Annotated in this window: 61 protein-coding genes (2 of these 61 running past the window's edge); 11 read left to right on the top strand and 50 right to left on the bottom strand. The window is 59.4% G+C overall.

Features of this window, described 5'->3' with window-relative positions:
- The 31 genes from JN12_RS08985 to JN12_RS09130 form a co-directional block, all read right to left on the bottom strand.
- A protein-coding gene (locus tag JN12_RS08985) for a class I SAM-dependent methyltransferase (RefSeq protein ID WP_145021444.1) crosses the window boundary here: on the bottom strand, positions 1-267 show its start. Its footprint begins 573 nt before the window's first position; only the first 267 of its 840 coding nucleotides appear in the window; its start codon is at positions 265-267; its stop codon lies off the left edge, out of view.
- 30 nt (positions 268-297) lie between these two features.
- Positions 298-477 (bottom strand): hypothetical protein, encoded by a 180-nt coding sequence (locus JN12_RS08990; protein ID WP_145021446.1) that lies wholly within the window; start codon positions 475-477, stop codon positions 298-300.
- A gap of 142 nt (positions 478-619) precedes the next feature.
- On the bottom strand, positions 620-1798 hold the full coding sequence (locus JN12_RS08995) for a glycosyltransferase (RefSeq protein ID WP_145021449.1): 1179 nt from the start codon (positions 1796-1798) through the stop codon (positions 620-622).
- Between the two features lie 7 nt (positions 1799-1805).
- Positions 1806-2834, bottom strand: coding sequence for a glycosyltransferase family 2 protein (locus JN12_RS09000; protein WP_145021452.1), 1029 nt, complete (start codon positions 2832-2834; stop codon positions 1806-1808).
- Positions 2835-2854: 20 nt separating this feature from the next.
- Positions 2855-3802: a glycosyltransferase gene (locus JN12_RS09005; protein ID WP_145021455.1), complete on the bottom strand. Its 948-nt coding sequence runs from the start codon at positions 3800-3802 to the stop codon at positions 2855-2857.
- 20 nt (positions 3803-3822) lie between these two features.
- A complete protein-coding gene (locus tag JN12_RS09010; RefSeq protein WP_145021458.1) occupies positions 3823-4641 on the bottom strand; it encodes a class I SAM-dependent methyltransferase in 819 nt (272 codons plus the stop codon).
- Positions 4642-4654: 13 nt separating this feature from the next.
- Complete coding sequence (locus JN12_RS09015) at positions 4655-5932, bottom strand: ABC transporter ATP-binding protein (protein WP_145021461.1); 1278 nt, start codon at positions 5930-5932, stop codon at positions 4655-4657.
- Positions 5933-5938: 6 nt separating this feature from the next.
- Positions 5939-6772: an ABC transporter permease gene (locus JN12_RS09020; protein WP_145021464.1), complete on the bottom strand. Its 834-nt coding sequence runs from the start codon at positions 6770-6772 to the stop codon at positions 5939-5941.
- Positions 6765-7514 (bottom strand): glycosyltransferase family 2 protein, encoded by a 750-nt coding sequence (locus tag JN12_RS09025; RefSeq protein WP_145021467.1) that lies wholly within the window; start codon positions 7512-7514, stop codon positions 6765-6767. The genes JN12_RS09020 and JN12_RS09025 overlap by 8 nt, the downstream gene beginning before the upstream one ends.
- Positions 7511-8509, bottom strand: coding sequence for a glycosyltransferase family 2 protein (locus tag JN12_RS09030; RefSeq protein ID WP_145021471.1), 999 nt, complete (start codon positions 8507-8509; stop codon positions 7511-7513). The genes JN12_RS09025 and JN12_RS09030 overlap by 4 nt, the downstream gene beginning before the upstream one ends.
- Positions 8506-9348, bottom strand: coding sequence for a decaprenyl-phosphate phosphoribosyltransferase (locus JN12_RS09035; protein ID WP_145021474.1), 843 nt, complete (start codon positions 9346-9348; stop codon positions 8506-8508). The genes JN12_RS09030 and JN12_RS09035 overlap by 4 nt, the downstream gene beginning before the upstream one ends.
- Complete coding sequence (locus JN12_RS09040) at positions 9345-11069, bottom strand: glycosyltransferase family 39 protein (protein ID WP_145021477.1); 1725 nt, start codon at positions 11067-11069, stop codon at positions 9345-9347. The genes JN12_RS09035 and JN12_RS09040 overlap by 4 nt, the downstream gene beginning before the upstream one ends.
- Positions 11047-11913, bottom strand: coding sequence for an ABC transporter ATP-binding protein (locus tag JN12_RS09045; RefSeq protein ID WP_145021480.1), 867 nt, complete (start codon positions 11911-11913; stop codon positions 11047-11049). Before JN12_RS09045 ends, JN12_RS09040 begins: the two co-directional genes overlap by 23 nt.
- Positions 11914-11933: 20 nt before the next feature.
- The gene (locus tag JN12_RS09050; protein ID WP_246125808.1) at positions 11934-12803 is read right to left on the bottom strand and encodes a hypothetical protein; all 870 of its coding nucleotides are present in this window, start codon (positions 12801-12803) and stop codon (positions 11934-11936) included.
- On the bottom strand, positions 12800-13591 hold the full coding sequence (locus JN12_RS09055) for an ABC transporter permease (RefSeq protein WP_145021483.1): 792 nt from the start codon (positions 13589-13591) through the stop codon (positions 12800-12802). The genes JN12_RS09050 and JN12_RS09055 overlap by 4 nt, the downstream gene beginning before the upstream one ends.
- Positions 13592-13773: 182 nt before the next feature.
- The gene (locus JN12_RS09060) at positions 13774-14139 is read right to left on the bottom strand and encodes a hypothetical protein (RefSeq protein ID WP_145021486.1); all 366 of its coding nucleotides are present in this window, start codon (positions 14137-14139) and stop codon (positions 13774-13776) included.
- Positions 14140-14172: 33 nt separating this feature from the next.
- The gene (locus JN12_RS21010; protein WP_145021489.1) at positions 14173-14400 is read right to left on the bottom strand and encodes a type IV pilin protein; all 228 of its coding nucleotides are present in this window, start codon (positions 14398-14400) and stop codon (positions 14173-14175) included.
- A 287-nt stretch (positions 14401-14687) separates the two neighbouring features.
- Positions 14688-15053: a hypothetical protein gene (locus JN12_RS09070; RefSeq protein ID WP_145021492.1), complete on the bottom strand. Its 366-nt coding sequence runs from the start codon at positions 15051-15053 to the stop codon at positions 14688-14690.
- Between the two features lie 33 nt (positions 15054-15086).
- Positions 15087-15314 carry a type IV pilin protein gene (locus tag JN12_RS09075; protein ID WP_145021495.1) on the bottom strand — a complete coding sequence of 76 codons (228 nt, stop codon included), beginning with the start codon at positions 15312-15314 and terminating at the stop codon, positions 15087-15089.
- A 254-nt stretch (positions 15315-15568) separates the two neighbouring features.
- Positions 15569-16189: an SPOR domain-containing protein gene (locus JN12_RS09080; RefSeq protein WP_170241877.1), complete on the bottom strand. Its 621-nt coding sequence runs from the start codon at positions 16187-16189 to the stop codon at positions 15569-15571.
- Between the two features lie 198 nt (positions 16190-16387).
- Positions 16388-18067 (bottom strand): arginine--tRNA ligase, encoded by a 1680-nt coding sequence (gene argS / locus JN12_RS09085; RefSeq protein WP_145021501.1) that lies wholly within the window; start codon positions 18065-18067, stop codon positions 16388-16390.
- Between the two features lie 10 nt (positions 18068-18077).
- Positions 18078-18239: a hypothetical protein gene (locus tag JN12_RS20460; RefSeq protein ID WP_170241878.1), complete on the bottom strand. Its 162-nt coding sequence runs from the start codon at positions 18237-18239 to the stop codon at positions 18078-18080.
- A gap of 27 nt (positions 18240-18266) precedes the next feature.
- Positions 18267-18566, bottom strand: coding sequence for an FtsB family cell division protein (locus JN12_RS09090; protein WP_145021504.1), 300 nt, complete (start codon positions 18564-18566; stop codon positions 18267-18269).
- A gap of 17 nt (positions 18567-18583) precedes the next feature.
- A complete protein-coding gene (locus tag JN12_RS09095; protein WP_145021507.1) occupies positions 18584-19519 on the bottom strand; it encodes a UDP-glucuronic acid decarboxylase family protein in 936 nt (311 codons plus the stop codon).
- A gap of 4 nt (positions 19520-19523) precedes the next feature.
- Positions 19524-20879, bottom strand: a complete 1356-nt coding sequence (locus JN12_RS09100) for a UDP-glucose dehydrogenase family protein (protein ID WP_145021510.1) — start codon at positions 20877-20879, stop codon at positions 19524-19526.
- 53 nt (positions 20880-20932) lie between these two features.
- Positions 20933-21757 carry a 16S rRNA (adenine(1518)-N(6)/adenine(1519)-N(6))-dimethyltransferase RsmA gene (gene rsmA, locus JN12_RS09105; protein WP_145021656.1) on the bottom strand — a complete coding sequence of 275 codons (825 nt, stop codon included), beginning with the start codon at positions 21755-21757 and terminating at the stop codon, positions 20933-20935.
- Positions 21757-22779 carry a tRNA (adenosine(37)-N6)-threonylcarbamoyltransferase complex transferase subunit TsaD gene (gene tsaD / locus JN12_RS09110; RefSeq protein WP_145021513.1) on the bottom strand — a complete coding sequence of 341 codons (1023 nt, stop codon included), beginning with the start codon at positions 22777-22779 and terminating at the stop codon, positions 21757-21759. The genes rsmA and tsaD overlap by 1 nt, the downstream gene beginning before the upstream one ends.
- A gap of 291 nt (positions 22780-23070) precedes the next feature.
- Entirely contained in the window at positions 23071-24387 is a 1317-nt protein-coding gene (locus JN12_RS09115) for a PhoH family protein (RefSeq protein WP_145021516.1), read from the bottom strand.
- Between the two features lie 90 nt (positions 24388-24477).
- A complete protein-coding gene (locus tag JN12_RS09120) occupies positions 24478-24753 on the bottom strand; it encodes a hypothetical protein (RefSeq protein ID WP_145021519.1) in 276 nt (91 codons plus the stop codon).
- 60 nt (positions 24754-24813) lie between these two features.
- Positions 24814-25965 carry an aminotransferase class V-fold PLP-dependent enzyme gene (locus JN12_RS09125; protein WP_145021522.1) on the bottom strand — a complete coding sequence of 384 codons (1152 nt, stop codon included), beginning with the start codon at positions 25963-25965 and terminating at the stop codon, positions 24814-24816.
- Between the two features lie 40 nt (positions 25966-26005).
- Complete coding sequence (locus tag JN12_RS09130) at positions 26006-27226, bottom strand: right-handed parallel beta-helix repeat-containing protein (protein WP_145021525.1); 1221 nt, start codon at positions 27224-27226, stop codon at positions 26006-26008.
- Positions 27227-27449: 223 nt separating this feature from the next.
- Between JN12_RS09130 and JN12_RS09135 the strand changes: the two genes are divergently transcribed.
- From JN12_RS09135 to JN12_RS09160, 6 genes are all read left to right on the top strand, one after another.
- On the top strand, positions 27450-29681 hold the full coding sequence (locus JN12_RS09135; protein ID WP_145021528.1) for a vitamin B12-dependent ribonucleotide reductase: 2232 nt from the start codon (positions 27450-27452) through the stop codon (positions 29679-29681).
- Between the two features lie 274 nt (positions 29682-29955).
- Positions 29956-30939 (top strand): GNAT family N-acetyltransferase, encoded by a 984-nt coding sequence (locus tag JN12_RS09140; protein WP_170241879.1) that lies wholly within the window; start codon positions 29956-29958, stop codon positions 30937-30939.
- A gap of 336 nt (positions 30940-31275) precedes the next feature.
- On the top strand, positions 31276-31755 hold the full coding sequence (locus JN12_RS09145) for a PaaI family thioesterase (protein WP_145021534.1): 480 nt from the start codon (positions 31276-31278) through the stop codon (positions 31753-31755).
- Between the two features lie 56 nt (positions 31756-31811).
- Entirely contained in the window at positions 31812-33629 is a 1818-nt protein-coding gene (gene recQ, locus JN12_RS09150; RefSeq protein WP_145021536.1) for a DNA helicase RecQ, read from the top strand.
- A gap of 50 nt (positions 33630-33679) precedes the next feature.
- Positions 33680-34480, top strand: a complete 801-nt coding sequence (locus JN12_RS09155) for an NRDE family protein (RefSeq protein ID WP_145021539.1) — start codon at positions 33680-33682, stop codon at positions 34478-34480.
- On the top strand, positions 34477-35061 hold the full coding sequence (locus JN12_RS09160; protein ID WP_145021542.1) for a DNA-3-methyladenine glycosylase I: 585 nt from the start codon (positions 34477-34479) through the stop codon (positions 35059-35061). The genes JN12_RS09155 and JN12_RS09160 overlap by 4 nt, the downstream gene beginning before the upstream one ends.
- Positions 35062-35114: 53 nt before the next feature.
- Here JN12_RS09160 and JN12_RS09165 read toward each other — a convergent pair whose 3' ends face one another.
- On the bottom strand, positions 35115-35525 hold the full coding sequence (locus JN12_RS09165) for a quinol oxidase (RefSeq protein ID WP_145021545.1): 411 nt from the start codon (positions 35523-35525) through the stop codon (positions 35115-35117).
- 31 nt (positions 35526-35556) lie between these two features.
- Positions 35557-36135: a superoxide dismutase gene (locus JN12_RS09170; protein WP_145021548.1), complete on the bottom strand. Its 579-nt coding sequence runs from the start codon at positions 36133-36135 to the stop codon at positions 35557-35559.
- Positions 36136-36328: 193 nt separating this feature from the next.
- Here JN12_RS09170 and JN12_RS09175 point away from each other — a divergent pair, with 193 nt between their 5' ends.
- Positions 36329-36790, top strand: a complete 462-nt coding sequence (locus JN12_RS09175) for an NUDIX hydrolase (protein ID WP_145021551.1) — start codon at positions 36329-36331, stop codon at positions 36788-36790.
- Between the two features lie 17 nt (positions 36791-36807).
- Here JN12_RS09175 and JN12_RS09180 read toward each other — a convergent pair whose 3' ends face one another.
- Entirely contained in the window at positions 36808-37314 is a 507-nt protein-coding gene (locus tag JN12_RS09180) for a MarR family winged helix-turn-helix transcriptional regulator (protein ID WP_211360521.1), read from the bottom strand.
- 158 nt (positions 37315-37472) lie between these two features.
- Between JN12_RS09180 and pal the strand changes: the two genes are divergently transcribed.
- The 3 genes from pal (at position 37473) to JN12_RS09190 (ending at position 40374) form a co-directional block, all read left to right on the top strand.
- The gene (gene pal, locus JN12_RS09185) at positions 37473-38057 is read left to right on the top strand and encodes a peptidoglycan-associated lipoprotein Pal (protein WP_145021555.1); all 585 of its coding nucleotides are present in this window, start codon (positions 37473-37475) and stop codon (positions 38055-38057) included.
- Between the two features lie 211 nt (positions 38058-38268).
- Positions 38269-38421 carry a hypothetical protein gene (locus tag JN12_RS20465; protein ID WP_170241880.1) on the top strand — a complete coding sequence of 51 codons (153 nt, stop codon included), beginning with the start codon at positions 38269-38271 and terminating at the stop codon, positions 38419-38421.
- Between the two features lie 174 nt (positions 38422-38595).
- Complete coding sequence (locus JN12_RS09190; RefSeq protein WP_145021557.1) at positions 38596-40374, top strand: M3 family oligoendopeptidase; 1779 nt, start codon at positions 38596-38598, stop codon at positions 40372-40374.
- Positions 40375-40445: 71 nt separating this feature from the next.
- Here the strand turns inward: JN12_RS09190 and JN12_RS09195 are convergent, their stop codons facing one another.
- The 6 genes from JN12_RS09195 to sppA form a co-directional block, all read right to left on the bottom strand.
- Positions 40446-41123, bottom strand: coding sequence for a carbonic anhydrase (locus JN12_RS09195; RefSeq protein WP_145021559.1), 678 nt, complete (start codon positions 41121-41123; stop codon positions 40446-40448).
- Positions 41124-41227: 104 nt separating this feature from the next.
- Complete coding sequence (locus JN12_RS09200) at positions 41228-42067, bottom strand: M48 family metallopeptidase (protein ID WP_246125809.1); 840 nt, start codon at positions 42065-42067, stop codon at positions 41228-41230.
- On the bottom strand, positions 42049-42531 hold the full coding sequence (locus JN12_RS09205; RefSeq protein ID WP_145021564.1) for a hypothetical protein: 483 nt from the start codon (positions 42529-42531) through the stop codon (positions 42049-42051). The genes JN12_RS09200 and JN12_RS09205 overlap by 19 nt, the downstream gene beginning before the upstream one ends.
- A 155-nt stretch (positions 42532-42686) precedes the next feature.
- The gene (gene opp4C / locus JN12_RS09210; protein ID WP_145021566.1) at positions 42687-43541 is read right to left on the bottom strand and encodes an oligopeptide ABC transporter permease; all 855 of its coding nucleotides are present in this window, start codon (positions 43539-43541) and stop codon (positions 42687-42689) included.
- A gap of 1 nt (position 43542) precedes the next feature.
- The gene (locus JN12_RS09215; RefSeq protein WP_145021568.1) at positions 43543-44526 is read right to left on the bottom strand and encodes an ABC transporter permease; all 984 of its coding nucleotides are present in this window, start codon (positions 44524-44526) and stop codon (positions 43543-43545) included.
- Positions 44527-44529: 3 nt separating this feature from the next.
- Positions 44530-45363, bottom strand: coding sequence for a signal peptide peptidase SppA (gene sppA, locus JN12_RS09220; RefSeq protein WP_456237312.1), 834 nt, complete (start codon positions 45361-45363; stop codon positions 44530-44532).
- A gap of 55 nt (positions 45364-45418) precedes the next feature.
- On the opposite strand from sppA, the gene JN12_RS09225 reads away from it, so the two are divergent.
- Positions 45419-45976, top strand: a complete 558-nt coding sequence (locus JN12_RS09225; protein WP_170241881.1) for a metallophosphoesterase — start codon at positions 45419-45421, stop codon at positions 45974-45976.
- 65 nt (positions 45977-46041) lie between these two features.
- Here JN12_RS09225 and JN12_RS09230 read toward each other — a convergent pair whose 3' ends face one another.
- The 10 genes from JN12_RS09230 to prsR all read right to left on the bottom strand — a co-directional run.
- The gene (locus tag JN12_RS09230; RefSeq protein ID WP_145021572.1) at positions 46042-46434 is read right to left on the bottom strand and encodes a hypothetical protein; all 393 of its coding nucleotides are present in this window, start codon (positions 46432-46434) and stop codon (positions 46042-46044) included.
- Positions 46435-46470: 36 nt separating this feature from the next.
- Complete coding sequence (locus JN12_RS09235) at positions 46471-46878, bottom strand: response regulator (protein WP_145021573.1); 408 nt, start codon at positions 46876-46878, stop codon at positions 46471-46473.
- Positions 46879-46914: 36 nt separating this feature from the next.
- Positions 46915-47853 (bottom strand): ABC transporter substrate-binding protein, encoded by a 939-nt coding sequence (locus JN12_RS09240; protein WP_246125810.1) that lies wholly within the window; start codon positions 47851-47853, stop codon positions 46915-46917.
- A 20-nt stretch (positions 47854-47873) separates the two neighbouring features.
- Entirely contained in the window at positions 47874-49925 is a 2052-nt protein-coding gene (locus JN12_RS09245) for a hypothetical protein (protein ID WP_145021574.1), read from the bottom strand.
- Positions 49926-50049: 124 nt separating this feature from the next.
- Positions 50050-51009 (bottom strand): DmsE family decaheme c-type cytochrome, encoded by a 960-nt coding sequence (locus tag JN12_RS09250; RefSeq protein ID WP_145021662.1) that lies wholly within the window; start codon positions 51007-51009, stop codon positions 50050-50052.
- Positions 51010-51120: 111 nt separating this feature from the next.
- Complete coding sequence (locus JN12_RS09255) at positions 51121-51999, bottom strand: ABC transporter ATP-binding protein (RefSeq protein ID WP_407925380.1); 879 nt, start codon at positions 51997-51999, stop codon at positions 51121-51123.
- Positions 52000-52056: 57 nt separating this feature from the next.
- A complete protein-coding gene (locus tag JN12_RS09260; protein ID WP_145021575.1) occupies positions 52057-52503 on the bottom strand; it encodes a hypothetical protein in 447 nt (148 codons plus the stop codon).
- 191 nt (positions 52504-52694) lie between these two features.
- Positions 52695-53669 carry a tetratricopeptide repeat protein gene (locus JN12_RS09265; RefSeq protein WP_145021576.1) on the bottom strand — a complete coding sequence of 325 codons (975 nt, stop codon included), beginning with the start codon at positions 53667-53669 and terminating at the stop codon, positions 52695-52697.
- 78 nt (positions 53670-53747) lie between these two features.
- Positions 53748-54890 (bottom strand): acetoin utilization protein AcuC, encoded by a 1143-nt coding sequence (locus tag JN12_RS09270; RefSeq protein ID WP_145021578.1) that lies wholly within the window; start codon positions 54888-54890, stop codon positions 53748-53750.
- A gap of 10 nt (positions 54891-54900) precedes the next feature.
- Positions 54901-55953: the 3' portion of a PEP-CTERM-box response regulator transcription factor gene (gene prsR, locus JN12_RS09275; protein ID WP_145021580.1), read on the bottom strand. 327 nt of this gene lie beyond the right edge of the window; 1053 of the gene's 1380 nt are visible here — the last part of the coding sequence; its start codon lies beyond the right edge, outside the window — the gene reads right to left on this strand; the stop codon is at positions 54901-54903.

Below are 55953 nucleotides of genomic sequence, written 5' to 3' on the forward strand. Positions count from 1 at the left end.
TTCCCTCAGGCAACCTTCTGACACATCCGCTGCAACCACAGTTGCGCCCAGCGACAGAAGCTGCCGGGTCAGGTTTCCGGTCCCGGCGCCAAAATCAAGGACACGCGGTGCAACCGCGCCGGTGACCAGCGAGGCAAGGCAGCTACGCAGGCTGTCCGCAATCCTGCCCTGCTCGGTCGGATTGAAGATTTCGCCATGCCGCTCCTCGTAGAGCGGAGCAGTAGCATTGTAGATTTTCCTATTAAGCTTGACCGCATCATGCATCATATGCGCCACAGCCAACGGCCTCAGCCGGCATCAGACAAACTCCTTGTGGGCAACCGACTTCAGCATGCCCCGCAACAGGGTATTGTAGTTCATGTAGTAGCACTTTACACATCTTGAACCATCCAGAGGGGTGGTACTCCGGGCAAGAATCGTTTCAAGGTCAACGGCCCTGCCCAGACAAAGCTCTTCCGGCAGGTCTCTGGATGGCACTTGCAGAGCATACTGTACGCCACACAACAGGCATAGAGAGTAAAACTTTCAGTGGTATCGAATCAGCTGCCGTAAAAGAAGTTTTTATATCCACCGCTCGTTTCACTGTATCCTCCTGTCTGGTATTTGTTATGATCCCGGGTCATCTGGAAGCTAAACTCTGATACATGGCGATAATCCTCTGCTTCAACATAGTGCCGTCGAGGCGTTCTCTGGCCAGGCGGGCATTATGCTCTGCAGCGCCGTTCACCAGCCCATCGTCAGCGAGAGCCAGTCGGATGGCCTTTTCCACCTGCTCCGGATCCTCCGGCGGAACCAGCAGGCCGTTTATCCCATTATCGATCCATTCGTCTGCGCAGGCGGTCCAGGACTGTACCGGAAATGCCCCCATCACCATGGCTTCGAGCAGAGAGGTACTGATGGCGTCACCAATACTGAGGCCGAGGGATATGCGGGCACGGCCGTGCCACGCCATCATTTCGCAATGGGGAGTGTCATGCGGAATGAGTATCACCGGTACTCCCGTCGATTCCTGAAACAACTCGGCCGCCAACTCCACATCCGGAGAGGCGGAATACACGGCAATCGTGTATCCGCCCAGAAGTTCGGCACAACGCTCCAAGGCGCGCAATGCCACCAGTGCACGGCCTGCCCAGGTCTGATACCCCTTCACCATAATTACCCGGCGTTGGTCAACGGCCCCGTCCTGACGCAGTGCCGAAACCGCAGCAAGGTCGAAACCACCGGTATTGGGAAATACCGGCAGCGCTTGCCCGGTAAAACCGAAAGCCCTTGCCAGACAAATATCGCGTTCACACTCGCACGAATAATAATCGGCATACCGCAATACTTCGCGGACCTTGTCCCTGTGTCCGGACAATCTGCCGAAAAGGTATATGTCACTTCCCCAGTTCGTAGCAATCCATTTAGGAAACGGACCGTTGAGCAACCGTCGCGACTCCAGAGTCAGATAGCCTGCATGCTGAAATTCGAGCGACTGGATGAGGTCCGGTTTGAGACGGGTAATAAGATGTGCCAAACGAGCCACCCTGAAACGTGGCCAGTACCGCGCCAGAACCCGCCTCCCGACATCGGCAGCCAGAGTATGGGGAATTGGCAGTCCCCGCATCCTGACGGAACTGTCAGCCACTGTCGTGGGCGCGTATGTCGTGTGATACACGGTCAGATTCCGCATCGCCGGGTGGACGTAACCGGTATCCCTGCTGGGGAATAGGTGAATATCCCAACCCTGATCGCAGATCTGGCCGAGCCAGCGTGCGGTGTGGATGCTCTCCGACATTGCGACGCAAAGTATCTTCATAACCCCTTCAGGCTTCTCTTCCTCTTGGTCCGCCGCAGAGAGCGGTGATGCCTCTCCAGATCGTAACGGCAGCCAATCGCGACAGAATCAATGGCGCATGCCGAAAGGACCCGGCCAGCAGCTGCAGCGCATAACGGCTGCTCATCACGTGGTTTACCAGCAAGTAGTCGACGGTATCCACGGGAGCAAGTCTGACAGCCTCTTTGAAAAACCCCCGGGAAAGTGGTCGCATCTTTTCAAGCGCATGAACTGCCAGAGCATAGTGCAGATAAAGCCGTGCACTCCCTTTGCGCCACTGCGGCGACTCTCCGCCATCCTGCTCTTTTATCTTGCCGGTATAGTAGGCAATCGCTGCGAACACCTTTGCCGGGTGTTCCATCCGGTTGCCGGAATGCGTCCGGATTGTCGTCAAGGGCACGTCAAGGGCAAAAATCCCGGCTACCTTTGCAATACGGCGCCACAGGTCGGTATCCTCGAACCGATCGAGTCTTTCGTCAAACCCCCCCACCGATTGCAGGATCGACGAGCGCACCATGACCGTCGGCAGGAGGATGGTCAACGGCAGGTAATATGCAATCCTGTCGTAGATGAAGCCGGACTCCGTTGCCCGGTAATAGGGGGTCCCGCTGTTGGTGGCGTAAGGGGAGAAGAGCTCCCTCCCCTGTTCGTCAATCACTCTTGCCGCGGTATAGACCATCCCGTAATCGGGGTGAGCTTCCAGAATCTCAACCTGCCTCTCCAGTTTATCCGCAGTAAAGAGATCATCCGAATCGAGAAACGCAACATACCTGCCCCTGGTGGCGGCCAGGGCGCGGTTGCGGGCAGCGGAACGCCCCTGATGCTCCTGATGCATATAGATGAATCTGTCGGCCGGGAACCGGGCAGCAACCTCCCTCGTGCTGTCGGTTGAGCCGTCATCGACAATCAGGACTTCATAATCGGCAAACGTCTGGCCGACGATGCTCTGCAACGCCTCCTGCAGCAAGGCGGCACGGTTGTATGTCGGTATGATCACGCTTACCAGCGGACTTTTCATAGGGTGATCTCCCGGACCGCTCAGCGAGCCACACAGGAGCGGAACCCGTCCCTGAACCCCAGCAGCATCAGCCGGTAAAGCAGCTTCAACCTGCCGGGGAGTTCCACGCTGCCAAGTGCCCGGTACGACAAGCTGCGGGCCAGACGCGATGCGCCCCGGCAGTGCCTCGTGTAAAAGTTCTCGGCAACTGCGGCGTACCCCGCAGAGAGCGGCATTCCTGCGGCGGCGACAACTTCCGCAGGAGTCAATTCCCTGATGAATTTGCCCAGGATTTCGTTCACCTCTCTCATATGAAGGCTGTTCATCGTCACTGTCCCCTGGCTATCGTGGTGTCGCGACTGAATGAGCTTGAGCGGCTGATGAACGAACGAGAACCTGCCTGCCAGCCGGAACCAGAAATCATAATCCTGCGTCGTCCGGAGCGATTCGTCGAAAACACCGCACAGCTCGAAACAGCGCCGGGGAATGAGCGTGGTGCAGCCGTGAATCGGATGGCTTATTGTGAGAAAGTAACGCATATCCTGCGGCGCAGGAGGATTGGCCAGCTCAATGGCGCCGGTCAGCTGCGAACGGGCATTGATGATGTCGTAATTGCTGTAGAGGATGACATCGTCGGTTGGATGCCCGGCAAGAAAGTCCATCTGGGAGGATATCTTGTATGGGTAATAGAGATCATCGTGACTCAGCCAGGAAAAGAATGCGCCGCGCATCTCCCGTATCCCGGTGTTCAGGGCCGAAGCAACCCCGCCATTCTCTTTCCGGAAATAGCGGATCGCGTCGCCGTAAGAGAGGGCGATCTCCTCTGTCCTCCCTCCGTCCGTGGAACCGTCATTGACAACGATGACCTCGATGTTCCGGTAACTCTGCGCAAGTGAGCTGTCGATCGCCTGAGCGAGATAATCCGCGCCGTTATAAACCGGAATCACGATGGAAACCATCCCCTGATGTGCGAGTCCGTCCTGCTTCATCACAAGCTACCCATATCAGACTATCCCCTGGAAAACAGCCGGTAAAGTTTTCTGAACAGCCAGCTCCGCTTTATCTTCAGCCCCAGACGCAACACGACCAGCAGCCGCTCCGTGACTGCCGGGCTGAAATCGTTGGCGAGCATCGCAACGACCTGATGCGTGTTGAGCAGTTCGCCAAGGTTGCCCGATGCGGCAGCAATGTCGTGGATCGCCTGAACTGCCTTCCTCCCCGGCGGTGTCTGCTGTTGCCTTGCTTGCGGCTTGGTCATTATAGCCCAGAATGCGCCAAACGGCTCATCCAGGGGCTTGCCCATGTTGTCGGCGAGATGGAACGGGTCCGCCAGGAAGATATCCCAGGCATCACCGAAATCTTCGGGATACCAGCCTGACTTGTGCTCCTGCCATGCCCCGCCATCGAGCCCCCAGGCATCCTTGCCGTCACCATGCGACTGTGGCATGAAACCGAGCGGCGTAAATACGGCTATCTGCCTCCGCGCCAGGCGGACCGTTGCCTGCAGCAGCTCTCTTGCCTCCTCCTTGTCGAGATGTTCGATGACATCAACGAGAAATACCGTGTCGACAGATCCGGTGGGAAAGAGCTGCACCGCCTCCCGCCAGCCGGCATTGACAACCAGATAACTCCGGTCGAAAGAAGCGGCAACCGCTGCCTGCAGGTTACCGACATACTGCGGGCAGGGTTCGCAGCAGATATGCGTCATCGGCCGCACCAGTTGCTGGGGTCTGATCCCGCAGCCGATATCAAGCAGCAGGTCAACCTGCTCCAGCCGCCCGGCAACGGTTGCCAACAGCATGTCCGCCTCGACTCGCACAACACTCATGAAAAAACCGACCTCACACCCTTGCGGTGGACCATTCCAGGTCCGGCCTTAGATAGCCACCGTACTCGCCAAAATAATCGCGCCGGACGGCAACACCATCAAGCACTTCCAGCCTCAGCGCCTCCCTGACCGTCACCAGGTCGGTGAACGATTTGCCGAACAGGTTGACCGTTACCGTGTACCGGCGATTGTTGAGCAGTCGACCGGGAATGATGCAGACGGAGCGATACGTGCCAACCGGCATCGGTGCGCCATACCAGTTCGGCTCGCTGTTGTTGATGGAACTGAAAACGCACGAATTGTCCGTGTCGTGGACGATAAGGGTCAGACCGATCGAGGCGCCTTCGTTTTTCACTGCGAACACGATTTCAATCTGCAATTCCGTATCCGTGGTAATGGTTTCGAGCGGAACCCCGTTCCGGTCACAGGCGGCAATCCGCCTGAGCAGCGCCGACGAGTTTTGCGGGGCTGCCGGCTCCTCAGACCACTCCCGCCGATGAACCTGCTCGCAGGAACCACCCAGGTAGCCATCTATCGCTGTCGTGACATCGTCATCCAGAACAAGCGCCCCCTGGTGAAGCAGCAGCGCCCGGCTGCACAAAGACCGGACAGCAGTCATGTTGTGGCTGACGAACAGCACGGTACGCCCCTCCTGCCCGATCTCATCCATCTTGCCGAAACATTTCTTCTGGAACTGGGCGTCGCCGACGGCAAGCACCTCGTCGACAATGAGAATCTCAGGTTCCAAATGAGCGGCCACGGCAAATGCCAGCCGCACGTACATCCCGGAGGAGTACCGTTTCACCGGCGTATCCAGGAACCTGTCGATTTCGGCAAAGTCGACTATCGCGTCGAACTTGCGCCTGATCTCCGCACGGCTCATGCCGAGGATCGCTCCGTTAAGATAGATGTTCTCCCGTCCGGTAAGCTCCGGGTGAAATCCTGTCCCCACCTCAAGAAGACTCGATACCCGTCCCCTGATGGCAATCCGCCCTCCGGACGGCTCGGTTATGCGGCTGAGGAGCTTCAGCAGGGTCGATTTGCCAGCGCCGTTCCTGCCGATTATGCCGATCCGTTCGCCCTGCGCCACCTGAAAACTCACTCCGTGCAATGCCTGAAAGAGTTCGGTTGTCCGTTCCGATGAACGATGCGCCAGCGGATTGAGCAGGCTGCGGGCAATCCGGCCCGCGCCGGCACTGATCAATTCCCGTAGCGAGCCGCCCTGCTCGCCCTGCCGGTGGCCGATGACGTACTGCTTGGAGAGGTTTTCAACACTGATTACCGGGTCCATGATCTCTCAGATGATATCTGCGAATCGTTTTTCAGTTGTGCGGAAATAACGGATGCCCGCAAGCAGCAGCACACTCACCAGGAGCACGGAATAGAGCAGAGCTGGCCAGTAAAGCGGCGCGCTGCCACGGAGCAGAGCCCAGCGGAAACCGTCAATGACCCCGACCAGGGGGTTCAACGAAAAGAGGAACCTGAGATGTTCCGGCACGACCTCACTGCGAAAACCGACCGGCGAGGCGAACAGAGAAAACTGGATGATAAATGGAATAACGTTCGCCACGTCGCGAAAGCGGACATTGAGCGCAGCCACCCACAACCCCGCCGCCAGAGCGGAAGCAGCAGCAAGCAGCATGAACAGCGGCAGCGCCGCCAGCCGCCAGTCGGGGAGGAAATCGTACCAGGACATGAGTCCTAGCAGCACAATCGAGGCAAGGAGCAGATCGACCAGGCTGACCAGGATGGCGCTGGCCGGAATGATCATCCGCGGGAAATATACCTTGGAAATCAGGTTGGCATTTCCTGTCAGGCTCATTCCCACCTCCGTGAAGGCGGTAGCGATGAATTGCCACGGCAGCAGCGCCGCAAAGACCATCACCGGATACGGCACATTGCCGGCAGGGAGCTTTGCCAGCCTGCTGAAAAGCAGGGTGAACACAACCATGGTCAGAAGCGGCTTCAGAATGCTCCAGACAATCCCGAGTACGGTCTGCTTGTAGCGAACCAGGATATCCCGCCAGCAGAGGAAAAAGAGAAGTTCTCGATAGCGCCAGAGATCGCGCCAGTAATGCCGGATGCTCTGTCCTGCCTCGATGATGGCAACCGGGGGCTGATTTTCATTCATCTGCGTGCCGCTCACATGACCTCATCAATTCGTAGGGCCGCAGCCGTTTCAGGGGGGGAAGGCAGCGTAGGGCGAGATACGCCAGGATCGACAGTATAGCATGGGCTGCACCGAAGTTTTTCCGGGTAATCCGCACCGTCTCGGCAAGGGAAAACTCTTCGGTCACCCCGTCAGGCATGGCATAACTCCTGAGTTCCGGATGATACCTGAATCTGACGCCTCGACGATAGAGACGCTGGTTAAAGTCAAAATCGGCATACTTTCCGTATCGGCAGTCAAACGGAGGGGCCGGATGCAGCCCCTTGGGAATGAGCAGCCCTTGATGATGCAGGCTGTTGTAATACTTCAGCCGCCAATCGCTGTGAGGTACGAAACAGTGATCCCTGCCGACCTCAACCGTACCATACAGCACGGTGTCGGGCCGGTACTGCTCCGCCTCTTCCGGAAGCGACAACAGCAGATCCCCTGCCCCCAGGTAGAGGATGTGGCTCCCATCCACGGCCGCCGCCCACCCCTTGTTCATGGCATCGTAAATTCCCCTGTCCGGCTCGCTGATCCAGTACCTGATCCCGTCGGAATGGCGCTTGATGATATCAACCGTTCCGTCGGTCGAGCCCCCGTCAATCACCAGATACTCCGTCGTGACAGGCCTGGGGCGGGTTACGCTCAGAATAGTCTGTTCAAGAAACTCGGCACCGTTCCTGACAACCGTTATCACTGTCAGCAGAGGAGCCACCATCATGACCTGTCACGGCACGCAGGCAGAAAATCCGGGTCCAGGTCCGAGTATCCACGCATCAGCCTGAGAATCATCATTGCCCGATCCCATCTGCCCAGCACCATTCTGACAATCAGGCTGCAGATCACACCGAGATAAACGGTCGGCAGGGCTTCCGGAAAGTAGCGGAGGGTGAAGTAGAGACGGTTCCTGATGTTGAAATAGTCGCAGAGCTGGCTCTTTCTCGCCGGATTGCTACTGGTGCCTATGCTTGCACCGACCTTGTGATATACAATGCTCTGCGGCGCATAAACCAGTTTAAACTTCCCCCTTGCGCGCATCGCCCAGTCGGCCTCCTCAAAATAGAGGAAATACTCTTCGCTCATCAGACCAATCTCTTCGAGAAATGCGCGCGAAACCAGCGTGGACGCACCCTCCACATAGTTCATCCACCACTCTGCCCTCGCCTGATCGATCTGTTCCCCCTGCCGTGTGAACCGGCCATAGTGCCAGGGAAGTCCGATCCAGCGACAGTAATATCCTCCTCCCAGGGCCTGAACCTGACCGGGGTTGTGATAGTAACGGATCGTCGACCCGCAGAGACCCGCTTCAGGTTGTCGTTCCATACGCTCAACCAGGCGGGTCAGGCTATCGTCCTTCACAATGGTGTCGTTGTTCAGCAGCCAGGCATAGGCAAAATCCCCCCGTGCCAGGGCGTAGCGGAGTCCGACGTTGTTGCCGCCGGCAAAACCGAGATTCGCCCCGTTCAGGATCAATACCAGAGGAGAGGGTGCCCCTTTCCGGCCCCCTGATTCGGCATCCTCACGCCGATATTCGTCACAAGGTATGTTCCTCTGCTCGCCCCACCTTTTGAGCTGAGCAACCGAATCGTCATGAGAGCCATTGTCACAGACAACCACTGTAAACGGCGAATACGTGAGGAAAAACAGGCTGTCGAGACACTCAACCGTATCCCGCCATCCATTCCAGTTGACAACGATGATATAGACCCTGTTCACCAGTAAATGCTCCAGGCAACCATCAATGTCCAGGAGAGACCGACCATGAAGAGCTGCCGGTCGCTGACAAGCGATTCGGTCGGATCACCGCTCTTCCCGGACTGAACCCGGAAAATGTAACGGAGGAGGCCAAAGACGCAGATAGGAACGGTGTAAAGGAGACCGGTTCGGGTCAACGTATACATGATATAGGTAACCAGGACCGCCGCGCCGGTCAGATACATTGTTCCGTCCAGAAAACCGCTTGGGTACATTGCCAGACTCTTTCTGTGCTCACCGGCGTCACTCCCGAGGAGACGGTATTCACAGAGGCGTTTGCCGGCACTCAGAAAAACGGCCAAAAGGAATACACTCAAGAACAGCCACGGGGTGATGACAACCTGAAACACCTCGCCCCCTGCCTGAAGGCGCAGGATGAACCCTGCGGCAATGCAGAAGAGATCAACCACCGGCACGGATTTAAGAGCCGTGGAATAGGCGGTGGAAAGCACCGTATACCCTGCGAGTAGCCAGAAAAAACGCGGTGAGACTCCGTTGGCCGTCAATAAACCAGCTGTCAGTAGGAGCAGGGCTGTCATGGCTGCCGCACGGATGCTCACGGCACCGGCAGGAATGGGCCGCTCACGCTTTTTCGGGTGGTTTGCGTCGCGGTCCCGATCGAGGATATCGTTCAGCAGGTAACCGGCGCTTGAAACCATGCAGAAGGCACCGAATGGAAGAACCCCTTTGCCGGCCAGCCCTGGCTGAAGAAGATGCCCACCGAGAAAGGGGGGGAAAAAGAGCATCAGGTTCTTCAGCCACTGCACGGGCCGGAGTATGGCAAGATAACTCCTTATCATGGCTCCCCTTCCAGGTGCGTCAGGTATTTCTCCGCCGCTGGCCGGTAATGGGCATCCTGTGGCGCAGATGCATACGCCCGCCGGAAGAGGTCAGCCGCCTCCCGCCCCTTCCCTGCGGCAAGTGCCATCTGCCCCCCCCTGTAAAGCCAGAACGGATCACCGTTCTTCTCGAAAAGAACAGCCAGAGTCTCTTTGACATCCAGGGCAAGCCTGGCCTTGTCCGAAGGGGACAAGCCCGACATTCTCATGCTGTCCGCCTTGTGCAGCAGGTCCAGGAACTCGACGGGAGCAGCCCTCTTCTCCCTGAAAAGCTGAAAAAAGAGATCCCTGGCTCCCGAATAATCCTGCCTGGCCACCATGGCTCCCATCACATTCGCCTTGATAAGCATACGGATCGAAGGGCGCCTGTTAAGCCGATCTGCCAGATAGAACTCCCTGGCAGCCACATCGACCCTGCCGGACCGCATCAGGGCCGCACCCAGTTCATTGTGGACCGCCCCGAAGCCGGGGGATTTTATCACGGTATCCTGAATGAGCGCCAGATTGTTCTGCCAGAGAATGGTCCGTTGGAGGGTGACTACCGCGGCCACACAAAGCAGTATGACCAGCAGAGGGTTAACGAACGTCAAATATCTCCTGGGCAGAGCAGCATATCCCCCTCCCATGCCAAGTGCCAGAAAGGCCACCGGAATATACATGTACCGTTCCGCATAGGGTGTCCAGGCCACCTGCCTGACCGCAACCAGCACTGCGGGCAAGGCTGTGAGAAACACAGATCCGAACATGAGCTGCACGATCCCGCCGCAACGATACGAGCCCAGGATAACCAGCACGGCAGTCCCGCCCAGCAGACCGTACAAAGGGCTCACATCGGTTATGGCAAAGTTCAGTGGCATGGGGATAAAGAGTTTTTTCAGATAAAAGCCAACGGCAATCAGGGCGTTCCACGCAGAGTGCGGCATATCGGTACCACCTTCTGCCCAAAAACGACTCAATCCCGTGCCACCATGCCGCAGCAGCATAATGGCAGATGCAGACATACCCAATGCACCGATTGCGCAGACCGCGACCAACCGCTTGTTTCCGGAACTTCCCGCTGGAAAGGATGGGCTGCGGAGTGCCAGAAGCAGCGCCAAAGGCAGGAAGGTCACCGCAACCTCCTTGGTCAGGACCCCCAGCAGGAAGAGAAAGAGGGTCCAGGCGCCTGCCTGCCAACTCGGCCTGTCGAGCCAGATGATCCAGGTGAGGGTAGCTGAGAGGAAAAAGATGGCGGCCAGGGGGTCGGTCCGGCCGGATATCCAGCTTACCCCCTCCACAGGTAATGGATGCAGCGCAAAGAGGAGGGCGGCAAACAGGGGGGCAGACGGATTCGCTTCCGGAATCTGCCGGAAAATGCGCCGGGCAAGGAAGAACACGAGGATGGAATTGGCAGCATGGAAAAGAATGTTTTCCAGATGCATGGCCATCGGCTCCATCCCCCAGAGAAGACTGTCGAGATAGTAGCTGAATTCGGCAACAGGCCGGTAATAGTAGCTACGCCCCGGGACAAGGATCTCATGAAGTGGCGGCAGTCTGGAAAAGTGAGCGATGATATGGGGATCGTCAATGGAGATGGTGCCGCCAAACAGTGCGGGATAATAGACGATCAGCACGGTAACGGTGAGGATTACGCAAAAGAAGAGAGGAGAGGCCTGAGCGTTATCGATTCGCCACGATCTCAAGGAAAAACGCCTCCATGTCCTTACCCTTCGGTTCGATACGCTCGATAGCCAGATGTGTTGCGACAGACCTTTCAATGAAGCCCTGCAGATCTTCTTTCTCAACAAACCGATCTTCGCTGCGCCCACCGGGATGCGTCACCTGAACCATGTACCCCTCCACTCCACGCTGGAGGATGTTGGCAACCTGGTCCACCACCTGCAATTTCCCCTTGCTTATCACGCCAACCCGGTCGCAGACAGCCTCCACATCGGCGGTGATATGGGTGCTGAAGAAGATCGTCTTACCACGTAGTTTCAGGTCCCGGATCACCTCCTTGACCAGTGCGCGGCCGATGGGATCAAGCCCGCTCATCGGTTCGTCAAGGATGTAGACCTGGGGATCGTGAAGGAGTGCCTGGGCAAGCCCGAGCCGCTGCACCATTCCCTTGCTGTACCCTCTGATCGGCCGCTTGCGGGCTTCCCAAAGCTCCAGCAGTCGCAGTATCTCGTCAGACTTCCGGGCAATCAGACCAGCCTGCATGTCGAAGCTCTTCCCCACGAACCTGAGATACTCCTCAGCAGTGAGGTAGTCGTAAAAAGAGGGGTTTTCCGGGAGGTACCCCACTTCGCGCCGCGCCGCACACGTGGCAACCCCCTCTCCCATGATCCGCGCAGAACCCGCGGTTGCTCGGATCAACCCCATCAGTATCTTGATGGTAGTACTCTTGCCAGCACCGTTCGGCCCGAGAAACCCGAAGATCTCCCCCTGGCCCACCTGCAGGGAGAGGGACTGCAGAGCCTCAACCCGCGCCCCTTTTTTACCTCGAAACACCTTGTCCAGATTTGTTATATCTATTGCGTGCATTTCTGCTCCGAAACCACGATTCATTTACCGGCACCGGCAAACGAAAAACCGCTGGTACTGGCCACGTTGCCATCAGCCGCCAGATAGAACCTGCCGCCATAAGGGTCTTGGGGGACCTGTTTCAGGTATCCTCCCGCCAGGAGGTCTTCCACGGAACCGGGGAGCCTTCCATGTTTCTCGCGGTAGGCATCGCGCGCCAGTTCGATTTTTCTGGCCGCGATAAAAGCGGCCTTACGGGTGTTCAGTACCTTTTTTATCGATTCCTGACGTGCCCCCTTTGCCATTGCATCGAGATAAGCGATTGCCATGTCGGTCCGTCCCGACTCCCTCATGTACCTGCCGGCCAGATTCATGAACAACGCCTGGCCGGAAAGTTCGGCAGCCCGCCGGTAATGCCTGGCAGCATTGTCATGGTCTTTCAGAAAATATGCGTAATTGAACCCGGCATAAAACGGGAGATACCAGTCCCAATCGCGGTATTTCATCCCGTATTCCAAAAATTCGTTCGCAAGTGCGGCCTTCCCCAGATCCCAGGTGAGAATCGCCTGGGCAAAGTAATAGCCGTCCATGTTGTAAGGATCCAGCTTCAGCGCGGCATGTATGGTACGCGACATGGCGGGATAATCGGCCGGGATATGCAACTGGTTCTCCGCCTTTTCGGCCAGACCGCCATAGTAAAAGAGGACCTTCAGCAGGAGGTTGGCCCCCATGAACTGCTTATGGTCGCCAGCCATGACCTTCATCGTATTGACCGTGGGGATATAGCCGAGTTTTTCGACAAAAGGCCTGCTTTTCATATAGCCTGCCAGTGCAAAAACCGACAGCAGATAGCCAACCATGAGAACCGGAATTGCGAAGGAAAATGTTCGAACAACCTTGTTCGCCATCATTTCATTTCTCGCCGGCAATAGACAATAGTGGCCAATGCCATGAGCAGCATGGTGTAGATACAAAAATATGCGGACGGCAATACGACTGCCTTCACTGGCAAGGCTATACCGTATATCGCGTTGATATTGAGATCAAAGGCACTGAAATTGGGAAGCAGGTAATAAAGAATGACCGCCCCCTTTTTGATGAACAAAGGCAAAGAGCTGGAAGCCGGGGAATTGATATAGTCATAGACCTGTTGTGTGGCATTGCCGGCAAAATAAATAGAAATGGTGCCAAAAATCGGCAAGAAAAAAGATGTGCTGACTGTTGAGAAGAGAAACGCATATGAAACCAGTATTATGTATTTCAGGGCATCAAAGATGATGCAGGTTACGAGATTACTCCAGACAATCGGTCTTTCCGATGGATATATAGTTGACGAAAGCCATACCACCAGACAGGCAACAGCACCCAGCACAAAAGTCGTCAAGAGCAGAAAAAGAGCTACGGCAAGAAACTTTCCGATGATATAGGTTGATCGTTCAAATGGCAGGCTCAACACACTGTAGGTGTAACGTCGTTCAATGTCCTTCCAGATTGTTGTTGCACCGAGAGAGATTGAAAGAAGCAACAAAATGAAAGAGAGCAGAGAAAGCGAGAGGGTAATGGAAAGCTCTGTAACCTGTCGCATGGACAGGGAACTTATTGAAGGAATAATGAGAAATACTGAAGCAACGACGAGAATCCCGTGAAAGACCCTGTCGCGAAAGATTGCCCGTAGACTGATTGCGACAATATTAAACATAATGTCTGATCGTTACTCCTTACAATGAGACTGGATACATACAGGATCTGTCATGGCTACGTCACTGCGCTATGGTAACAGGACTGCTGCGAAAAGCAACGATACACTGCAACTCCGGATGGCTTGCACAAAAAAAGCGGGATGCTTGAACATCCCGCCAGTTAAAAAAGGTCAACTTTGGCTTACATGGCTGTCCAGCCAGTTGCAAAAGCGTTGGCGTCACTGGTTGAGGGAGCGGCAATGGCCGTGGCATCCTGAGAGTAAATCGCCGTCGAGTTTTGGGCGGTTCCGTACATCTTTGTGCCACCTGAGTGCTTGGTGGTATGTGCATAGGTGGTGTTGCTAAAGGCCGCACCAAACTGCACTCCCTTGGAGAGTCGGCCAAGCATAGGGGCGGTGGTACCAGCGGCGGTGGTTGCGTCGACGCCTCCGTAGATGGACTGGCCAGTACCGTTGGTATTGGTACTGCCTGAAGTAAAAGCTGCGGCAAAAGCGGAACCTGAAGTAACGATCAGCATCAGTGCGACAAGAGAGATTATGCGTTTCATTGGGATCCTCCTTAAGTCAGTTGCGTTGTTCTATTAACGGATATCAAGGGCCGCGGGATAGACACCACTGTTGTCAGCGCCAAAGGCTTCCCAGCCGGTCTTGATGTTCTTGCAATCAGCGTTTGCGGCGCTGTTGCGGGCCTTGGCCTGGTAGGCCGAGAACTGCGGGATGGCGATGGCTGCCAGGATGCCGATGATCGCCACGACGATCAGCAGCTCGATGAGGGTGAAACCTTTTTTGCTTCTGAGGTTAACTAACATGTGTTTCTCCTTTCGTGCGTTTTTTACAACGTCTGGTTGGTGAAGTGGTTTGTTCGATTTTTCACCTTGCAAGCAGCGGGCCAACTATCTTCATTTGTTTAACAGCTCTATTTTACATGTATTTCAATGTCGGTGCGCAAAAAGAAAACTTTAAAACTATTTACCTACGACAAAAAAAGGCCCCTTGTAACAAAAATTGTCAATAATGGTGATCGGCTCCCGACAACAGGCATGAAAAAGCGGGATGCCTGAACATCCCCCGCCAGTTACAAAAGGTCAACCTTGGCTTACATGGCTGTCCAGCCAGTTGCAAAAGCGTTGGCGTCACTGGTTGAGGGAGCGGCAATGGCCGTGGCATCCTGTGAGTAAATCGCCGTCGAGTTTTGGGCGGTTCCGTACATCTTGGTGCCACCTGAGTGCTTGGTGGTGAGTGCGTATGTGGTGGCGCTAAAGGCCGCACCAAAGTGCACTCCCTTGGAGAGTCGGCCAAGCACAGGGGCGGTGGTACCAGCGGCGGTGGTGGCGTCGACGCCTCCGTAGACGGTTTCGCCAGTACCGTTGGTATCGGTAGCGCCTGTCGCAAAAGCTGTAGCAAAAGCGGAACCGGAAGTAACGATCAACATCAGTGCAACAAGAGAGATTATGCGTTTCATTGGGAGCCTCCTTAAGTCAGATGCGTTGTTTGGTTACCGGATATCAAGGGCTGCGGGATAAACTCCACTGTTGTCAGCGCCAAAGGCCTCCCAGCCGGTCTTGATGTTCTTGCAATCGGCGTTTGCGGCGCTGTTGCGGGCCTTGGCCTGGTAGGCCGAGAACTGCGGGATGGCGATGGCTGCCAGGATGCCGATGATCGCCACGACGATCAGCAGCTCAATCAAGGTGAAACCTCTTTCGTTTCTGAGTTTAGCTAACATTTGTTTCTCCTTTCGTGAGTTTTTTCCAACGCCTGGTTGGTGAAGTGCGCTTGTTTGATTCCTTACTAAGCAATCATTTGGCCAACTAGTTTCATTTTTTAACTGTAGAATTTATCTGTATTTTTTGTCGGCGCACAAAAAAAAACCTTGAATGCTTTGTTCATACGACAAAAAAAGGCCCATTGTGACAAAAATTGTCAACAATGAGCCTTTTTTGTGTTGGTCTTGCAGGACGGCACACTACAAACGAACCGTCACTCCTTTTCCTGTACCACCACGGCACCGGACTTGAGCCTTGCAACCAGTTCCTCGGCATCGGAACGGACCAGATGCCTCCCCACCCTCACCCTGAACCAGGTCCCCTTCCCTTCCACCTTCGACTCGCTTGCCGTGGCAGCATACCCTTTAGCAACCAGACGGGCCACAAGTTCATCAGCCTCTTTACGCTCCTTGGTGGAAGCGACCTGCACCGTAAACTTCCCCTCCCCGGCCAACGGTGAAGGGTTTGGTTTTGCCTGGGACGACGCTGGCTCCGGCTGTTTCTTTACCGGTTGCGGAGCGGGCGGCGATACAGAAGAGCCCCTAACCGCCGTCGGGGACTCCTGTCCCTTCTGCGGGTTCAGGCCGCTGCCGATGATCGACTTGTTCCCTTTCTGCAGGGTCTCGTAAAAGGAAAGCGGGACATCCTGGCCAGTACTGGCGGGAGGAGTCGGTGGCTGCTGCGGTTGGACAGCGGCCTGCTTCCCCTGGGCCACCGGCACAGTTGTCCTGGCCTTTGACTGAGCTGCGGTCAGGGCGGCAGGTCGGTACAGATACCAGGCGGTAAGAAATCCGCCACAATAGGCCAGTCCGAGGATGAGCAGGAACGTTGCCATATACCGCCCCACCGGTTGCCGTTTGGGACGGTTCCGAGGGGACTGTCGTTGCTCGCTGTAATCGATAACCATAGAATTGATCGCAGTTTCCGGTAGAGCTTTGAGCATCATGAGACTGGCTGGCTGAAACAGTCCCGTTGCCTGAAACTGTAACCCAATTTTGCGTAAAGAAAACCGTACGCCGCTAAGAATTTTTCACTACATCTTTTCCGGTGCCGAGATCCCCAACAGGGTGAGGGCGTTGCGGATGGTCATGGCCACGCATTTGAGCAGGAACAGCCTGGCCGTGGTCAGTGCCTGATCGTCGCTGATCACGCGATGCCGGGTATAGAAACCATGCAGCAGGCTCGCCAGTTCGGTCAGATAGAAGGTAATCCGGTGCGGTTCAAAGGCCTGCGCACTGCCGAGCACCAGTTCCGGGAACGAGGCGAGACCCTTGATGACCGCCAGTTCCTCCGTTGTGCCCAGGAGTCCCAGATCGACAGTCGAGAAATCGGTAATCACGCCACGTTCGGCAGCAGCGGCAAAGATGCCGTGAATCCGGGCGTGGGCGTACTGGACATAATAGACCGGGTTATCGGAAGACTGCTGCTTGGCCAGATCGATGTCAAAGACCAGCTGTGAGTCCGGTCTGCGCATCACGAAGAAGAAACGGGTAGCGTCTCGCCCGACCTCGTCGATCAGGTCCCGCAGGGTGACATAGCTGCCGGCCCGCTTGGATATCTTCACCTCTTCACCGCCGCGCATGACGGTCACCATCTGGTGCAGCACGTATTCCGGCCACCCTTGCGGGACCCCGGCATTGAGTGCCTGCAGACCGGCCCGCACCCGGGTAATGGTGCTGTGGTGATCTGCACCCTGCTCGTTGATGACCCGGGTGTAGCCCCGCTCCCATTTGTGCAGGTGGTAGGCGACATCGGGAACGAAATAGGTGTACCCGCCGTCAGCCTTGCGCATGACCCGGTCCTTGTCGTCGCCAAAGTCGGTGGTGCGCAGCCAGAGCGCTCCACCCTCCTCATAGGTATGGCCGTTTTCAACCAGACGCCGGACCACGTCCTCCACCCGGCCATCGGCATAGAGGCTCGACTCCAGCGAGTAGACGTCGAAGTGAACATCGAACGCCGTCAGGTCCTGGTCCTGCTCCCGCCTCAGATAGGCAACCGCGAAGCGGCGGATGGCATCCAGATCGTGCGAGTCACCAGCGGCAGTGACATGCCGGTCGTCGGCGTCAATCGTCGCCCCGGCCAGATAGGCGCTGGCCACATCCTTGATATATTCACCCTGGTAACCGTCAGTCGGCCAGCGCGGGTCGTCGGGCTCGATGCCGAGGCAGCGCGCCTGCACCGAAAGCGCCAGGTTTGCGATCTGCTGGCCGGCATCGTTGTAGTAAAACTCCCGGGTGACGTCCCAGCCGGTAGCAGCCAGCAGACGGCAGATGGTATCGCCAAGGGCGGCGCCGCGGCCGTGACCGATATGCAGCGGACCAGTCGGATTGGCGCTGACAAACTCAACCTGCACCTTTTGCCCGGCACCAATGTCGCTTTTCCCGTACTCGGCCCCGGCTCTGTCGATGGACAGCAGCGTCTGCTGCCACGCCTCATTCTTCAGGACAAAGTTGATGAACCCCGGACCGGCAATATCAATTCGGGCGAACCCCCCCTCAGCCTGCAACTCGGCCACCAGTGCCTCGGCAACGATACGGGGCGCCTTGCGTTCAGCCTTGGTCAGGACCATGGCCACATTGGTGGCAAAGTCTCCGTGCTCGGCATTCGCCGGTTCCTCAACCACGAAAACCGGGAACTGGCCCGAATTGAGGGTCGCCGCTGCATAACAGCGCTCCAGTGCTGCATTGATCTTTGTCCGTATAGTCTCGCGCATCGACTCTTTGCTACTCCTTTTCCGGGGCGTTGACACCTTCCGTCGTGGAAGGCTGTTCCTTGATCGAAATGTCCCGGGTAAAATCGGGACACCGGGCGCCGCCGTCGCTAACACAAAAACGCTTGGCGCAGGTTTCGCGCCAAGCGCAGATCGCACAACTCTGTCGTGACATGGGAAATCTCCATCTGGTAGGCGGGCACTACCGCTTAGGCTCCTCGGGTTTGGGCTGCGAAGGGAACTGGTAGATGATCTCGTTCTGCCGGACCAGGCCGAAATCCCGGCGGGCGACACTTTCCAGGTAGCGGCGATCGTTTTTCAGGGCATCGATCTCGCGCACCAGTCGCAGATTGTCCGTGCGAATGGTATCCACCCGTTGCTGAATCTCCTTTTTCTCCCGATTCAGGTGGTATATGCGCAGGAGTCCCCGTTCACCGAACACGGTGAAGTAGAGGATGAAGGTGATGCAGGCGGCAGGGATGAAGTAAAGCCTCTTCCGCATGGATCCTCCCGACGGGCTCAGCGCGCCGTCACCAGCGGGGAAAAGTAGGCGATGGTCCGTCTGAGCCCTTCCTGCACCGGCGTGGCCGGCTCCCAGCCAAGTCTGGCGCGGGCCAGGGAGATATTCGGCTGCCGCTGCTTGGGATCGTCCGCGGGGAGCGGCTTGTGCACGACCTTCGATGTTGAACCGGTCAGATCGATGATCCGCCGGGCAAACTCCAGAATCGTGGTTTCCGCGGGATTCCCCAGGTTGACCGGACCAATGAAGCTGTCACACTCCATCATCCTGATCAATCCCTCCACCAGATCATCCACATAGCAGAAGGAACGGGTCTGGGAGCCGTCGCCGTAGACGGTGATGTCCTCTCCCCGCAGCGCCTGAAGGATGAAGTTGGAAACCACGCGGCCATCGTTCTCGGCCATCCGCGGACCATAGGTATTGAAGATCCGTACGATCCGGATCTCCACCCCATTCTGGCGATGGTAATCCATCATCAGCGTCTCTGCCACCCGTTTCCCCTCATCGTAGCAGCTCCGGATACCGATGGGGTTCACGTTCCCCCAGTAATCCTCGGTCTGGGGGTGGATCTGGGGGTCTCCGTAAACCTCCGAGGTGGAGGCTTGGAGGATGCGGGCCCTGACCCGCTTGGCCATCCCCAGCATGTTGATGGCACCCATGACGCTGGTCTTGACCGTCTTGACCGGGTTGTACTGGTAGTGAACCGGCGAGGCCGGACAGGCCAGGTTGTAGATCCGGTCCACCTCCAGCAGAATCGGCTCGACAATATCGTGGCGGATCAGCTCGAACCGGTGGTCATCCAGCAGATGGGCGATGTTGCGCTTGCTGCCGGTGAAAAAGTTATCGATACAGATCACCTCATGGCCGTCGGCCAGAAGCCGCTCGCAGAGATGTGACCCGATGAAGCCGGCGCCGCCGGTGACCAGTATCCGCATACCGTTACCCCTCCCCGCAGCAGCTGTTGCCGTTGCGGCCGAGCGGCACGTAACGGAAACCGGCAGACTGCATCCGGTCCGGCTTGTACAGGTTGCGGCCATCCACCACGATCGGGCTCTTCAGAGCAGCCTTGACCCGTTCGAAATCCGGGTTGCGATACTCGTTCCAGTCGGTGATGATGACCAGCGCGTCACAGTCGGCCAGAATCTCGTACTGATTGGTGCTGTACGTGATCCGGTCGCCGAAATACCTCTTCGCCTCTTTCAATGCCTCTGGGTCGTGGGCACGGACCGCGGCACCCATGGCCAGCAACCGCTCGATAACGGTAAGTGACGGCGCTTCGCGCATATCGTCGGTACGCGGCTTGAAGGAGAGCCCCCAGCAGGCAATGGTCCTGCCTGAGAGCGGCTTCTCCGGGTCACCGCTCCCGAGAATCCTGAGCAGCTTGTCGGCGAGCACCTGCTTCTGGCGCTCGTTCACCTCTTCCACCGCCTTGAGCAGCAGGAAATCGCAGGAACACTCCTCGGCGGTCCGCACCAACGCCTTGACATCCTTGGGAAAGCAGGAGCCGCCGTAGCCCGGTCCGGGGAAGAGGAAGTCATAGCCGATCCTGGAGTCGGAACCGATCCCTTCCCGCACGGCAGAGACGTCAGCCCCCATCCGTTCGCACAGGTTGGCGATCTGGTTCATGAAGGAGATCCGGGTGGCCAGCATGGCGTTGGCCGCGTACTTGGTCATCTCGGCGCTCCGGATGTCCATGACGATCATCCGGTTCTGCTTGCGCATGAACGGATCATAGAGCTCCTTCATGATCTCCGCGGTCCGGACGTTGTCGGTGCCGATCACCACCCGGTCAGGTTTCATGAAGTCCTCGATGGCCGCCCCTTCCTTGAGAAACTCCGGGTTGGAGACGACATCGAACTCGATGGAGACCTTGCGGTTGTCCAGTTCCTCCTTCACGGCGGCCCGTACCTTGTCGGCGGTCCCCACCGGCACGGTCGACTTGTCGACAATGATCTTGAACCCTTCCATATGGCGGCCGATCCCCCTGGCAACGGCCAGCACATACTGCAGGTCTGCAGAACCGTCCTCGCCCGGCGGAGTGCCGACGGCGATGAAGTTGATCAACGAAACCTTGAGCGCTTCGGCCAGATCGGTGGTAAAGGAGAGCCGCCCCTCTTCACAGTTCCGCAGGACCATCTCCTTCAGGCCCGGCTCGTAGATGGGGATGATCCCTTTTTTTAGCCCCTCTATCTTCGCCTCGTCCACGTCAACACAGATGACGCTGTTGCCGCTCTCGGCAAAACAGGCGCCGGCCACGAGCCCCACATAACCGCTTCCGATCACGCAAATCTTCATTCAGTCAACTCCGGTACGTAAATTAAACAAATTCTATAGCACAGGAACCCGGCCTATGCCAGCACTTTCCCCGCCAACAGTGCCCGGCTCAACCGGGCAAACTCTTCCAGATCAAGGGTTTCCCCCCTGCGGCCCGGATCGATGCCGCAACTCGCTAGAACAGCACGCAACACCTCGTCGTCGGGGGCCAGATCGGCACTCTTCAGGCAGTTCCAGAGGGTTTTCCTGCGCTGGCCAAAGGACGCCTTCACGAGCCGCCGGAACAGGGGCTCGTCCCCCACGTCGCACCGGGGTGCGGCCAGCGGCGTGAAACGAAGGACAACCGAATCCACCTTGGGGATCGGCCGGAAGGAGCCGGGCTTTACCACGCATTCACGAACCACGTCGAAATGAAGGGCGCAGAATACCGAGAGGATGCCATACTCCTTGGTGCCGGGCCGGGCCACCAACCGATCCCCCACCTCCTTCTGGAGCATGAGGACGAGCCGGCTGAACAGGGTAGGGGTCTCTAGGAACAGGAACAGGACCTGGGACGAGATGTTGTAGGGCAGATTGGCCGCCACCTTCCATTGCCCGTCGCCATGCGCCTTAAGGAGTCGGGGCAGATCCACCCGCAGGATGTCCCCCTCGACGATGGTGACATGGGGCAAGGGGCCATAGGCTGCCGATAACGGCCCAAGCAGCCGCTTGTCCAGTTCCACCGCCACCAGACGGCCGACCCGGGGGACCAGAAAACCGGTCAAAGCCCCTTGCCCCGGACCAATCTCCAGCACCTGATCCTCGGCTGTCGGCGCCACGGCAGCCACGATCCGCTCAAGGACATGCTGGTCCACCAGAAAATTCTGGCCCAGCGATTTCTTGGCCCTGACCCTCTCCATCATGCCCACCCCAGTTCAGCGGCGATCCGGTCCAGGGGCCAGACCGGCACGGCATCGAAATCCAGGGCACCGAGCCCCTTTGACAGGTAGAAATCCCCCGGCACCGCCACCATGGCCGCATTGTCACTGCACAAGGCCGGCGACGGGATATGCAGGGAAACCCCGCACTGCGCGGCCATTGCGGCCATGGCCCGGCGCAGTCCGCTGTTGCAGGCTACGCCACCGGCCACCACGAGCCGCGTGCAGCCGGTTCTCTCAAGGGCGGTGGCGGTCTTCCGGACCAGGACCTGGCAGACCGCCTCCTGAAACGAGGCGCAGAGGTGGGGCAGGTCGTCCCCGGCCAGAGAGGGCTCTTTGCGCAAGGCGGTATGGACCGCAGTCTTCAGGCCGCTGAAACTGAAGTTGAGGGTGCCGTCATGGAGGAGCGGCCGCGGCAGCTTCACCCGCTGCGGGTCGCCCTGTACCGCCAACCGGTCAATCTGGACCCCGCCGGGATAGGGAAGCCCTGCCAGTTTGGCCACCTTGTCGAACGCCTCTCCGGCCGCATCGTCGATGGTCTGGCCGAGAATGGTATAGCGGCCGATCCCATCCACCCGGTAGAGATGACTATGCCCGCCGGAAACCACCAGGGCAAGGAAGGGGAACGGAACCTCCTCCTCCAGGAGAATGGCCAGGAGGTGGGACTCGATGTGGTTCACCCCGGCCAGCGGGATATCCCTGGCCGCGGCAATCCCCTTGGCGGCGCAGACCCCGACCAGCAGTGCGCCGATCAGTCCGGGACCGCGGGTGACCGCCACCCCCTCGATATCGGCCATGGTGACGCCGGCGCTCCGGAGCGCTTCGTCGATGACCGGCACGATCCCTTCCAGATGCTGGCGGGAGGCGATTTCCGGCACCACGCCGCCATAGGCGGCATGGATATCCACCTGGGTGGCAACGACTCCGGAGAGCGCCTGCCGGCCGTCACGCACCACGGCGGCCGCGGTTTCATCACAGGATGTCTCGATGGCAAGTAATAACATGGTTCAGGGCTCGGGGTTCGGGGCAAAAAAGCGGGGCGTACCATACGCCCCGTAAGAGGTTTGTCTACTGTCCGACTTCTGTCGCAGGTTGATCAAAAATAGTCAGATCGTCGCACCCGCAGAAAGCCCCGCGGAGGCGTAGTCCCCAAACAGCGGGCATAAACAGCGCTACGCCGCACAATTTCACGTGTGAAATTGGACCGCGAAGGCGCCCGAAGGGTGAGGCCGCAGGCCGAAGTCACAAGGCGGCTTTCGAGGACGGCGGCGAGATGGCTGTTTTTCAGCAACCTGTCAGAGAAGGTTGGCCGCCAGCTCCGCCAGGGCCGACCGCTCGCCTTTCAGCACGGTGATGTGGCCGGCGATGGCCTGCTCCTTGAAACGCTCCACCACATAGGTCAGACCGTTGGACGAGGCATCGACATACGGGTTGTCGATCTGGTACGGGTCCCCGGTCAGAACGATCTTGGTCCCCTCGCCGGCCCGGGTGATGATGGTCTTGATCTCGTGGGGGGTCAGGTTCTGGGCCTCGTCCACGATCATGTACTGGTTGGGAATGGAGCGGCCGCGGATGTAGGTCAGGGGCTCGATATCCAGTATCCCCATGGCCATCAGCTCCTTGTACCCCTTGCTGTGCCGCTTCTCGGCCTCGTGCCCGGAAAGGAGCAGTTCCACGTTGTCGAAGATCGGCTGCATCCAGGGGGAGAGTTTTTCCTCGATATCGCCGGGCAGGAACCCCAGATCGCGTCCCATGGGAAAGACCGGCCGGGAGACCAGGAGCCGGTTGAAGACCCCCTCCTCAGCCACCTTGTGCAGACCGGCGGCTATTGCCAGCAGGGTCTTGCCGGTGCCGGCCTTGCCCACCAGGGTCACCAGCTTGATGGAATCGTCCAGCAGGATGTCAAGGGCCACCGACTGCTCCCTGTTGCGGGGCTGAATGCTCCAGACACCCTCTTTCCCTACGCGGCGGATCGGCACCAGCTGGTGCTTGACCGCATCTATCCGGCCAAGGGCCGTGTGCGAGGGGTTAGTGGCGTCCCGCAGGGTCAGGAACTGGTTCGGCATCCCTCCACCATCCCACTCAAGCCATCCCTGGCCATGAAACCGGTCCACCGCATCCGGCGCCACATCCACATCGGCCATGCCGCTGTAGAGATCGTCGATCTCCACCTTGTCGGAACGGTAGTCCTGGGCAACCAGGCCGAGGGCGTCGGCCTTGATCCGCAGGTTGGTGTCCTTGGTCACCAGAATGAGCGGCCTGGCCGCCTCTTTCTGCTGCAGGTCCACGGCTACCGCAAGGATACGGTTATCGCCCCGATCGGCCCGCAGTTCCGGCGGCAACCGCTTCATGACCTTCTCTTCGTAGATCTCCACCCGCAGCGTGCCGCCACCCGGCAGTCCGACCCCATTGGAAAGAGAACCCTGCAGGCGGAGTTCGTCCAGAAGACGGGATATCTGGCGGGCGTTCCGGCCGGTCTCGTTCATGTCCTTCTTGAACCGGTCGATCTCCTCGACTACTGTGATCGGGATGACGATGGTATTGTCCTCGAACCTGAAAAGGGCCTGTGGGTCGTAGAGGAACACGTTGGTGTCGATGACAAAGGTTTTCATAACACTCCTAGCTGAGCAGGTATCGGTGCCGGCTGCACACTGCGGCAGACGTGACACCGTAAGAAATTGCATGAGATGGGCAGGCGAGGCCTACTTCTCGATAACGCTGTACTTGAGCCCCTCGGAGGTGGCCACAATCTTCAGGTAATACTCGCCCTTTCCCTTGTAGCTGGCCTCGACCACCACCTCACCGTCCCGGTTGAGGGCTGCCAGAACCGACTCCGGCGGCTCCTTGACGGTAAAGGTGCTGTAGATGTTCGTCTTCATGAGATCAGCCTTGGTGACCGGCCTTTCAGGGGGAAGGGAACAGGCTGCCAGCATACCGACCAGCATCAGACCGATGAAACAGAAAACAAGCCGCTTCATGGATGATAATCTCCTCGTTGTAAAAATCAATACGGCAGCCGGACGCATTCCCGTCACTGTTTACGGCTGAAGTTGTTGGCCGATTATATCGGAGAGTGCCGCCAGGAAGGCGTCGATATCGGCATTGGTCGTAAAGTAGCCCGGACTGACCCGTACGGTACCAACGGGAAAGGTGCCGATGGTGCGATGGGCCATGGGTGCACAGTGGAGACCAACCCGTACGGCAATGCCGAACTCGGCGTCCAGACGGAAACCGATCACTGCCGGGTCGAGCCCGGCAATCGTGAACGAGGCCACCGGCGCGCGCCACCCCGCTGGGGCTGCATGGACAGTGATTCCCGGCATCACGGCCAGCCCGGCCACAAGCCGCACCATGAGTTCCTCTTCGTGGCTGGCAATGGCCCCGAATCCGGTCTGCCGGATGAACTCGACCCCGGCCAGGAGGCCGGCTATCCCCGGCACATTCAAGGTGCCGCTTTCGAACCGGTCCGGCACGACACTGGGCTGCTCAGGTTCGGAGGAAAAGCTGCCGGTCCCCCCCACCGTGAGCGGTTCCAGCTCGATCCCCTCAGCCACGTAGAGAAGCCCGGTGCCGGGTGGGCCGAAGAGTCCCTTGTGGCCGGGGACCGCCAGCAGGTCGATCCCCATACGTACCACATCGATGGGGAGACAGCCGGCGCTTTGGGCCGCATCCACCAGGAACGGAATCCCGGCGGCCCGGGCCAGCAGACCGATCTCCGCCACCGGCTGGACAGTACCGGTGACGTTGGAGGCATGGGCCAGCGCCACGAGCCGCGTATTCGGCCGAAAGGCAGCAGCAATGTCACGACTGGCAACAAGGCCGGCGCGGTCCGCCGCCACCCGGGTCACCGCTATCCCCCGCTTCTCCAGGTAACTGAGCGGACGGGCCAGGGAGTTGTGCTCCATGGTGGTGGTAACCACGTGGTCACCCGCTTTCAGCAGTCCCCGTACCGCCAGATTGAGCGACTCGGTGGCGCTGTGGGTAAAGACGAGACGGGTCGGATCAGGAATGGCGAAGAACTCGGCCAGGGTTTCGCGGGCAGTGAAGACCAGCCGGGCCGACTCCAGCCCCTGGGCATAGCCGCCCCGCCCCGGCGCCACGCCGATCCGACGCATCGTGTCGTCCATGGCCCGGTAGACCGACTCGGGCTTGGGAAAGGAAGTAGCCGCGTTATCCAGAAAAATCGGCATAAAAAACCGTATCATGTCACCAGGGTTATGGCAACCGCTATCAGAACGGCAGCGACGGGGGAGTGGCAAGAAGCGGAGCCAGGAGAACCCTGGCCGGCGGATCGGCAACCTGGCCGGGCACAACCTTCTTCTTCAGTTCCGGCAGGGAGAGCCCCCCCCACCAGTTGCCGGGCAGAGAAAGGTCGCCAATACCGTCGTAGGCCAGTTCGACGGCGCCGTTGTTCCGGATGATGTTCCCCCAGAGGGCGGCAAGGGTGTCGCCGAGGCGCAGCCCCACCCTGCCGTTACCGCTGATCTCGTTGCCGTGTACCTTGAGTCGGCTGCGCTTCAGGCTCAAACCTTCGTCCCGGTTATCCACCACCCGGACGCCGACAACCTCACCTTCACAGGCGGTCAGGCGCAGCCCCGAGCCGTTACCCGTGAAGAGAGCCCCTCTCACCTGAAGTCTCACCCCCTCGGCCAACAGACCGGTGACCGCCCCCTGGACCGTTACCTGGCGCAGGGTGACCGATCCGGCTTCGGCAACGATGCCGCTCTGGCCGCCACTGACGACCCCGTCCCGCAGATCGGTCTCGCCGGCCTGGATCATTACCCCAATGGGCGAATCGCTCACCGTCATCCCCCGGATCGAGGCCAGGGAGTCCAGGAGCCGCAGGGCGATGCGACAATGGGCAAAGGCAACGCCACTGGCGGTGAACGAGGAAAAATGGGCCTCCAGCCCCCGTTCCGCCCCCTCGATGCGGCAGTTATCCAGCTGGTTTTTCTTCTCGCTCCCCTGGAGAATCACCCCGTACCAGTCACCCGGATGGGGCACGGCAAAGGCGCTGGTGAAGAGGACCGGGCGCTCGGCATCCCCCTGAACCACCAGACGGCCATGGACGAACAGCGAGGTGCCGCCCAGACCGCCGGCTTCGCTACTCTTGGCCACAATCACGGCACCCGGCCTGATCGTCAGGGTGGCCTGGGGTGCCACGGTGACCGGGCCTTCCAGCACCACCACCCCTTTCCAGACCGTGTCCTCGGTGATTGCCTGTTCCCGGTAGGTAGCCTCCACCGTCCCCAGGGGACGGAGCATACGCGCCGGCAGGCCCTGCAGCCCCTCGACCGTCGGCTGCGCTGCGCCGGAAGGGAGTTGTGCCGCTTCGCCACCGGAACCGAACAGCACCATGAGCAGAATCACCAGGGCAATCGGCCAGGCCGGACTGATCGTCACACCACACTGTCTGCACCGGGCATCGCCGGGTCCGTCATTTCGTGTCATAGCCGAAAATTCTTACCACAACCATGGGGCAAAGTAAACCGCCGCGCCGTCCGTATCCAACAGAAAAAGGGCATTGTCGCGTCTTTTCAGTCGGTTAGAACTAGTTCAAAAAAGCCCTTGACACCCCATACATGTTGTGGTTAATTTTTCACCGCAACACAACATATTGTAAAAGGCCTAAAAACACTACAAAACCTTTTTCACGCAAGGAGAACCAAGGTTTATGGCACACAAAGCGCCCGCAACACTGTCCGCCCTGTCGAAAAACGCCATTACCGTCCTGGAAAAACGGTACCTGAAACGGGACAAGGAGGGGAAATCGCTGGAAACCCCGGCCGAGCTCTTCCGTCGGGTAGCCGATGCCATCGCGGCAGCGGACAGGACATTCGACAAGAAGGCCGATCTGAAAGGGCTCTCCGACCTCTTCTACGGCATCATGACCAACCTGGAATTCCTCCCCAACTCGCCGACGCTGATGAACGCCGGCCGGGAGCTCGGCCAGCTCTCCGCCTGCTTCGTCCTGCCGGTCGGGGACTCCATGGACGAGATCTTCGACGCGGTCAAGTACACCGCCCTGATCCACAAGTCGGGCGGCGGCACCGGCTTCTCCTTCTCACGCCTGCGGCCCGCCAACGACGTGGTCCAGTCCACCTCCGGCATCTCCAGCGGTCCGCTTTCCTTCATGCGGGTCTTCGACATCGCCACCGACACGGTCAAGCAGGGGGGGACCCGGCGTGGGGCCAACATGGGGATACTCAGGGTCGACCATCCGGACATCATGAACTTCATCATGTGCAAGGCCGACCAGAAGATGTTCAACAACTTCAACATCTCGGTCGGCATCACCGAGGCGTTCATGGATGCAGTGGACAAGGACCGGGAGTATAACCTGCTCAACCCCAGGACCGGTGAAATAGCGGGCTCACTGAATGCCCGCAAGGTCTTCAACCGGATCGTCAAGCAGGCCTGGGAAAACGGCGAGCCGGGCATCATCTTCCTCGACCGGCTGAACAAGGACAACCCGACCCCGCTGGTGGGGGAGATCGAATCCACCAACCCCTGCGGCGAACAGCCGCTTCTCCCCTACGAGTCGTGCAACCTCGGCTCCATCAATCTGGGAAAGATGGTGAAGGACGGGGACGTCGAATGGACCCGCCTGAAAGAGGTGGTGACCCTGGCGGTCCACTTCCTGGACAACGTCATCGAGGTCAACAACTATCCCCTGGACCAGATCCGGGACATGACCCGCGGCAACCGGAAGATCGGCCTGGGGGTCATGGGGTGGGCCGACCTGCTGATCCTGCTGGGTATCCCCTATAATTCATCGGAGGCCATCAGCCTGGGTGAGAAGGTGATGCAGTTCATCAACGACGAAGGGCATGCCGCCTCCCGCGAGCTGGCCAAGGCCCGCGGCCCGTTCCCCAACTTCAAGTGGTCGATCTACGACAAGCCGGGGCTGGAGCCGATCAGAAACGCCACCATCACCACCATCGCCCCGACCGGCACCATCTCCATCATCGCCAACGCCTCCTCCGGCGTCGAGCCGCTCTTTGCCGTTTCCTACGTCCGCCAGGTCATGGACAACAACATCCTGGTGGAGGTGAACCCGATCTTCGAAAAGATCGCCAAGGAGCGGGGCTTCTACTCCGAGGGGCTGATGCAGCGAATCGCCGAGCACGGCACGGTTCACGGCATCCCGGAGGTACCGGAGGATGTGCAGCGGATCTTCGTCACGGCCCACGACATCGACCCGGAAAGCCACATCGAGATGCAGTCCGCCTTCCAGCGGCACACCGACAACGCGGTCTCCAAGACGGTGAACTTCGCCAATACGGCCACCGTGGAGGACGTGGAAAAGGTCTACCGCCTCGCCTACCAGACCGGCTGCAAGGGAGTCACCATCTACCGTGACGGCTCGCGGGACGAGCAGGTCCTCTCCACCGGCAAGAAGGAGGAGAAGGTGGAGGAGAAGGGAGCCCAGGTCGACGACAAGCGGGTCTTCAAGCGGGACCGTCCCAAGGCGCTCAAGGGGTGGACCTACCAGATGCAGACCGGCTGCGGCCCCCTCTACGTCACGGTCAACGAGGACAAGAGCGGCCTCTTCGAGCTCTTCACCACCATGGGGAAGGCGGGGGGGTGTGCTGCCTCCCAGGCCGAGGCGATCGGCCGGATGGTATCGCTGGCCTGGCGGAGCGGCGTACAGGCCCGCCAGGTAATCAAGCAACTCCTGGGGATCTCCTGCCACTGCCCGGCAGGTTTCGGGGACAACAAGGTCCTCTCCTGCGCCGACGCAGTGGCCAAGGCGATCCAGGCCCACATGCACGCTGCCGGTTACGATACCGGCCTGGAGGCCAAGGCGCCGGAACGGGGCGCCTGCCCCGAGTGCGGCGGGATCGTGGAGCACGAGGGAGGGTGTGCGGTTTGTCGGGTGTGCGGCTATAGTGAATGTGCATAGCGCAGATAGATTGACGGAAAGGCCCGCAGCGATGCGGGCTTTTTTTGTTGTCTAAATCCAGTATCCATCCAGACCGACACAATCCGGGGACGTTGACCCGGCAGGTCTCAACACTACACCTTCAAACCCGCAGCCTATTAAAACCAGCCCCATCCTGTTCTGTTTTCATGAAGTGTAACCCCGAATTGCAAACCAACCTTAACGTGGTAAACATACCTTTGTACAGGCAGTTCATAAAATGATTCTTGAAGTGCAGCAGAAAGGAGAATACGCCATGTCCGACCTCACAGTTCGCTCACTCTATCCCGAAGATATAGATCAGGTTTCAGAAGTTGAGAGCCGGCTGACAGGCCGGCCGAGAAAAGCCTTTCTGGAAAGCCTGCTTGCTGCGGCAACGGCTGAGCCTGACAGTTTTGTCACCTGTGCTGCCGTTGATAACAAAAAGCTTGTAGGCTATGGGTTTGCCAGAATTCTGGAAGGAGAGTTCGGCGCCCAAGGCACCACAGTGGAACTTGAAACCATCGGTGTCGACCTTGACTATCAAGGCAGGGGCATAGGTAAAAAGGTCATGGCCGGGATCGAACAGCGGATGAAAAGGAAGAATCTCAGCACCCTGCAGACCCAGATTATCTGGTCAAATCACAACATGACCAGGTTTTTCGCGTCAACAGGTTTCGCTCTGGCATCCGGCCAGATCATAGAGCGAGACACCTCTCCCCTGGGCGAGGAGATCGCCAGGGTCGCTCCGGTTGACATGGCTGGCAGGCGGCGGGTCCACAACACTGCCGACTGTAACTATTATGAAACGCTAGCCAGGGGGCGCGTCATAGTGCGCCCTCTCACAGGGGACGATCTTGTGTCTGTCGATCGAATAGACACGAAGCTGACCGGTCTGGACCGTTCTGCATTTTATGCCGCCAAATTCAGGGAATCGGTTCATACATCCGGGATACGGTTCTCCATGGTGGCGGAAGACGACGGCATCGTCACCGGCTTCATCATGGCGCGCACCGATTTCGGCGAGTTTGGCAAAGTCAATAAATATGCAGTATTAGACGCAATCGGAGTTCACCCCGTCTATGGTGGTTCAGGTATCGGGCATGCGCTTCTCTCTCAGCTGCTGACCGACCTTTCCGCTCTTGAGGTCGAATCTGTCCGGACCAAGATGGAACACGGGAATTTCGGGCTGCGGAACTTTCTGACTAAGCGTGGGTTCAAGCCTTCCCAGCGACTGCTGCTTTCCAAGAAGACAAATTAAAAACGGTCAACAATTTGATATTTTCTCTTGACACGCCACAAAGTGGATAAACTCTCGGGAGTTAGCGTCTAGCACTCGCAAAGCGTTCACTGCCGCCGCTTTGTTTCCACATGAACTGTTGAAAACCGTGTGGATAACTGTGGGGATAAGGTATCGAGGGGACGAAAAGCCATGGTCTTTTCCCTTATTGACTAAATAACAGGCAGCTAATCTTACCGCGATACAGGAAGCGCCAAATCCGTTCCCCAAAGGGCGAAGCGCTTATGATTGCATCTCCCGGGAAAAGGTACTATAACCTCCCATGCTGAACCAATCCGTCAGACAGAAAGTGATAGCATGACACGGCACCAGATCCAGGCCCACTGGCCCGGCTCCTGCTTCGGCTGCTCCAGCGGCAACCCCCACGGGCTGCAGCTACGCTTCAGCCGCACGCTAGAGGGCTGCACCACCACCCACACCGTCCCGGAACATCACTGCGGCTTCGACGGGCTGACCCATGGCGGCATCATCGCCACCCTGCTGGACGAAGTCGCGGCCTGGGCTATCATCGCCAGGCTCAACCGGCTCGGCCTGACCCGGGAGATGACCACCCGCTACCTGATGCCGGTTCCGACCAACCGTGAACTGGTGGTGACCGGCACGGTCCTGACCCACGACAACCGGAGTGCTACGGTCCGTGCCACCATCCATAGCGATGGCGTGCTGCTGGCCGAGGCCGACAGCAGCTGGTCATTCCCCCGGCTGTCCCGGATCGCCAACCTGGCCAACGTGCCGGAGGAACGCCTCCGGCAGTTCCTCGACGAGGCAGCGGGATAACCGACTGCTGCCGCAACAGACTGCCACGCCTGCCATACCCCCTGCAAAGGCCCTTCATGATCACTACACCCCGCCAGACCCTCAAGACCATCTTCGGCTACGACGCCTTCCGCCCCCACCAGGAGGAGATCATCGACGGCCTGATCCGGGGTGAGGACGCCTTTGTCCTCATGCCGACCGGCGGCGGCAAGTCCCTCTGCTATCAGATCCCGGCCCTGCATCGGCCCGGCGTCGGCATCATCGTCTCCCCCCTCATCTCCCTGATGAAGGACCAGGTGGACGCCCTGGTCGCCAACGGGGTAGCCGCGGCCTGCTACAACTCCACCCTCACGGAAACGGAGGCGCGCCGGGTCCTGGCCGACCTTCACGCCGGTCGGCTGGAACTTCTCTATGTGGCACCGGAACGGCTGATGAGCGACGCTTTTCTGGAGCGGCTCCAGGAGCTCCCCATCGCCCTCTTTGCCATCGACGAGGCCCACTGCGTCTCCCAATGGGGTCACGACTTCCGACCAGAGTACGTGCAGTTGGGAAGACTGAGAAAACTCTTTCCGGCTGTGCCGCTCATCGCCCTGACCGCCACGGCCGACCCCCAGACCCGCGACGACATCATCGAGCGGCTGGGGCTTAAGGAGGCGACCTGCCACGTGGCCGGCTTCGACCGGCCCAACATCCGCTACACCGTGGTGGCCAAGCACAAGCCGGCCCAGCAGTTGGCCGCGTTTCTCCAAGGGCGGCCGACCGAGGCGGGGATCGTCTACGCCCTGTCCCGCAAGCGGGTGGAGGAGGTGGCGGAGCGTTTGGCTGCGGCCGGGATCAGGGCCGCCGCCTATCACGCCGGCCTGCCGGACCGGGAGCGGCACCGGGTGCAGGAGGCGTTTCTGCGGGACGACCTCAGGATCGTGGTGGCCACGGTCGCCTTCGGCATGGGGATCGACAAGCCGAACGTCCGGTTCGTGGTCCACTACGACCTCCCGCGGAACATCGAGAGCTACTATCAGGAAACCGGCCGGTCCGGCCGTGATAGTCTGCCGGCCGAGGCGCTGCTCCTGTTCGGCTACGGCGACATCGCCATCGGCCGCGCCCTGATCGAGTCCGGGAACAACGCGGAGCAGAACCGGATCGAGCTGCACAAGCTGAACGCCATGGTCGGCTTTGCCGAGGCGCTCACCTGCCGGCGGAGGGTGCTGCTCGGCTACTTCGGCGAACAGTTGGAGGAGGATTGCGGCAACTGCGACGTCTGCCTTAATCCGCCCGAGCGGTACGACGCCACGGTTGAGGCCCAGAAGGCACTCTCCTGCGTCTACCGCACCGGCCAGCGCTTTGGCATGGGACACGTCATCGACGTGCTGCGCGGCTCCCAGAATCAGCGGATTCAACAGCTCGGCCACGACCGGCTCTCCACCTATGCTATTGGCCGGGAGCTGTCCCAGGATGTGTGGGGAAGCGTCTTTCGCCAGTTGGTGCATCTGGGGTACCTGGAGCAGGACATGGCGAATTACTCGGTACTCCGTCTGACCGCCAAGGCCCGGCCCCTGCTGAAGGGAGAGGAGCGGCTGGTGCTGGCCAAGCCGCGGCTGAGGCCGGCGCCGGCAAAGCAGCCGGCCAAGCGGGGCAAGGAAGATCTTCCCTACGACGAGGGGCTGTTCCAGGCCTTGCGGACCCTGCGCAAACGGCTGGCAGACGAACAGCAAGTGCCGCCGTTCGTCGTTTTCAGCGACGCCACCCTGGTGGCCATGGCCGCCCTGCGGCCGACGACCCATGAGGAGCTGGGGCGGGTGAGCGGCGTGGGGTCTCACAAGCTCGGCCGCTACGGGAGTGACTTCCTGCAGGAGATCAAGGCGTACTGCAGCGAGGGGGTATCTTCGGCAGACTGATGGGTGAATCCGCCATTGACGCAGTAACGCCCCTCTGACATGATACCCCCATGTGCCTGATCGTCTTCGCCCTGGATGCTCATCCCCGCTATCGCCTGGTCCTGGCCGCCAACCGGGACGAATACTTTACCCGGCCGACCGCACCGGCCGGCTTCTGGCCGGAGGCGTCGCAGCTCCTGGCCGGCCGTGACCTGCAGGGAGGAGGCAGTTGGCTGGGAATAACCAGCACCCGGCGCCTGGCGGCTATCACCAACTACCGGGACCCCCACCACCAACCGGCCAACCCGCCGTCACGGGGGCGACTGGTGGCCGACTTCCTTACCGGGACCGAGACGCCGGCCGCCTTTCTGGAGAAGCTGGGCCGCGAACAAGGGCGCTATGGTGGTTTCAACCTGCTGGTCGGCGACGATAACGGGCTATTCTGGCACTCCAACCGCGGCAGTGGTCCGGAGCAGATACCAGCCGGCATCCACGGCCTGAGCAACCATCTCCTGGACTCCCCCTGGCCAAAGGTGACAGCCGCCAAGGCCAGGCTGGCAGAGCTCCTCGCGTCCGGACAGCCGGACATGGAAGCGATGTTCGCCGCCCTTGCCGACACCAGCCAGTTCCCGGATCCGCTTCTCCCGGACACCGGCATCGGCATCGACCGGGAGCGATTCCTCTCCCCGATCTTCATTGCCGGCGACGCATACGGTACCCGGTCCACCACCCTCATCCTGATCGACCGGGACAACCGGGTGACCTTCGCGGAACGATGCTACGACAGCCGGCAGCAGGTCACCGCTACCACGACCGTCAGCATCGCGCCCGACGGCAGCCATTCCGCACTTCACGCAGGAGAACATCCATGACCGCACCATGCCGCTGCCCTTGGGTCGATCCGGGCAAGCCGGACTACGTCGCCTACCACGACACCGAGTGGGGGGTGCCGGTCCACGACGACCGGCTGATTTTCGAATTCATCACCCTCGAAGGGGCCCAGGCCGGGCTTTCCTGGTATACGATCCTGCGCCGGCGGGAGGGATACCGGCAGGCCTTTGCCGGTTTCGATCCGGAACTGGTCGCCCGGTTCGACAATGATAGGGTCAGTGCCCTGCTCCAGGACCAGGGAATCATCCGCAATAGGGCCAAGGTGGAGGCCACGGTCACCAACGCCCGCGCCTTCCTTAAGGTCCAGGCGGAATTCGGCAGTTTTGATACCTACATCTGGCGCTTCGTGGACGGCACCCCCAGGGTCAGCGAACTGCGCACCCTTGCCGACTTTCCGGTCACAAGCCCCGAAGCAGAGGCCCTTTCCCGCGACCTGAAGCAACGGGGATTCCGCTTTGTCGGCCCGACCATCTGTTACGCCCACATGCAGGCCACCGGCATGGTGAACGATCACACAATCGACTGTTTCCGCAGAAGCGAGGTCATTGCCTCGTATCGATGAACCAAAAGGGGACCAGTACGGTCCCCGCTTAGTTTCGCCGGAGTCGATCAACTCTATTCAACCACCTCCAGCAGACCTTCCATCCCCTTTTCCCGATGGCTTTCGAAGAAGAGGAGCTTCTTGCTGCAGTACATGGGGTAGCTGCCGATCCTGGTCGGAGTAAAGCGGATGGTTTTTGGATCGGAGGAGAGGCTCTCCTCGAACTCGATCCCCGCCTCGGGCGCCTTGACCACGATGTTGTGGGGCACGAAGCCCGACTCTTTGCGCACCCTGAGCTCCACCGGCACGTTCACCTTGACGATGATATGGTCCGGGTCGAAAAAGTACCCGCCCCCCACCAGTTCCACCCGCTGGACCCCGTCGTCGCCGACGGTGGCCCGGACCACCCGCTTGGCCTCCCGGGCACAAACGGTTACCGCACCCAGCACGACGAACAGCAGTGCCAGCAGTAACCAACGTTTCATCGCTACCGCCTCCCTTCGAGACACGTTCGGACTACGCCAACCGCGCCGCCACTGCCTGCCAGTCGATGTTCCGGAAAAACGCCTCGATGTAGTCCGCCCGCTTCAGCCCGTAGTCGAGCATGAAGGCGTGCTCGAAGACATCCATGATGAGCAGAGGGGTACAACCGGCCGGGTTGGCCACATCGTGCTCGTTGATCCAGAAGTTGATCAGCCGGTCCCCCACCGGGTCGAGATAGAGCCCGACCCAGCCGATGCCGCGCATGGCGCCGGTGGCCCTGAAATCCTTCTCCCATAATTCGACGCTGCCGAACGATGCAGCCAGCTTGCCGGCCAGAGCAGTTCCCTGGTCCAGGGGGGCACTCCCGCCCAGGTTGCCAAAATAGAGCTCGTGGAGCCGCATGCCATTGAACTCCCACCCCAGGCGGCGCTTCAGTTCTGCATATTCCGGAGTCGCCCCCTTGCCGTCCGCGATCAGCTGCGCCAGGGTATCCAGCAGTTTGCCACTGTTGGTCACATACCCCTGGTAGAGGGTGAAATGGTTCTTCAAAAGCGTCTCACTGAAGCCGGGGATGCCGATCAGCCTGCCATAATCCTGTGCCGTGTATGCCATGGTCCTTGCCTCCTTGGGGGTGTCATGCTGCCTGTGCGACGTGACGAATCTACCTTTCCGTTTACCACAATCGGGTACGGATGCAAGGCGAGAGGAACTGAATTGACATTGACCGGTCGGCCGGGTAGAAGGGAAGCAGCAGAGCGTAAGGTTACCGGAACGGGGAGAGCAGATTTCGGGAAAGGATGAGTGAATGGAGAGCCCGCGTCATATCGTGGTGGTCGGCTGCCTGGTGCGCAATGCCGACGACAGGGTGCTGCTGATCCGGCACCACAAACGGGGGTGGGAGATTCCACAGGGGCGGGTCGAAGAGGGAGAAAGCCTGATCGAGGCGCTCCACCGCGAGGTCCTTGAGGAGACCGGGGTGACGGTGACTCTGGGGCCGCTGGCCTGCGTCTGGTCGAAACTGACGCCACCGGCAGCGCTCATTTTTGCCTTTATCGCCCGCTATTGCCGGGGCGAGCTGACTCCCAGCGCCGAAACCCCGGAACTCGGCTGGTTCGACGCAGAGGAGGCGCTGGCCATGGTCGCCAACCCGGTAAATCGTGATCGCCTGGCAGCCCTGCTGAACCATTCCGGGAACGTGGCATTCGGTGCCTATACTACCGGCCCCTACCAGAAGGTTGGGGAAACCGTTGCGGGACGATTGCCGTGAGCCGTTGTACGGTCGGACTATCCGCGCCGCTTCCCCTTAGCTTTCGCTAACGTCCGTTCCTCCACCAGCACAATCGGCACTGGTGGCGTCTCCTGGACACCAAGAATGGTCACGAGCTTGTCAAGCCCACCGGCGATCTCCTGGAGCGTATCCATCGACAGCGACCCCAACCCCTTCAACAGCACCCCTTGAAACACCTCCGGGGCCTCTGCCACCAACGTTATACCCTGCGGGGTAAGGTCGATCTCCACCACCCGCCGGTCGGTCCGGGAACGGGTACGCGACACCAATCCTTGCACTTCGAGCCGGTCGATGATTCCCACCACGGTGGCCGGGTGCAGATACATCCGCTTGGCCAGCTCCGACACCCTGATCGGGGCGCGCTCGGCGATGACTTTGATGGCCCAGAGCTGGGGACCGGTCAGACCGGTTTCCCTAACCACCCGCTTCGAGTGTTCGTTGACGAATTGAAACACCCGGCGGATGTTGTCGAGGATCTCCGCAACCATCGGATCGTTTGGCATGATGTCTCCAAAAAAATCAGCAAAATTATTTTGCATTCAAATAATATGCGTAGTAATCTTTTTTAGCATAAACATTCTCGGCAATCAATGTCTACACCAGCTTCCTGGCGACATCCCCGGCGAAGCGGATCGAGACAAGAAAACAAGGAGGAATATCAATGAAACGCGTAGTTCTGTCTATTCTGGCTCTGACATGTGCAACTATGGTTGCAGGAGGGTGTGCAAAGCAGGAATTGGTCAAGAAGGATGACCAGCTTGCCCCTGCGGCAACAGCTACGACTCCCGCAAAGGCGGCCGCCGTCACCCCGGCGCAGTCGGCACAACAGAACCCATCCAGCCAGCAGGCAGCTGCCAAGCAGGTAGTGACCGACAACGCGAAGCAGGCAAAAGCGTCCGACCAGCTCACGGCATCACTGAACCAGATCTATTTTGCATTTGATTCAAACGCCCTGAGTGACGAGGCCCGCGCCACCCTGGCAAAAAACGCCGCGTTCCTGAAGCAGAACAAGGCCACAACCGTCAGGATCGAAGGCAATTGCGACGAGCGGGGGTCGGACGAGTACAACCTGGCGCTTGGCGAAAAGCGGGCCCAGGCAGCGCGGCAATACCTGATAACCCTGGGGACAGCTGCAAATCGCCTCTCCGTTATCAGCTACGGCAAGGAGAAACCAGCCGATCAAGGGCACTCCGAGGAGGCGTGGGCGAAGAACCGCCGCGACGAATTCGTACTGGTTCAACGCTGACCGTTTGTTTTTGCTGTACAGCGCCTCTGAAAGCCGCTTTTCGGGCGGGCATGCCGGTAGACTCCGGCTGCCCGCCCCTTCAGTACGAACACTCCCCGTTTTGCCAACAAATTTCCACTTATCATTTCCCGAAATATCTGGTATGAACTAGGTACTAACTCTCTCGCACCCGGCGAGCATCGTGACCTCACTGGAAAGGCAGGTAAGCACCGTGGCAGAAAACTCAAACGGCTTCGGCTCAGGAACTCTCGTCTTGTCGTTCATCACCGGACTGGCTGCCGGCGTCGCCGCAGTACTCCTCTACACTGCCAAGGAGCAGTCCCAGGAACATCAGGATCAACAGGAAGAGCACCTGTTCATTTAGGGGCACGGCACAGACGGTTGTTCGTTTGATCAACATCCCTCATGCTCGCCCAACCCGACAGTATCGATGGTGTCGACGTTCCCCGTGGGCACCACCCACCCTTGTGCACCAGCGTCTCCGTCCCGGTGATGGCAGTGCAGCGCATGTTCCCCATTTGAAGACAGAGGAGGTCCCATGGAAACCAGCACTCCTATCCAGGGCTGGGATACCACCCCGCTCTATGCCGGTCCGGAAGCCCCGGAGCTGTCGCACGATTTCCGGACCGGCGAAGCAGCTGCCCGGCTGTTCCGTGAAACCTGGCTCGGCCGGATCGTTGAACTCGACGCCGACGCCCTGCTCACGGCCCTGACTGCCTATGAAGCGCTTCACGAACAGTTGTCAAAACCCCAGATGTACGCCCATCTTCTCTTTGCCGCCGATTCCGAGCACGATCCCCACAAGCAGCTCTCCCAGCAGGCCATGGAGTTTGGCAACCGGGTGACCCGGGAGATCCTGTTCTTCGAGCTGGAACTCATGCAGATTGCCGACGACCGGTTCGCTGCACTCCTGGACGATCCGCTGCTGGCCAACTACCGGCACTTCCTGGCCGGGGTCCGCAAGTTCCGCCCCTATGCCCTGCCGGAGCGGGAGGAACAGCTCCTGAAGCAGAAGAACCTGACCGGCAGCGAGGCGTTTGCCCGGCTGTTCGAAGAGTTGTCCGCCTCCCTCCGTTTCCCCTTCACCCTGGACGGGGAACAACGGGAGATGACCGGCGAAGAGCTTCTCGCCCTCCTGCACCACCCGGACGGCGCCGTGCGGGAGCGCGCCTTTGCCACCTTCCTGGAAAGCCATGGCGGGCATGCCATCGTCCTCTCCACCATATTCAATACCGTTGCCCTGGACCACGGGCAGGAGCTGGAGTTGCGGGGGTATCGCCACCCCATGGAACCGACCAACATCGGCAACGAGCTCCCGGACCAGGTGGTGGAAAACCTGATGGCCGTTTCCGAAACAAACTACCCGCTGGCCAGGGAATACTTCCGGCTCAAGGCCCGTCTCCTCGGTCTGCCCCGCCTGAAAAACTCCGATATCTATGCCCCGGTGGGAGAAACCCACCGTACCTACACCTTCGACGAGGCCCGCGACCTGGTGCTGGAGTCCTTCGAGAGGTTCAACCCCGCCTACCGGCCGATCATCGAGGCATTCTTCAGCGACGCCCGCATCGATATCCCCCCACGGCCCGGCAAGACCGGTGGCGCCTTTTGCATGGGGATGACCCCATCGCTCCCCCCCTATGTGCTGGTCAACTTCACCGGCACCCTGCGGGACGTCTCCACCCTGGCCCACGAACTGGGACACGGCCTTCATTTCGTCCTGTCCCAACAGCAGACCATGATCAACTACCACGCGCCGCTGCCGCTGGCCGAAACGGCCTCGGTCTTTGCCGAAATGCTCCTCACCCGGCACCTGCTGGAGCGGGAACGTGACCCGGGCGTGCGCATCGCCCTGCTCTGCGCCAAGATCGAGGAGATCATCGCCACCACCTTCCGCCAGAACGTGCTGACCCGTTTCGAGGAGCGGCTGCATCTGGAGCGGGCTGATGGGCTCCTGACCGCCGGCCGGATCGGCGACCTCTGGTGGGAGGAGAATGCCCGGCTCTACGGCGACGCGGTGGAGATGATCGAACCGTATCGCTGGGGGTGGAGCTACATCTCCCACTTCATCCACACCCGCTTCTACTGCTACTCATACACCTTTGCCGAACTGCTGGTACTCGCCCTGTACCGCCGCTACCAGGAGCAGGGTACCGGCTTTGTCCCCAGTTACGAGGCGATCCTCGCCAGCGGCGGCAGCCAGTCGCCGGCCGACACGGTCCGGCCGGCCGGGATCGACCTCTTTGCCCCGGATTTCTGGCAAAAGGGGTATGATGTGCTGGGAGAACTGCTGGAAGAACTGAAAGGTCTGGTCAGCTAACAAAAAAAGGCCCGCAGAAGCGGGCCTTTTTTTGTATCCGGATAAAACCGTGTGCGTGTAAGGACAACTGGCTACTTGAGCAGCCGCACCTGGCCGTCATCCAGGTCGTACTTGGCAGCAACGATCTTCAGCTTCCCTTCTTTCACCAGATGCTTGAGAAGCGACGACTGCTTGGTCAGGTTGGCCGCCACCAGCTTTACGTTGTCGTCGATGGCCGTCTCCACCAGAGCAGCCTTGTCGGCCCCTTTGTACTCCGTGCGGGCCTGCTTTACGGCCGGGGCAATGGTCTTGATGATGGCGCCGAGATTACCCTCCGGCTTACCCTTGGCTTCCACGGCAGCCGTCACCGCACCGCACCGCTCATGACCGAGCACCACCACCAGGGGTGAACCGAGATGTTCGGCAGCATACTCGACACTGCCGAGAACGACCGGATCGGGAACATTGCCGGCCACCCGCACCACAAAGACTTCACCCAGCCCCTTGTCAAAAACGATCTCCGGCGGCACCCGGGAGTCGGAACAAGAGAGAATGATGGCATAGGGATGCTGGCTCGTGGCCAGCGTCTCACGGGTGTGAGCATCGCTCAGCTTTTGACCGGTCATCTGCTGCTCGACGTACCGTTTGTTCCCTTCCAGCAGCTTCTGCAGCGCCTCGTCCGCCGTGCCGGCTCCGGACCCGAGGGCCAACGCCCCGGAGAGCACCAGTGAACCAATTACCACGAAACCCACCAGAATCTTTTTCCGCATGATCCCTCCAAAAAAATTTATTAGCGAAGTGAAATTAGCACTGTCACACAGTCGTGTCAACCCTTGCCAAGATTTGGTTCGTGGTTATCAAACGATAGGGGACATCATTTCACCTTGGCCTTGATACGGGCAAACGCCCCCTTGTCGGTCGGGCCGCTGTACTTCATGGGAGAGAGCTGACCAATGGCCGTGTTCACCCGCTGCACCCGCTCGGCAGTCAGCGGATGGGAGGAGAAAAACTGGGCCAGTTGGGACGGCTGCTGCGCCTGCATACTGTCCAGCTTGGTGAAAAAGGTGAGCATTCCCTTGGGGTCATAGCCGGCCCTGGCCATGGTCTCCACTCCCAGATAGTCGGCCTGATTCTCCATTCCCCGGCTGTAGGCCATGGTACCGGCCTGGCCGAAAAGGGACGCGGCCAGTTGGCTGAGTTGGCCGGAGTTCTGGCCGAGGAGCAGTTGCAGCACCAGGGAGTAGCCATACTGCTGGGTCATCTGGCGGGTGCCGTGACGCGCCACCCCATGGTTGATCTCGTGGGCCATGACCCCGGCCAGTTCATCTTCGCTGGCAGCGGCCTTGATCAGGCCGGTATGGACATAGATATGACCGCCCGGCACCGCAAAGGCATTGACACTGTCATCCTTGATCACCTTGAAGGTGAACGGGAAGGGTACGTCCCTGGCCCCGGTTAGGAGCCGCTTGCCAACCCGGTCCACATAGCCGTTCACCTCGGAATCGGTCACCACCTGGCGCTGGTTCTCGATCTCGGCGGTAAACTTGGTTCCCAGCTCCTTCTCCTCGTCCACGGAGATCAGGTTGATCCCCTGGAGGTCGGTCATGTTGACGCTACAGCCGGAAAGCAGCCCGGCAAAAACGAGGAGGGCCAATACCAACGAACGAAATAGTGTCATCATCTCCCCCTTTACCCTTATTCCTTCAGGGAGCATTCCCGCTCCCAGGTGTAGTAGCCATCCTCCTCGATGGACCAGAATGAGTCGATCCGGCTGCTGAACCAGGGGAGCGCCTCACACTCCGCTTCGACAGCCTGAAGAAACCCGGCGGATATCAACCCCTCCCCATGCAGAAAGTGGTAGAAGGCCCTGATGCCGGCCAGGTGCCGGGCCAGTTCGTCCACGTTCGGCTCCAGGGTATTGACGATGTACCAGTTGCCGGCAAACTGGCGGATCAGACCGGGCGGCTCGTCGAACGGGTTACGGCGCATCCGGTCCACCACGAAATCGCGGAGATAATAGTCCGCACTGTTGGCGAGCAGCGTCGCGTCCCGCTGCGTCAGGCCGGCAGCGAGACGTTTGTCGTAGAAACGGCGCAAAAGGGACTGGCAGAGCCCGTCCACCCGCAGTTCGTCCTCCAGCGACTCAATATCGAAATCACTCTTGTTTATCTCGGTCATAAGGACCTTTCTGATAAAAATTCCTGAAAGCTCCCCGGGTTGCTCAAAAATAGTCAGATCGTCGCACCCGCAGCAAGCTCAGCGGAGGCGTAGCAGCGCTACGCCGCACACAGGAGCTTGCGAGGACGGCGGCGAGATGGCTGTTTTTCAGCAACCTATCGGTTCAGCCGGGGGTCGAGGGCGTCGCGTATCCCCTCCCCCAAAAGGTTGTAGGCCACCACCGTCACCAGGATGGCCATGCCCGGAAAGAGCGACAGCCACCAGGCAAACTCCAGGTAATCCTTGCCCGAGGTGAGCATGTTCCCCCAGCTGGCAGTCGGTGGTTGGACCCCGATGCCGAGGAACGACAGGGCCGACTCGGTCAGAATCGCCCCGGCAACGCCGAGGGTGGCCGCCACCAGCACCGGCGACAGGGCATTGGGCAGGATGTGGCCGCAGATGATCCGCAAATCCGATGCCCCCAGTGCCCGGGCAGCCTGGACAAAGTCCCGCTCCCGGAGGGAAAGGACCTCGGCCCGCACCAACCGCGCCACCCCCATCCAGCCGGTGAGGCCGATGATGGCCATGATGTACCAGATGGAGGGCTCCAGCATGGCAATCACCGCCAGGATCAGGAAAAAGGTGGGGAAGCAGAGCATGATGTCCACCCCGCGCATCATCAGACTGTCCAGGAAGCCGCCATAGTAGCCGGCCAAGAGACCAATCGCCGTCCCGATGGTGACCGCGATCCCCACGGCGACAAAGCCGACCTTCAGGGAGATACGGGCACCGTAGATCATCCGGGTGAAGACGTCCCTGCCAAGTTCGTCGGTCCCGAACCAGTGCTCCGCCGACGGTGGCATCAGGACCCGGTAGGCATCCAGGGTGTCGGGGGCGTACGGGGTGATGAAGGGGGCCAGAAACGAGAAGACAAAGAGGATGCCGACCACGAGTGCCCCGGCCATGGCAAAGCGGTTCGACCGAAGCCGCCGGAGCACGATGGAGTAGAAATAGGAGGTCTTGAACGACATGCTACGCGTTCCCCCCGTGCCGGATGCGCGGATCGGCCGCGGCATAGGCCAGGTCCGCCAGCAGGTTGCCGACCAGGGTCAGGCCGGCGCCGATGGTCAGGATTCCCATGACCAGCGGGTAGTCACGGGACATGACCCCCATGTAGAACAGCTGTCCCATGCCGGGGATGGCGAAGATCGTTTCGAAGATCACACTGCCGCCGATCAGGCCGGGCAGGGAGAACCCGAGCAGGGTAATGACCGGCAGGAGGGCGTTACGCAGGGCGTGGCGATAGATCACCACCCGTTCCGTGAGGCCCTTGGCCCGGGCCGTGGTGATGTAGTCCTGACCGATCACCTCCAGCATGGTGGAGCGCATGTAGCGGGACAGCCCGGCCAGGCTCCCGAAGGTGGCGATTGATATCGGCAGGATCAGGTGCCGGGCCAGGTCACCGAACCAGGCCAAGCCGTGCAGCTTGTCGCTTCCAAGGGAGTGCAGGCCGGAGATCGGCAGCCAGCCGAGCTTTACACCGAAGAGATACATCAGGATCAGCGCCAGCCAGAACGTCGGCACCGCAAAGCCGAGAAAGACGAACAGGGTGATCCCCTTGTCCAGCAGGGTGTCACGGCGGGTTGCAGCCAGGATGCCGATCGGGATCGCCAGGCCGAATTCGAGCACCAGGGCGATCACGTTGAGGGAGAGGGTCACCGGTATCCGCTCCCGGATCTTGTCCATGACCGGCCGGTTGTCCGGGGCGAAGGAGCGGCCGAAGTCGAGCCTGGCAAGGCGCCCCAGCCAGTTCAGGTACTGGACGTGAAGCGGCTTGTCCAGGCCGTAGAATTCCCGGAGCCGTTCCCGCGCCTGGGCGGAGACTTTGGGGTTCATGGCGGTCTGCATCTCCACCGGCTCACCGGGTGCCAGGTGCATCACCACGAAGGTGATCAGGGTGATCCCGAGCAGGAGGGGAACCAGGGCCACCAGACGCTGGAGGAGATAGGCAGGCATCTCCTACTCGCCTGTTCCCAGTTCGTAGTTCAGGCTCAGCCCACGGCTGGTGCCCAGAGCCCGGTCGATCCGGCTGGCACTCTCCTCCACCAGCATATCCAGCAGCAGCTTCTTCTTTTTCGGGGGACGGATGACCTGCGGCTCGCCACTGAGACCGGCAAGACGGCCGGCCTCGTCGATGGCGTCCTGCAGGGTGCCGAGCCGGTCGACCAGCTTCAGCGCCAGGGCCTGTTCACCGGAAAAGATCCGGCCGTCGGCGATCTCCCGTACCTTTTCCTCCGGTAGCTTGCGCCCCTCGGCAACGGCCCGGACAAACTGGCCATGGGTACTGTCAATCACCCCCTGGAGCATGGCCCGTTCCTCGTCGGTCATCGGCCGGACCGGTGAACCGGCGTCCTTGAACTTTCCGGTCTTCAGGGTGAACGACTTCATCCCCACCTTGTCCAGAAGCCCCTCGATGTTGGAGAACTTCATCAGCACCCCGATGCTGCCGGTGATGGTACCGGGGTTGGCATAGATAACCGTGGCCGGGACCGCAATGTAGTAGCCGCCCGAGGCAGCCACGCTCCCCATGGAAACGATGACCTTTTTGGTGGCGCTAAGCTTTTTGACAGCGGCGTGGATCTCCTGTGACGGCCCGACCACCCCGCCCGGGGAGTCGATGCGCAGGACCACTGCCTTGACGTTGTCGTTTTTCCGGAAATCGTGAAGCTGTTTCACCGTTTCCTGCGGATCGAGGATCAGCCCCCGAACCTCCACCAGGCCGATGCCACTGCCGACGGTCAGCGAGCGGCTCTCACCCAGGAGAGAGCACACTGCCAGGACACCGAACACCATCAGGAGGATTATCATGACGGTCAGGCCAAGCCCGAACCAGAGCCATTTACGTTGCATGTCGCCCCCTCTCCCACAACCGGACCTTGGCAGATTGACCAGGAACCGCTATTTCTGTTACTCTTCCACCATGCGCATCATCATTTTTTCCGATACCCATGGCAACTATGCCCGGGCAGTCAAGGCCGTCAACGAGGCTGGGCCTGTAGACCTGGTGATCCACCTGGGGGATGAGTACGAGGACGGCGTGCTGGTCGGCCAGTTCTGCCAACTGCCGGTACTGGCCGTGCCGGGGAACTGCGATACCGGCTGTGCCGAACCGCGCCTCCGAACAGCCACCATGGCCGGCAAGAGGATTCTCATTACCCACGGCGACAGTTATGGGGTCAAGAACGGGCTGCATCACCTGATCAAAAAGAGCCTGTCCGAGCGGGCGGACATCGTCCTCTTCGGCCATACCCATCAATCCATGGTGCAGCAAACGGACGGCATGCTCCTGGTCAATCCCGGTACATTGCAGTATCGGGTAGCAACCCCGAGCTACGCCATCCTTGACATCGCCGGCGGAACCGCTTCGGCCGCCATCATAGCGCTCGATCCCGATGAGACAGCATGAACGGTGAAACTGACCCGCGTTTCGCGCCTGCCCCCTGCCCCCTGCCCCCTCACTCCTCACAGTTTCTAACAGCCGCAGCCGCAATTGTGACAAACCCGGCGATTGTGTTCATCGGGCGGAATGGTCTCCGGCGCGAACGCCACCCTCTTCACGGCACGCGTGATATCCTCCATGAGATCCAGGTGCTCGCTCTTGCCGATCAGATGGCCAACGCAGCGATTGGCAAAGCCATCCGCCTGAGATGATATCCTGACGGCATTGAGAAGGTCGGCGTAGCTCTTGACGTCGATGGTGAACTCTGGATTGAAGGTGGTGCTGAAATCGATGCCAAAACGGTGCAGTTCATCGCCCAACCGTTGGCAGAACCCCTGAAAGGCCGGGCCGTCAAGGTCTACCCGCCAGTCGGGCCGGATGTGGTTTTGCCCATAGATCGTCAATACGAGCTTTTTCCCGCTCATCGTCACACATGCCTCCCTGGCGCCAGGTAAACGGAATTATTCTCCCTGGGCCTGCCTGTCCCTGACCTCCGCCTTCCTGTTGAGCGAACCGAAGATCATCTCCAACACTGCCTTTTGTTTTGCTTCGAATTTGTTCAGAACAGCCAGGCAGGTCCCCATGGGAAAGGTATCGTGCAGAAAGTCCACGTCCCGGCCGGAGAGGATGACGATGCGGTTTTTGTCGATTCCGGCATCCAATGCATAGGCAAAGACCTTCATGCCATCCAGCGTCGGCATTTCCAGGTCGATTACCAACAGATCGAGCTTCCCCTGCCTGATATCGGCAAGGGCCGTGACCGGATCGTTACAGACCTTCACCGTGAGGTAGGGGTAATACTGCCCAATGTACGCGTCCAGGATGCCGGTAAAGGCCTGGTCGTCGTCAATAATCAGAATGTTTCCCATAAGGTACCGAAGCTCGCTGCACAGGGCGCGACTATATCACTTTACCACCCGGGTGGCCATACTTAATACCTGGAAAGGGATATTCAGGTCAAGGGCCTTGGCGACCTTCAGATTGATCACCAGGTCGATCTGTTTGGGCTGGCGCATGGCAAGCCCCCCCCCTCCCCTGCCGAGAAGGCGGGAGGCCTGCTCTGCCGCGAGTTCTCCCTGTTCGGTCGGGCTTATTTCGAGGGACGCCAGTGCCCCCTTTTCGCAGGCACCGGGCATGGTGGAAAGGACCGGGACTTTTGCCTCCCGGGCAAGGTGGACGATCCGGTCGAAGTTTCTGCTGGCAACCACCGACTCCCCCACAAAAAGGGAGTCGAGTTTCGGCAACTGGGCTATGAGCCTCTCCTCCAGCGCCGCATAATTGGTAACGTTCAATTCCTGGACTTTGGCGCCGATTGTGGCGGCATAACGCCGTACTTCCTTCAACTGAACCACCGTCCCGATCTCCCTGGACGAGTAGACAACGCCAATGGTCCGGTTGGGGCGGTATTCGGTAGCGGTCTTCAGCAGGGTTACCAGCGGAACCTTTGCGGAGACGCCGACCACACCCTTGGCCTGGGCAATGCCGGTTTCAATGGGTCCGTACACATCGGCGTAGACTACACGTACTCCCCCCCCCTCCCGCACCGCAACCTGGGCCGCCGGTGCGCCATAGGCAACGATCAGTTCGGCCCCCAGGGCCGAACACTTCCTGACCGCGTTCCCCCATGAAAGCTGATCAGGGTTCGGCACCTGCAGAAAGATGCCGAGGCTCTCCTGACTGTAGCCCTGCTGGGACATTGACCTGACAAAGGCACGGTGCGCCTCCCGATAGCGGGGGAGATCACCGCTCAGTACCACGCCGATCATCCGCTCGGCAGTGGTGGCCGGCAGAACGAGCGTGAAAAGAAGTACCGCTATCAGGAATGCGATGAAACCATTGCGCATGAACTGGAACCGTTGAGCCGTCACCAGGTGGCGGTCAGAAAGGCGGTCACGGAGTGCACCGTGCCTTCGTAACGTGTCGAGACCCTGTCGTTGTAATCACGCAGGCCATAGTGCAGAGTGCAAGAAAAGTTCCTGGTGAACCGATAATCGGCGCGGGCAGCCAGACTGCTCTCCTCGGTGGAACTCCTGGATATCTCGCCGATACCGGCACTGTTCACGGGAGAAAAATCCGCCAGGGAACGGATATGCTGCAGTTGCAGGGACAGGTCAAGCTGGTCGACCGGCCGGTAACCGGCCCCGAGGGACCACACCTGGGCCTGGCTGGTATAGCTGGCTGTATCCTGCGTCAATGGTGCCTGAGCCGTACTCACTGATGTCAGAAGAACCCCCTGTTCGGCCCGGCTTCTGAGCAGGGCATAGCCGCCGGAAAGGGTCACCCGTTCGATCGGCACGAACCACATGCTGATCGTAACCGTGTCTGAAGCCTGCTCGCGGGCAAGAAGCGTCTGAAAGGGGCGGGTCGTAAACTGTAACGTCTGCTGAGGAGTAACCTGCGCAAACAGTTCGGTCCGGCCGATCTCTCCCCGGCTCTCTCTCCGGGCCTGGTAATTGGCGTTAGCCCCCCACCGGTTAGGCATGGTATAGGCCACCAGCAGTTCGCCGTCGTGGCGCTCGTCAGGGGATGTGTCATAGGACGGGTTATCAACCGCCATATAGCTGTATTGTGCCTTGAGCCGCAGCCCCTTGACCGGCCGGCTCAGGAACGCCACGCTCCCCCGATGGGTCCTGGAGTTTTCAGGAAGCTTCCACCCGACTGCAATGTCAGGATCACGGACAAGATCCCGGTTGACAAACAGACCACGGTATTCCCCCTTGATCGTTACCAGGGGGGTCGGATGGATCGTCAGGGTAGAGGTCAGCACGTCCTTACGGGTATCGATGGGATGGCGCACCGGGATCGTTGTGGACGGCAGGGCAAAAGAGCTGGTGATCGTTGACGGCGTGTCGCTGTCGATCTCCTGCCTACGGTACTTGACCGCCAGCGTAAACTCCTTGCAAGGGGTATAGGTGAGATCACCGGCAACATTGTTCAGCACCTGGGATACGCCGTTCGCCCCGTGGATGTCGGTCAGGGCCGATCGGTTCCGGCGCTTGCCGTAGGTGTAGGATGCGGCACCAACCAGTCCGCCTGACAGCGACGTGTGGGCCTTGACCGTATGGGCCAGGAAGCGGCTGTCCGGAGCTTCATTGTGCTGCTGCAGCCCCGCCCCCCGTACCAGCGCACCGGTCGTATCAGGCCGGGCAATGAAGGAATCGCGCGGAATTCCCGCATTGTCCCTGAATTCCCGGATCAGGAACGAATAGATCAGATCTATCGGCCCGAGGTGGGCATCGAAACCGGCCTCCCCTTCATGGGTCTCCCGGTTGACGGTGTGCGACCGGCCATAGACGGTATTGGTAGGTCCTTCAAAGGCGTGATCGGCATAACGAAGCTGGGCCGTCCCTTCCCGCAGGAGCCGCCAATACCCCAGATTCAGATGGAGCGGCCATTCGTGGATCTTGATCCTGGCCCGGGCCTGGTCCTGCTCCACCCGCAGGCCGTAGGCGGCTGTCGGATCGGGCGAGGCGACATAATCGGCCAGAGAGGTAGAATCGGCCCGGCCTAACTTGAACTCGGGCGAGAAAAGCGGTTTTTGGTCAAGGTTGTGCCAAAGCGATTCGGTCCGCAGATGAAAGCGATAATCGCCGTTCCGGTCGAACAGGAAGTCGCCCAGATAATCCTTCTCACTTGTGTAGGTCCCTTCCAGGGAATATTTGAGCTTCCGGTCGAGGTTGTTGAACAGAAGTCCGCCGGTGGGACCCGGATGCAGGTCTTCATAGGGGGCGGCACGTCCACCGTAGCCGTCCCGTGAGAAAACACGGTAGCCGATGAGACCATCCAACTGGGTATGTCGGGGTGTATTACTGGCCTCGGGGGGCGTTTCTCCCTGGTCGATGCCCACCTCCTCATCTTCATCTTCGGCAATTTCGAGGACCGATTCCCTGTCAGGCAGTGCAGAGGTCTGTGCCATGGCCGCCGCAGCCGGACGAGGGGTGTGAATTACAAGCGCCGGCAGCAAAGACAGCAGCAGTGCACAAACTCTCCCGACAAACAGCGGACTACGCTCTGAATTTCTTTTGGACGGCATGCTCACCTCACTGACGCAGGGTCCCGCCACCGGTTACCCCCGGGGAGGGGAGATCGGAGCCGTGGACCTGAGAGTGGCAGTCGGTGCAGCGGTTGACAAAGAGCTGCCTGACGCCGGATGCACTGTCGACCGTGTGTGCGTTATGGCACTGGAGACAGAGAAACGGCATGGATGCGTTCAACAGGGGCGGGCTCACCGAGCCATGGGGCGCATGGCAATTGGCGCAATTCTCGGTGACATCCCCATGTTCGAAGACAAAAGGCCCCTGCTTTTCCATATGGCAACGGGTACAGGTCTCCTTGGGGGTACTCCCCTTGAGCAGTTTATCCTGCGTCGAGCCGTGGGCATCATGACAGTCGACGCAGGCCATCTTCTTTTCCCGCAAGGGATGATGGGACATGAGGTTGTTCTGGGCCTTCACTTCGGGATGGCAGGAATAGCAGAGCTCTGACATTTCGTCGCGGGAGACCTTCTGGCGTGGCCCTTGATGAAGCTTGTGGCAGTCGAAACAGCTGACGTCGTTAAGCGCATGGGGGGAGGCGTTCCAGTGAGCGATGGTCGGGATGGATGCCGCGGAATGGCATTTAAGACAGATCAGGGACTGGGCCTGGGGAGGCAGATGCATGATGTCCAGAAACTTGGAGGTATCGCACTTTGCCTTGGCCTCGCCGACACTCTTGATCTGTTCGTCGATTTTTTCGATGGCCAGGCTGCCCGGTCCGTGGCACGACTCGCAATTCACCAGCGGCAACCCGGTCTCCGGGGTGAGTTGCTCACCATGGACGCTGTGGAGAAAATCTTCGGTGAGCTTGTCATGCTTGTGGCATTTGGAGACACAGTTTTCGGTCCCAACGTACTCGGCGTCCAGGCGCCCCACAATCAGCCGTTCGTACTCGCGGACCGGCAGGATCGGCCTGCTCTGCTTCAGTTCGCTGCAGGCAAGGAGACCGAGGGAGACGAGTGCCATGAATCCTGCCTGCAATACGTGCCGCTGCACCAATGTTTCCTCCTTGAGATGTCCGATGTTCGATGTTCGAGGTTAAATTGTCTACATCGAACTTCGAACATTGAACAACTTTTACTCCCCTTTGATCCCCTTGGTGGTGGTATAGATGAATCCCTTCACCACTGGATTCTGGCTCGCTTTTATCTCGGACGGCGTTCCCACTTCTTCGATCCGACCGCCGGAAATCATGGCGATCCGGTCGGAGATATAGAGCGCAAAGTTCAGATCGTGGGTAACAATGACCGTCGTGTTCCGGGTGGTTTCTTTCAGCTTCAGAATAGTATTGGCCAGTTCATCGGTATTGATCGGGTCGAGTTCGGCTGTCGGCTCGTCATACAGGATCAGGTCCGGGTTCATGGCCAGGGAACGGGCAATGGCAACCCGCTTTTTCATACCGCCGGAGAGCTCGGCAGTACGTAGCCCCTCTTTACCCTCCAGTCCGACCAGGGTCAGTTTTTCGGCAATGATCTGGCGGATCCGCTGCTCCTTGCAGACGCGCTTTTCCCGCAGCCAGAGCCCCACGTTCTCCCCGACGGTGAGCGAATTGAACAGGGCCGATGACTGGAACACCATGCTGTAGCGATAGGAGGGCTTCTCGCCGTTGAGCTGGCTGAAGATGGGGTGCCCGTCGATATAGATTTCTCCGCTGTCCGGGGCCACCAGTTTGACGATATGCTTGAGAAGGACGCTCTTGCCGGTCCCGGACGGGCCGATAATGGAAAACGTCTCGCCGCTTTTGATCTCCAGATCGATATCCTTCAGGACATGGTTGTCGCCAAAGGATTTGTTCAGCTTTTCGACCCGGATGGAGACTCCGTGGGTCTCGGAAAGATTGATGCAGTTGGCTTCGTCATCGGAATTGCCGAAGATGGGACGTGTCAGGCCGTGCACGATCTTGGCCAGGAAGCCGCCACTGCTGCCGTTATACTCTATTTCCGGATTATTGGCCACGTCGCACGGCTCCAGTCATGGTTATCATAAGGTTCCTTTGCCCCTCACTCTTCACCTCTAAAAGAGGTACCCGTGCCGATTGGTGAAATAGTCGTCCCGGTGTCGGTAGATGAACTGGGTCAACAGCAGGATGGCCAGGGCTGCAGCCACGTTGTTGGTCCACAATGCCTCCTGGCTGACCCGCGCCCCCAGTTCCCGTTCCAGGTCTGCCATCTTGATCAGGCTCAGGTTGGCAATGATGTTCGCCACTTGGAACAGATTGTAGCCGATCAGCAGATACCAGGTAAGACGCTGCCGTTTGGTGATCCCGAGGAACAGGTAGAGGCAGATGATGGCATCGGTAAAGGCCAGCATCTTGGCGGGAAAACCGGTATAAATGGTGCCGAGGTACGGGTACGGGTTGCCAAAGGTGGACGCGGAGACCAGGAAGAAAAAGAGATACAACCCGGTCAAAAGCGTCAGCCCCAGAGGACGGCGTTCTTCGGTTTCATCGATCTCGGTCATCAATACTCCAAAAAATGTTCAATGTTCAAAGTTAAGGACCTCAAACATTAGACGTTGAACATTCTTTACCGTTTCTTCCGCATGTCACTGATCGCCACACAAACAGCAATCACCACCATGACTCCGGCGATAAATATCCAATCGGCAATACTGAATCCGAACATCGATCCGCCTCCTCGGCCATGCCCCTGTCAGAGCGGAAAAACCACACTCCGTTGCAACTCGGCCAGGGCCTTCCCGGCCTCATCGTAATCCGGCCGGAGTTCCAGGGCGTGGCGCAGATAATACTCGGCATCGCGTGGCATGGCAAGCCGGGAGTAACAGGAACCGAGGACAAAGCTGAGCTCGGCCACCGGAAACTCAGTGCGGAAGACCTGATCATCCAGGATGTCACGGAGGATGGCAGCCGCCTCGTCGTACTCGTGGCGCTCATAGGCATCAAAGGCGATGCCGGCCGCCTCAAGGTAATCAACCACCGCTACCCTGGGAAACTCGCCCCCCTCCATCCTTGCCAGACGGAACTCGAGTTGTGACCGCTCCGCCTCTGACAGTTGCGAAAGTATACCACGCCAGCAGATGGCGGCATCTTCGTATTTTCCCAGACAATAGAGCACGTGGCCGAGCAGGTTCAACAGTTCCGCATTCCCGGGATCGAGCCGCCGGGCGGTCTGCAGGTACCGCTCCGCTTGATAGATGACCACTGTGGAATCGGTCAGTCCGGACAGACGCAGACCCCGATCGAAAAGAGCAGCCCCCACCTGAAACGGAAGATGCGGATTGTCAGGCTCCAGCAGAGCCAGAATCCGGAGGGCGATGATCTTCCGGTCGAGATAACTCACTTCAACATCCTTCTTGTCCAGCATGATGATGTGGGTTCCCAGTTCGGCGATGATATGGGGATACCCCTCCTTGAGGATGGAGGCGTAGCGCTCGGCAAACGGCAGATCGGGATTGGTCCTCAGTGCCTGATAGATCCCGCGGCCAACGGCATCGTACGAGGGAGCAGCCTCGGCGAGTGACGCAAAATCCTCTTCCAGGAGCGGAATCGGAATTCCGCCGTAGGGGATGCTCACGTTCCCGTCCCTGGCCACCAGGAGGGCAGTCGCCGTTGGCGTGTAGTAGCGTATTCCCCGGATGGGAAACGTTTCGCGTTTCGTGTCCGTCATTTCTCTCTCAGCTCCTCTTCACGATCAGGAAAGGTATTGATGCCGGCGCTGACGCCAACCATCTTGTAAATCCCCACATCACCCATAAGGGCCGATGATGACCGGAAAGATCCTTTTCCGGATCGTCGCAATGCTTTTTTCCACTGCATCCAGGGCACGATTCCGCTCATCCTCTTCGGCCCAGTGCATGGCATCCAAGAGCGAGTTGTGCGGATAGCCAAGTGACCGGATCATCGTCACGAACAGTGCCGGCAGCCGGGGCGACAGCTCCTCCCCGTTCATCACCGCCCAGGCAAGGGTCCAGGCGCGGGCCACATTCATCAGATCATAACCGCCGCCCCCCATTGCCACCCAGGGAATGCGAAGTGCCTTGAGCTTTCTCAGGATGTACCCGTAGCTGTGGGTGGTGATCTCCAACCGGGTCAACGGATCGGTGCGGAAGGTATCGGCCCCCAATTGGGTCACCAGCACGTCCGGATCAAAGGCGGCGATCAGGGGATAGGCCACCTCGTCAAAGGCCTTCATGAACAGCGCATCGTCCACATGGGCCAGAAGCGGCACGTTCACCGAATAGCCCCGTCCGCGGCCGGTGCCGATCTCGTCCTCGAAACCGGTACCGGGGAAGAAATAGATGCCGCTTTCATGGATCGAGATGGTCAGGACCCGGTCGGTGTCGTAGTACGCTTCCTGCACACCGTCGCCATGGTGGGCATCCAGATCCAGATAGGCCACGCGCAGCCCTTTGGCCAGCAGCGTATTGATGGCAATAACCGCATCGTTCAGATAGGAAAAGCCGGAAGCCCTGGCCCGGTGAGCATGGTGCCAGCCGCCGGCCAGATTGAAGGCGGTGGCGTACCCCTCCTCAGTCACCAGCCGGGCCGCCTCAACGGTGGCAGCGGTGCTGCGTCGCGCCCAGTCGTAAAATCCTGGGAACACGGGATTCTCGCTATCCCCAAGGCCATAGAGGAAGTCTGCCCGCGACCCGGCAGAGTCGTTGAACTCCCGCATCCTTGCCAGGTATGCCGGCGCATGGAAGGAGAGGAGCAGCTCTTCGTCGATTTCACCACCTGGATGAATCGTACTGTTCGGGAGCCGGTCCAGGCCGTAGGCCGCAATCAGATCATAAGCCAGGCGAAACCGCTGCACCTGGAAGGGATGGTGATCACCGTACGTATACGCGCTGAACTCCGGCGAATAGATGAGGGCAGTTCTGGCCGGCACGGTCACCTCATCAGTGGGAGGGAAGCATTATGCCATATTTCTTCAGCAGGTCGTAGAGAGTGGGCCGGCTCACCCCCAACTCCTCGGCAGCCTTCAGCACGTTACCTTCATTGCGCTCAAGGGCCGCAGTGATCATGTTTTTTTCCAGGCGCTCCCGGGCATCACGAAGGGTCACGGCCTCGGCCGGGGACTGATCTGCAACGGGCTCTGCTTCCGGCGTGAAACCGAGATCAACCGGCTCGATGGCTCCGCCTTCACTCATGATCACGGCGCGCTGGATCCGGTTGCGCATCTCGCGCACATTGCCGGGCCAGTCATACACCTCGATCTGCTCAATGGCGGCAGCGTTGAAACGGCGGATACGTTTCTTGTATTCGTCGCTGAAGAGGTTGAGGAAGTAGTTGGCCAACAGGAGGCGATCCCCCTTCCGGTCCCTGAGCGGCAGAAGATTAATGGTGACCACCCCGACCCGGTAATACAGGTCCTCCCTGAGCTTACCCTCCCGGATCGCCCGCTCGATCTCCACGTTGGTGGCACAGACGATCCGGACGTCCACCGCGATATTCTCCCGGCCCCCGACCCGCTGGATGATGCCGTCCTGGAGAAACCGGAGCAGCTTCACCTGGAGATTCGCCGGCAGTTCGCCCAGTTCGTCCAGAAAGAGTGTTCCCTTGTGGGCATACTGGATCTTGCCCATCACCATGGAGTGCGCGCCGGTGAAGGCCCCCTTCTCGTGACCGAAGAGCTCGGACTCCAGGAGGTTCTCCGGAATCGCCCCACAGTTGATCGGCACGAACGGGCTGCCTTTGCGAAGGCTCGTCTCGTGAATGGCCCTGGCAACCAGTTCCTTGCCGGTTCCGCTCTCACCGGTGATGAGCACCGGCACATCCGTGGTAGAGACCTTGCGGATCGAGGTAAAGACCGCCTGCATCTCCGGACACTGACCGACCATCCCCCCCATGCCGACCGCCTTGGACTCCGACAAATGGCGCAACTGGCGGTTCTGCTCCTCGATATTGGCAAGATGAAAGGCCCGGGCGATGATCACTTTCAACTCATCCAG

This window comes from Geobacter argillaceus, assembly GCF_007830735.1.
Classification (GTDB): Bacteria; Desulfobacterota; Desulfuromonadia; order Geobacterales; family DSM-12255; genus Geomobilibacter; species Geomobilibacter argillaceus.

Excerpts from the sequence above, each read along its gene's own strand:
- JN12_RS09060 (WP_145021486.1), bottom strand. The coding sequence starts at position 14,139 with ATGAAACGCATAATCTCTCTTGTCGCACTGATGCTGATCGTTACTTCA.
- JN12_RS09195 (WP_145021559.1), bottom strand. The coding sequence starts at position 41,123 with ATGCGGAAAAAGATTCTGGTGGGTTTCGTGGTAATTGGTTCACTGGTG.
- JN12_RS09000 (WP_145021452.1), bottom strand. The coding sequence starts at position 2,834 with ATGAAAAGTCCGCTGGTAAGCGTGATCATACCGACATACAACCGTGCC.
- JN12_RS09010 (WP_145021458.1), bottom strand. The coding sequence starts at position 4,641 with ATGAGTGTTGTGCGAGTCGAGGCGGACATGCTGTTGGCAACCGTTGCC.
- tsaD (WP_145021513.1), bottom strand. The coding sequence starts at position 22,779 with ATGTTATTACTTGCCATCGAGACATCCTGTGATGAAACCGCGGCCGCC.
- JN12_RS09265 (WP_145021576.1), bottom strand. The coding sequence starts at position 53,669 with ATGACGGACACGAAACGCGAAACGTTTCCCATCCGGGGAATACGCTAC.
- pal (WP_145021555.1), top strand. The coding sequence starts at position 37,473 with ATGAAACGCGTAGTTCTGTCTATTCTGGCTCTGACATGTGCAACTATG.
- JN12_RS09145 (WP_145021534.1), top strand. The coding sequence starts at position 31,276 with ATGACACGGCACCAGATCCAGGCCCACTGGCCCGGCTCCTGCTTCGGC.
- JN12_RS09125 (WP_145021522.1), bottom strand. The coding sequence starts at position 25,965 with ATGCCGATTTTTCTGGATAACGCGGCTACTTCCTTTCCCAAGCCCGAG.
- JN12_RS09095 (WP_145021507.1), bottom strand. The coding sequence starts at position 19,519 with ATGCGGATACTGGTCACCGGCGGCGCCGGCTTCATCGGGTCACATCTC.
- sppA (WP_456237312.1), bottom strand. The coding sequence starts at position 45,363 with ATGGTGTTCGGTGTCCTGGCAGTGTGCTCTCTCCTGGGTGAGAGCCGC.
- JN12_RS09245 (WP_145021574.1), bottom strand. The coding sequence starts at position 49,925 with ATGGCACAGACCTCTGCACTGCCTGACAGGGAATCGGTCCTCGAAATT.
- JN12_RS09035 (WP_145021474.1), bottom strand. The coding sequence starts at position 9,348 with ATGATAAGGAGTTATCTTGCCATACTCCGGCCCGTGCAGTGGCTGAAG.
- JN12_RS09180 (WP_211360521.1), bottom strand. The coding sequence starts at position 37,314 with ATGCCAAACGATCCGATGGTTGCGGAGATCCTCGACAACATCCGCCGG.
- JN12_RS09200 (WP_246125809.1), bottom strand. The coding sequence starts at position 42,067 with ATGCTCCCTGAAGGAATAAGGGTAAAGGGGGAGATGATGACACTATTT.
- JN12_RS09005 (WP_145021455.1), bottom strand. The coding sequence starts at position 3,802 with ATGAAGCAGGACGGACTCGCACATCAGGGGATGGTTTCCATCGTGATT.
- JN12_RS09130 (WP_145021525.1), bottom strand. The coding sequence starts at position 27,226 with ATGACACGAAATGACGGACCCGGCGATGCCCGGTGCAGACAGTGTGGT.
- JN12_RS09120 (WP_145021519.1), bottom strand. The coding sequence starts at position 24,753 with ATGAAGCGGCTTGTTTTCTGTTTCATCGGTCTGATGCTGGTCGGTATG.
- JN12_RS08995 (WP_145021449.1), bottom strand. The coding sequence starts at position 1,798 with ATGAAGATACTTTGCGTCGCAATGTCGGAGAGCATCCACACCGCACGC.
- JN12_RS21010 (WP_145021489.1), bottom strand. The coding sequence starts at position 14,400 with ATGTTAGTTAACCTCAGAAGCAAAAAAGGTTTCACCCTCATCGAGCTG.
- JN12_RS09055 (WP_145021483.1), bottom strand. The coding sequence starts at position 13,591 with ATGTTTAATATTGTCGCAATCAGTCTACGGGCAATCTTTCGCGACAGG.
- JN12_RS09250 (WP_145021662.1), bottom strand. The coding sequence starts at position 51,009 with ATGGCACTCGTCTCCCTCGGTCTCCTTGCCTGCAGCGAACTGAAGCAG.
- JN12_RS09205 (WP_145021564.1), bottom strand. The coding sequence starts at position 42,531 with ATGACCGAGATAAACAAGAGTGATTTCGATATTGAGTCGCTGGAGGAC.
- JN12_RS09190 (WP_145021557.1), top strand. The coding sequence starts at position 38,596 with ATGGAAACCAGCACTCCTATCCAGGGCTGGGATACCACCCCGCTCTAT.
- argS (WP_145021501.1), bottom strand. The coding sequence starts at position 18,067 with ATGCGCGAGACTATACGGACAAAGATCAATGCAGCACTGGAGCGCTGT.
- JN12_RS09160 (WP_145021542.1), top strand. The coding sequence starts at position 34,477 with ATGACCGCACCATGCCGCTGCCCTTGGGTCGATCCGGGCAAGCCGGAC.
- JN12_RS09050 (WP_246125808.1), bottom strand. The coding sequence starts at position 12,803 with ATGATGGCGAACAAGGTTGTTCGAACATTTTCCTTCGCAATTCCGGTT.
- JN12_RS09070 (WP_145021492.1), bottom strand. The coding sequence starts at position 15,053 with ATGAAACGCATAATCTCTCTTGTTGCACTGATGTTGATCGTTACTTCC.
- JN12_RS09155 (WP_145021539.1), top strand. The coding sequence starts at position 33,680 with ATGTGCCTGATCGTCTTCGCCCTGGATGCTCATCCCCGCTATCGCCTG.
- JN12_RS09140 (WP_170241879.1), top strand. The coding sequence starts at position 29,956 with ATGTCCGACCTCACAGTTCGCTCACTCTATCCCGAAGATATAGATCAG.
- opp4C (WP_145021566.1), bottom strand. The coding sequence starts at position 43,541 with ATGTCGTTCAAGACCTCCTATTTCTACTCCATCGTGCTCCGGCGGCTT.
- JN12_RS09240 (WP_246125810.1), bottom strand. The coding sequence starts at position 47,853 with ATGCGCAATGGTTTCATCGCATTCCTGATAGCGGTACTTCTTTTCACG.
- JN12_RS09135 (WP_145021528.1), top strand. The coding sequence starts at position 27,450 with ATGGCACACAAAGCGCCCGCAACACTGTCCGCCCTGTCGAAAAACGCC.
- JN12_RS09090 (WP_145021504.1), bottom strand. The coding sequence starts at position 18,566 with ATGCGGAAGAGGCTTTACTTCATCCCTGCCGCCTGCATCACCTTCATC.
- JN12_RS09215 (WP_145021568.1), bottom strand. The coding sequence starts at position 44,526 with ATGCCTGCCTATCTCCTCCAGCGTCTGGTGGCCCTGGTTCCCCTCCTG.
- recQ (WP_145021536.1), top strand. The coding sequence starts at position 31,812 with ATGATCACTACACCCCGCCAGACCCTCAAGACCATCTTCGGCTACGAC.
- rsmA (WP_145021656.1), bottom strand. The coding sequence starts at position 21,757 with ATGGAGAGGGTCAGGGCCAAGAAATCGCTGGGCCAGAATTTTCTGGTG.
- JN12_RS09020 (WP_145021464.1), bottom strand. The coding sequence starts at position 6,772 with ATGAATGAAAATCAGCCCCCGGTTGCCATCATCGAGGCAGGACAGAGC.
- JN12_RS20460 (WP_170241878.1), bottom strand. The coding sequence starts at position 18,239 with ATGTCACGACAGAGTTGTGCGATCTGCGCTTGGCGCGAAACCTGCGCC.
- JN12_RS09115 (WP_145021516.1), bottom strand. The coding sequence starts at position 24,387 with ATGAAAACCTTTGTCATCGACACCAACGTGTTCCTCTACGACCCACAG.
- JN12_RS09225 (WP_170241881.1), top strand. The coding sequence starts at position 45,419 with ATGTCGCCCCCTCTCCCACAACCGGACCTTGGCAGATTGACCAGGAAC.
- JN12_RS09025 (WP_145021467.1), bottom strand. The coding sequence starts at position 7,514 with ATGATGGTGGCTCCTCTGCTGACAGTGATAACGGTTGTCAGGAACGGT.
- JN12_RS09165 (WP_145021545.1), bottom strand. The coding sequence starts at position 35,525 with ATGAAACGTTGGTTACTGCTGGCACTGCTGTTCGTCGTGCTGGGTGCG.
- JN12_RS09230 (WP_145021572.1), bottom strand. The coding sequence starts at position 46,434 with ATGAGCGGGAAAAAGCTCGTATTGACGATCTATGGGCAAAACCACATC.
- JN12_RS09075 (WP_145021495.1), bottom strand. The coding sequence starts at position 15,314 with ATGTTAGCTAAACTCAGAAACGAAAGAGGTTTCACCTTGATTGAGCTG.
- JN12_RS09015 (WP_145021461.1), bottom strand. The coding sequence starts at position 5,932 with ATGGACCCGGTAATCAGTGTTGAAAACCTCTCCAAGCAGTACGTCATC.
- JN12_RS09260 (WP_145021575.1), bottom strand. The coding sequence starts at position 52,503 with ATGACCGAGATCGATGAAACCGAAGAACGCCGTCCTCTGGGGCTGACG.
- JN12_RS09175 (WP_145021551.1), top strand. The coding sequence starts at position 36,329 with ATGGAGAGCCCGCGTCATATCGTGGTGGTCGGCTGCCTGGTGCGCAAT.
- JN12_RS09045 (WP_145021480.1), bottom strand. The coding sequence starts at position 11,913 with ATGCACGCAATAGATATAACAAATCTGGACAAGGTGTTTCGAGGTAAA.
- JN12_RS09170 (WP_145021548.1), bottom strand. The coding sequence starts at position 36,135 with ATGGCATACACGGCACAGGATTATGGCAGGCTGATCGGCATCCCCGGC.
- JN12_RS09235 (WP_145021573.1), bottom strand. The coding sequence starts at position 46,878 with ATGGGAAACATTCTGATTATTGACGACGACCAGGCCTTTACCGGCATC.
- JN12_RS09080 (WP_170241877.1), bottom strand. The coding sequence starts at position 16,189 with ATGGCAACGTTCCTGCTCATCCTCGGACTGGCCTATTGTGGCGGATTT.
- JN12_RS09100 (WP_145021510.1), bottom strand. The coding sequence starts at position 20,879 with ATGAAGATTTGCGTGATCGGAAGCGGTTATGTGGGGCTCGTGGCCGGC.